The organism is Staphylococcus sp. GDB20D11A (assembly GCF_016893255.1).
Lineage (GTDB): Bacteria > Bacillota > Bacilli > Staphylococcales > Staphylococcaceae > Staphylococcus > Staphylococcus aureus.
Genome location: NZ_JAFEPJ010000016.1, coordinates 115,344 through 161,177, shown reverse-complemented (window position 1 = coordinate 161,177; position 45,834 = coordinate 115,344). Strand labels below are relative to the sequence as shown.

The window sequence follows — 45,834 nt, the reverse complement described above, 5'->3', positions numbered from 1 at the left end:
GAGTAGAACGTTGCCAGGCAAGTTGAGACCGTAAGGTCTCTTTTTTTATGTCTAAAACGTCAAAATAAGAGTTAACACAAAGAAAAATGGCTTGGCGAAGTGAAAACGTTTGAATCTGACGAAACGAGAAAAGAGCGCAACGAGTTTAGTAGAGCTAAATGAGTAAGCGAGAGCCGAAGGAGAGGAAAGAAGCAAGCGATTGTCACAAGACAAGAAAGGTTCTTAGCGAGGATGGTAGCTAACTTACGTTCCGCTAGAGTAGAACGTTGCCAGGCAAGTTGAGACCGCAAGGTCTCTTTTTTTATGTCTAAAATGTCAAAATAAGAGTTAACACAAAGAAAAATGGCTTGGCGAAGTGAAAACGTTTGAATCTGACGAAACGAGAAAAGAGCGCAACGAGTTTAGTAGAGCTAAATGAGTAAGCGAGAGCCGAAGGAGAGGAAAGAAGCAAGCGATTGTCACAAGACAAGAAAGGTCTTTAGCGACGATGGTAGCCAACTTACGTTCCGCTAGAGTAGAACGTTGCCAGGCAAAAATGGATGCGATGAGCCGCATTGAGTTTTGGAAATGATAATTTAATAATGTGAACTTTCGATTGTCTAAGTATGTACATTTTTAATTTTGTGTTTATACAAATCTAAAATGATATCATCCAAAACAAAATATTGTATAAATAGAGAAGAGCAGTAAGACAGTATCTAATCGAAAATGATCTTACTGCTCTTTTATATACTTTATTGAAATACAAAAAGGAAATTAATTATTATACAATAGACAAGCTATTGCATAAGTAACACTAACTTTTATCAAAGAAGTGTTACTTTATAATTAATGATTTTATTAGAGCGTCTACATGCGGTTTTAAAGCATCATCGTCTATACCGCCAAAGCCTAATATAAATTTAGGGGTTTTCTTATAGTCTTGGTCATCATCAAAATTATAAACTTGTAATTTTAACTTTACTTTATTTGCTCTATCAAGACACTCTTGTAATGTTAATCCGTTTTTTACTGTAATTGTAAAATGCATACCTGTTTCAGCACCTTGAATATCAAGCTGCTCATTGTAAGGCTTCAATCTATTTAAAATATAGGTTAGTTTTCTACGATAAATTCGTCTCATTTTATTTAAATGCCTTTCAAAACCACCGGAAGATATAAACATTGCAATAAGGTTTTGCATATGAACAGGTACAGTGTTGCCTTCAATGTGATTTTGAGAATGATATTTTTTCATTATAGAATAGGGTAACACCATATATGCAACACGACAGCTAGGAAAAATAGACTTTGAAAATGTACTGATATAAATCACTTTTTCTCCTCTTGAATATAGACCTTGAATTGCTGGAATGGGTTTACCGAAATATCTAAACTCGGAATCATAATCATCTTCTATAATAAATCGTTCTTCTTTTTCTTGAGCCCATTGTATTAATTGAGTTCGCTTTTTTAAGTCCATTACATATCCAGTTGGAAATTGATGGGAAGGCGTTATATATACTATATTTTTTTGTGATTTAATAACTTCATCTACGTTTATTCCATTATCTTCAACTTCAATTTGTTCATATTCAACTTGTTTTTTATCTAAAATATTTTTGATTGGTGGATAACTAGGTTTTTCGATAATAAACGTTGAAGTATAAAGTAAATCGACTAATTGATTTACTAATTGTTCGGTAGATGAGCCAATTATAATTTGATTAGGATCACAAATTACGCCACGATTAGTAAATAAATAAAATGCCAGTTGAAACCGCAAATGTAATTCTCCTTGAAAATGGCCTCTAAGTAATTTATTTGAATGGGTTTTATCATAAAGATCTTTTGAATACTTTCTGAAAAGTTCTATTGGGAAATGCTTCGTGTCTATTTCATCTAAATTAAAAGCGTAATCATAAGTTTCATCACTAGTTTTTGGTTTATATGAATCATCATCAAAAAGAGAATGGATAGGTTGAGTATTTAAAATGGTTAAAGATTCAATTTCAGATACATAATAACCAGAGCGAGGTCTCGAATATATGTATCCCTCGTCTAATAATAGTTGATAAGCATGCTCTACTGTTGTTTGGCTAATAGATAAATGTTTGCTTAATTGTCTCTTTGAATAAAACTTATCACCTTCTTGAAATTGACCTTCAATTATTTGTTTTTTTAATTTTTCATAAAGTTGATGGTATAAAGTGTTTTTCATTTTTAAAACTGACCTCCTAATTTTATATTATTTTGTACCTTTTTAAATATCAGTTTATACATTACAATGAATTTAATCAACTTGAAAAGGGGTTTTATATAAAATGAGTAAAATAATTGGATCAGACAGAGTCAAAAGAGGTATGGCCGAAATGCAAAAAGGCGGCGTTATCATGGATGTCGTTAATGCTGAGCAAGCAAGAATTGCGGAAGAAGCAGGTGCGGTAGCAGTCATGGCTTTAGAGCGTGTACCTTCTGATATTAGAGCAGCTGGTGGCGTTGCACGTATGGCAAATCCTAAAATTGTAGAAGAAGTAATGAATGCTGTTTCAATTCCTGTAATGGCTAAAGCACGTATTGGTCATATTACAGAAGCAAGAGTATTAGAAGCTATGGGTGTTGACTATATTGATGAATCAGAAGTATTAACACCAGCAGATGAGGAATATCACTTAAGAAAAGATCAATTTACAGTGCCATTTGTATGTGGTTGTCGTAATTTAGGTGAAGCTGCACGAAGAATCGGTGAAGGTGCTGCTATGTTACGTACTAAAGGTGAACCAGGTACAGGTAATATTGTTGAAGCTGTAAGACATATGAGACAAGTTAATTCTGAAGTTAGTCGATTGACTGTAATGAATGATGATGAGATTATGACTTTTGCGAAAGATATCGGTGCGCCTTATGAAATTTTAAAACAAATTAAAGACAATGGTCGTTTACCGGTAGTTAACTTTGCAGCAGGTGGCGTTGCGACTCCTCAAGATGCTGCTTTAATGATGGAATTAGGTGCCGACGGTGTATTCGTTGGATCAGGTATTTTTAAATCAGAAGATCCAGAAAAATTTGCTAAAGCAATTGTTCAAGCAACAACACATTACCAAGACTATGAACTAATTGGAAGATTAGCAAGTGAACTTGGCACTGCTATGAAAGGTTTAGATATCAATCAATTATCATTAGAAGAACGTATGCAAGAGCGTGGTTGGTAAGATATGAAAATAGGTGTATTAGCATTACAAGGTGCAGTACGTGAACATATTAGACATATTGAATTAAGTGGTCATGAAGGTATTGCAGTTAAAAAAGTTGAACAATTAGAAGAAATCGAGGGCTTAATATTACCTGGTGGCGAGTCTACAACGTTACGTCGATTAATGAATTTATATGGATTTAAAGAGGCTTTACAAAATTCAACTTTACCTATGTTTGGTACATGCGCAGGATTAATAGTTCTAGCGCAAGATATAGTTGGTGAAGAAGGATACCTTAACAAGTTGAATATTACTGTACAACGAAACTCATTCGGTAGACAAGTTGACAGCTTTGAAACAGAATTAGATATTAAAGGTATCGCTACAGATATTGAAGGTGTCTTTATAAGAGCGCCACATATTGAAAAAGTAGGTCAAGGCGTAGATATCCTATGTAAGGTTAATGAGAAAATTGTAGCTGTCCAGCAAGGTAAATATTTAGGCGTATCATTCCATACTGAATTAACAGATGACTATAGAGTAACTGATTACTTTATTAATCATATTGTAAAAAAAGCATAGCTTAATGTATGCTAAATCAACGAATTATTGATATTTATAGATTTGTTGAGAAGAAAATATCTCCTTCAAACTTAGCTTTGGAGGAGTTGATTTTTATGTCAAAATTAAAAATGATAAAAAATAAAGATATACATAAGAAAAAAACCCTTCAAAGAGACTGAGAATAGTCAAAATTTTGAAGGGGTTAATTCGATGTTGATGTATTTGTTAAATAAAGAATCCAGCGATTGCAGCTGAAATGAAAGATACTAGTGTTGCACCGAATAATAATTTCAAACCAAAGCGGGCAACTGTATCTCCTTTTTTGTCATTAAGTGATTTAATCGCACCTGAAATAATACCAATAGAGCTAAAGTTAGCAAATGATACTAAGAATACAGATGTAACACCTTTTGCGTGTTCAGATAAATCACTAAGTTTACCAAGTGCTTGCATTGCTACAAATTCGTTAGATAATAGTTTTGTCGCCATAACTGAACCGGCTTGAACTGCATCTTGCCATGGCACACCTACTAAGAATGCAAATGGTGCAAAGACAAAACCAATTAATGTTTGGAAGTCCCAAGAAATAGCGCCACCTGAAACTGTACTAAAGATATTGCTTACAATTCCATTTAATAGAGCGATAATGGCAATGTATCCGATTAACATTGCGCCTACAATGACAGCTACTTTAAATCCATCTAAAATATATTCTCCTAGCATTTCGAAGAATGATTGTTGTCTTTCTTCAGTTTCTTCAACTAATAATTTGTCATCTTCTTCATTAACTTTATAAGGGTTAATAATTGAAGCGATGATGAAACCACCAAATAAGTTTAAGACAACAGCCGTTACAACATATTTAGGTTCAATTAAGGTAAAGTATGCACCGATAATTGAAGCAGATACAGTCGACATTGCTGAAGCTGTTAATGTGTATAAACGTTGCTTAGGTATGTATGGTAATTGTTTTTTAATTGAAATAAATACTTCAGATTGTCCCAAAATTGCTGCAGCAACTGCATTGTATGATTCTAAACGTCCCATACCATTAATTTTAGAAATTAAGAATCCTAAAACATTAATGATTAAAGGTAAAATCTTTGTGTATTGAAGGATACCGATAATCGCTGAAATAAATACGATAGGTAATAATACACTGAAGAAGAATGGTGGTTGCTTAGGATCGATATATTGAATACCACCGAATACAAAGTTAACACCATCTGCAGCTTTTAATAATAAGTAGTTAAAACCGTTTGAAATACCACCAATAACCTTGATTCCCATTGTAGTTTTAAGCAAGATAAATGCAAAGATAAGCTGAATTGCAAGTAAAATTCCTACATATTTCCAGCGAATATTTTTCCTGTCTGAGCTAAATAGAAACGCAAGTGCTAAAAAGAAGATAATTCCGATAATCCCAATTAGAATATGCATATATTTCTCATTCCTTTAGTTTTTTCTACAATCTATCATACAATAAAATGGAAGGGCTAACATCATAAATTTTTGAAAATATAAAAACAAATTAATTGAAAAAGGTCAAAATAGGTCATATAATATAGTCAAAGAAGGTCAAAAAGGGGTGATATACATGCACAATATGTCTGACATCATAGAACAATACATCAAACGTTTATTTGAAGAGTCGAATGAGGATGTCGTTGAAATTCAGAGAGCGAATATCGCGCAGCGTTTTGATTGCGTACCATCACAATTAAACTATGTAATCAAAACACGATTCACTAATGAACATGGTTATGAAATCGAAAGTAAACGTGGTGGTGGTGGTTACATCCGAATCACTAAAATTGAAAATAAAGATGCAACAGGTTATATTAATCATTTGCTTCAGTTGATTGGACCTTCTATTTCTCAACAACAAGCTTACTATATTATTGATGGGCTTTTAGATAAAATGTTAATAAATGAACGTGAAGCTAAAATGATTCAAGCAGTTATTGATAGAGAAACGCTATCAATGGATATGGTTTCTAGAGATATTATTAGAGCAAATATTTTAAAACGTTTGTTACCAGTTATAAATTATTACTAAATGAAATGAGGTGTTGAAGTGCTTTGTGAAAATTGTCAACTTAATGAAGCGGAATTAAAAGTTAAAGTTACAAGTAAAAATAAAACAGAAGAAAAAATGGTGTGTCAAACTTGTGCTGAGGGGCACCATCCGTGGAATCAAGCTAATGAACAACCTGAATATCAAGAACATCAAGATAATTTCGAAGAAGCATTTGTTGTTAAGCAAATTTTACAACATTTAGCTACGAAACATGGCATTAATTTTCAAGAAGTAGCGTTTAAAGAAGAAAAACGTTGCCCATCATGTCATATGACTTTGAAAGATATTGCACATGTTGGTAAATTTGGGTGTGCTAATTGTTATGCAACATTTAAAGATGACATCATTGATATCGTCCGCAGAGTTCAAGGTGGACAATTTGAGCACGTTGGAAAGACACCACATTCTTCACATAAAAAGATAGCTTTAAAGAGAAAAATCGAAGAAAAGAATGAATATTTGAAAAAACTTATTGAAATCCAAGATTTTGAGGAAGCAGCCATTGTTAGAGATGAAATTAAAGCACTAAAAGCTGAGAGTGAGGTGCAACATGATGACGCATAATATTCATGATAATATCAGCCAATGGATGAAAAGTAATGAAGAAACACCCATTGTTATGTCTTCTAGAATTCGGTTAGCGCGTAATTTAGAAAATCATGTGCATCCACTAATGTATGCTACTGAAAATGATGGATTTAGAGTTATAAATGAGGTACAAGATGCCTTGCCAAATTTTGAATTAATGCGTCTTGATCAAATGGATCAACAAAGTAAAATGAAAATGGTTGCAAAGCATTTGATTAGTCCTGAACTAATAAAACAACCAGCAGCCGCAGTATTAGTGAATGATGATGAATCTTTAAGTGTCATGATAAATGAAGAGGATCATATTCGTATTCAAGCTATGGGAACTGACACGACATTACAGGCTTTATATAATCAAGCTTCATCAATTGATGATGAATTAGATCGAAGCCTTGATATAAGTTATGATGAACAATTTGGTTATTTAACTACATGTCCTACCAATATAGGTACTGGTATGAGAGCAAGCGTGATGCTACATTTACCAGGTCTATCTATTATGAAAAGAATGACACGGATTGCTCAAACCATTAATCGTTTTGGATATACAATCAGAGGTATTTACGGTGAAGGTTCGCAAGTTTATGGACATACTTATCAAGTATCCAACCAACTTACACTTGGTAAATCTGAGTTAGAAATCATAGAAACATTAACAGAAGTTGTTAATCAAATCATTCATGAAGAAAAACAAATACGACAAAAGTTAGACACTTATAATCAATTAGAAACACAAGACCGTGTTTTTCGCTCGCTAGGTATTTTACAAAACTGTAGAATGATAACTATGGAAGAGGCTTCTTATAGATTAAGCGAAGTTAAACTTGGTATAGATTTAAATTACATTGAATTACAAAACTTTAAATTTAATGAATTGATGGTAGCTATACAGTCACCATTTTTATTAGATGAAGAAGATGACAAATCTGTAAAAGAAAAACGAGCAGATATACTAAGAGAACATATAAAGTAGGAGGTCATTATTTATGTTATTTGGTAGATTAACTGAACGTGCACAGCGCGTATTAGCACATGCACAAGAAGAAGCAATTCGTTTAAATCATTCAAATATAGGAACAGAACACCTATTATTGGGGTTAATGAAAGAACCTGAAGGAATTGCTGCAAAAGTATTAGAAAGTTTTAATATCACTGAAGATAAAGTAATTGAAGAAGTTGAAAAATTAATTGGACATGGTCAAGATCATGTTGGTACATTGCATTATACACCTAGAGCTAAAAAAGTCATTGAATTATCGATGGATGAAGCTAGAAAATTACATCACAATTTTGTTGGAACGGAACATATTTTATTAGGCTTGATTCGTGAAAATGAAGGTGTTGCAGCAAGAGTTTTTGCAAATCTAGATTTAAATATTACTAAAGCACGTGCACAAGTTGTGAAAGCTTTAGGAAACCCTGAAATGAGTAATAAAAATGCACAAGCTAGTAAGTCAAATAATACTCCAACTTTAGATAGTTTAGCTCGTGACTTAACAGTCATTGCCAAAGACGGTACATTAGATCCTGTTATAGGACGTGATAAAGAAATTACACGTGTAATTGAAGTATTAAGTAGACGTACGAAAAATAATCCTGTGCTTATTGGAGAGCCAGGTGTTGGTAAAACTGCTATTGCTGAAGGTTTAGCGCAAGCCATAGTGAATAATGAGGTGCCAGAGACATTAAAAGATAAGCGTGTTATGTCTTTAGATATGGGAACAGTAGTTGCAGGTACTAAATATCGTGGTGAATTTGAAGAGCGTCTGAAAAAGGTTATGGAAGAAATCCAACAAGCAGGTAATGTCATCCTATTTATTGATGAGTTGCATACTTTAGTTGGTGCTGGTGGTGCTGAAGGTGCTATCGATGCTTCGAATATTTTGAAACCGGCATTAGCACGTGGTGAATTACAATGTATTGGTGCTACTACATTAGATGAATATCGCAAAAATATTGAAAAAGACGCGGCTTTAGAACGTCGTTTCCAACCTGTACAAGTTGATGAACCTTCAGTAGTAGATACAGTTGCTATTTTAAAAGGATTAAGAGATCGTTACGAAGCACACCATCGTATTAATATTTCAGACGAAGCTATTGAAGCAGCTGTTAAATTAAGTAACAGATACGTTTCAGATCGTTTCTTACCAGATAAAGCAATTGATTTAATTGATGAAGCAAGTTCTAAAGTAAGACTTAAGAGTCATACGACACCTAATAATTTAAAAGAAATTGAACAAGAAATTGAAAAAGTTAAAAATGAAAAAGATGCCGCAGTACATGCTCAAGAGTTTGAAAATGCTGCTAATCTGCGTGATAAACAAACAAAACTTGAAAAGCAATATGAAGAAGCTAAAAATGAATGGAAGAACGCACAAAATGGCATGTCAACTTCATTGTCAGAAGAAGATATTGCTGAAGTCATTGCAGGATGGACAGGTATCCCATTAACTAAAATCAATGAAACAGAATCTGAAAAACTTCTTAGTCTAGAAGATACATTACATGAGAGAGTTATTGGGCAAAAAGATGCTGTTAATTCAATCAGTAAAGCGGTTAGACGTGCCCGTGCAGGGTTAAAAGATCCTAAACGACCAATTGGTAGCTTTATCTTCCTTGGACCAACTGGTGTTGGTAAAACTGAATTAGCTAGAGCTTTAGCTGAATCAATGTTCGGCGATGATGATGCGATGATCCGTGTAGACATGAGTGAATTTATGGAAAAACACGCAGTGAGCCGATTAGTTGGTGCTCCTCCAGGATATGTTGGTCATGATGATGGTGGACAATTAACTGAAAAAGTTAGACGTAAACCATATTCTGTAATTTTATTTGATGAAATTGAAAAAGCACATCCAGATGTATTTAATATTCTATTACAAGTTTTAGATGACGGACATTTGACAGATACAAAAGGACGTACAGTTGATTTCAGAAATACAATTATCATAATGACATCAAACGTTGGAGCACAAGAATTACAAGATCAACGATTTGCTGGATTCGGTGGTTCAAGTGATGGACAAGATTATGAAACAATTCGAAAAACGATGTTAAAAGAATTAAAAAATTCATTCCGTCCAGAATTTTTAAACCGTGTAGATGATATCATTGTATTCCATAAACTAACAAAAGAAGAATTAAAAGAAATTGTAACAATGATGGTTAATAAATTAACAAATCGATTATCTGAACAAAACATAAATATTATTGTTACTGATAAAGCGAAAGACAAAATCGCAGAAGAAGGATATGATCCAGAATATGGTGCAAGACCATTAATTAGAGCGATACAAAAAACTATCGAAGATAATTTAAGTGAATTAATATTAGATGGTAATCAAATTGAAGGTAAGAAAGTTACAGTAGATCATAATGGTAAAGAGTTTAAATATGACATTGCTGAACAAACTTCAGAAACTAAAACACCATCGCAAGCATAATTATAAAACAGTCCAAAACAAATTAAAGTTTTGGGCTGTTTTTTTAGTAGCATTGAACTATAGAAATTCGTGAAAGTATCCATCAACGAAACAATCTAATAAAATAATCATCAAAGTATAGTTAAGAATTATATGAAACAAGTTAATGAGCCTACAGCGATAGCATAAAGGTATGAATTTTTATAAAGGTTTTTTGTTTGAAGATACTAGCAACTTACGTCAAAATAAAATAGGTCTATATAATATTGTGATAAATCTAGAGAAAAGAGTTTACTAAGAAATTATTAAGATTTTATCTTTGAAAGATATCGACTATCAACATGATGTAAGTTTATTTTATAATATTCATAAAAAATAAATCTGATAAAACAGTTTGCGTTAGTAGTCATGTTAAAATACAAACAAATGTAACTCACATTTAATTTGTCATAATGGGAATGTGCGTTTAAAATAGATTTGTTCAAAGGAAAGTGGAGGTGCAATTTTGGCCAAGAAAAAAGTGATTTTTGAATGTATGGCTTGTGGTTATCAATCTCCTAAATGGATGGGGAAATGTCCTAATTGTGGCGCTTGGAATCAAATGGAGGAAATTGTTGAAAAAGCAGCCAATCCTAAACATGGAGTGAAAACCAAGGAATTAGCAGGTAAAGTACAAAAATTAAATAGTATTAAACATGAAACAACGCCGAGAGTGTTAACAGATTCAGCAGAATTCAACCGTGTATTAGGTGGAGGTATTGTGAGCGGATCGTTAGTACTTATTGGTGGGGATCCAGGTATTGGTAAGTCAACGTTACTTTTACAAATTTGTGCATCGTTATCTCAAAAGAAAAAAGTACTATATATTACTGGAGAAGAATCGCTTAGTCAGACTAAATTACGTGCAGAGCGATTAGATGAAGATTCAAGTGAATTGCAAGTATTAGCTGAAACAGATCTTGAAGTTATTTATCAAACAGTAAAAGAAGAACAACCTGATTTATTAGTAGTGGATTCGATTCAAACAATATATCATCCTGAAATCAGCTCTGCGCCAGGTTCTGTTTCACAAGTTCGTGAAAGCACACAAAGTTTAATGAATATTGCTAAACAAATGAACATTGCAACTTTTATAGTGGGTCATGTAACGAAAGAAGGTCAAATTGCTGGCCCAAGATTGCTAGAACACATGGTTGATACTGTGCTTTATTTTGAAGGTGATGAACACCACGCATATCGAATTTTGCGAGCTGTTAAAAACCGTTTTGGTTCAACGAATGAAATGGGAATCTTCGAAATGAAGCAAAGTGGATTAAAAGGTGTAAATAATCCATCTGAAATGTTTTTAGAAGAACGTTCAACAAATGTTCCAGGTTCAACAATTGTTGCAACCATGGAGGGAACCAGACCACTTTTAATAGAAGTTCAAGCGCTGGTAACTCCAACGACTTTTAACAATCCGAGACGAATGGCAACAGGGATTGATCATAATCGATTAAGTTTGTTGATGGCTGTTTTGGAAAAGAAAGAAAATTATTTATTACAACAACAAGATGCTTATATCAAAGTAGCTGGCGGTGTAAAGTTAACGGAGCCAGCAGTTGATTTAAGTGTAATTGTAGCAACTGCGTCTAGCTTTAAAGATAAAGCTGTCGACGGATTAGATTGCTATATTGGAGAAGTTGGTTTAACGGGTGAGGTACGTCGTGTATCTCGGATAGAACAACGCGTGCAAGAGGCTGCAAAACTAGGTTTCAAACGTGTAATTATTCCTAAAAATAATATAGGCGGATGGACATATCCTGAAGGTATACAAGTAATAGGTGTAACTACTGTACATGAAGCATTGTCATTTGCTCTTCATTCATAAAACATCAAGAAAGGAGGACATTGTGTGAATATCGTTAAACTAATGGTTATTATTATTTACTTAATTATTGGGAGCGCATTAGGAATAATTATTATTCCTGAAATTGCAAATGATCTTGGATTACAAAACTCCAGCTTTTTAAAAAATCACTATGTAGATGGCATTATCGGTAGTATTTTTATGTTCTTAATTTTTGGTGTATTTATTAGACGAGTTACTAACGCTATAAAAGGTTTAGAACATTTTATTATGCGTAGAAGCGCTGTTGAAATACTATTCGCAACAATAGGTTTAATAATCGGATTACTTATTTCTGTTATGGTGTCGTTTATATTAGAATCAATTGGCAACTCTATTTTTAATCATTTCATTCCTGTCATAATTACGATATTACTATGTTATTTCGGTTTCCAATTTGGCCTTAAAAAACGAGATGAAATGTTAATGTTTTTACCTGAGAATATAGCGCGTTCCATGTCACAACATACTAAAAGTGCTACGCCAAAAATTATCGACACAAGCGCAATTATTGATGGTCGTATTTTAGAAGTCATTCGTTGCGGTTTTATCGATGGCAATATTTTAATTCCACAAGGTGTTATTAATGAATTACAAATTGTTGCAGATTCAAATGACAGTGTTAAACGTGAAAAGGGTAAAAGAGGCTTAGATATTTTAAATGAATTGTATGATTTAGATTATCCTACAAAAGTCATACATCCGACTAAATCACATAGTGATATTGATACGATGTTATTAAAACTAGCTAAACAATATCACGCAAATATTATAACGACAGACTTTAATTTGAATAAAGTTTGTCATGTACATGGTATCAAAGCATTAAATGTTAATGATTTATCAGAAGCAATCAAACCTAATGTACATCAAGGTGATCAACTGCATATTTTACTGACAAAAATGGGTAAAGAGCCTGGTCAGGCAGTAGGATATCTAGATGATGGTACGATGGTAGTTGTTGATAATGCTAAAAATCTTATTGGCAGTCATGTCAATTTAGAAGTAGTCAGCTTATTGCAAACATCTTCAGGAAGAATTGTTTTTGCTAAAAAAATCGAAGATACAGTATCATTATAAAAACTGTAGTTGACGAAAATAAAATAGATATTAAAAGGTATATGAAATGGCGAAGTTTGTAATTTGAAGTATAACTATAAATAAATGCAAAACATATCAGTTATCAAAAAATGCAAATAGTGCTAATATATCATTGAAACAAGTTCATTAAGTGTTAAATTTTAGATATTAATAAAGTTATTCTTATAGCAATCAAGACATACAAAATTAGAATCAATTTTAACGTATTTGAGTAGTTAATTTGAAGTTTAATTTTACAGCACATAATATTCATTTTTAAGTCGTTGAAATGCGTATGTGGTGCAGTCTTGATTCTTAGGGATAGCTTTTTTAAAGTGTTGAAAAAACAACTGCTTTCTATTTAAAATTTAAGCATATTACCCAGGGAATTATGTTATGATTAAACAATGAAATTATTTTAAGGTCATGTTAAAAAGCATTGTTTCGTTTTAACAATAAGACGAGTTACACATTTGTTATGACGGTCGAAGATAGCAAATGAACAATTTATATGAACTAACTTGAAAATTTGATATTTAATTTAGGAGTGAAAAAAATGAGCGATCGTATAAGAGTAAGATATGCACCAAGTCCAACTGGTTATCTTCATATTGGTAATGCAAGAACAGCATTATTCAATTACTTGTATGCTAAACATTACAACGGAGATTTTGTGATTCGAATTGAAGATACTGATAAAAAACGTAATTTAGAAGATGGAGAAACATCACAATTTGATAATCTTAAATGGTTAGGATTAGATTGGGATGAATCTGTAGATAAAGACAATGGCTACGGACCATATCGTCAATCTGAACGTCAACATATCTACCAACCATTAATAGATCAGTTACTAGCAGAAGATAAAGCATATAAATGCTATATGACAGAAGAAGAATTAGAAGCTGAACGTGAAGCGCAAATCGCTCGTGGTGAAATGCCTCGCTATGGTGGTCAACATGCGCATTTGACTGAAGAACAACGTCAACAATTTGAAGCAGAAGGACGCCAACCATCAATTCGTTTCCGAGTACCTCAAAACCAAACGTATTCATTTGATGATATGGTAAAAGGGAATATTTCATTTGATTCAAATGGTATTGGTGACTGGGTTATCGTTAAAAAAGATGGCATTCCAACGTACAATTTTGCAGTAGCTATAGATGATCATTACATGGAAATTTCAGATGTTATTCGTGGTGATGATCATATTTCAAACACGCCTAAACAAATTATGATTTATGAAGCATTTGGCTGGGAGCCACCTCGTTTTGGTCATATGTCATTAATTGTTAATGAAGAACGTAAAAAGTTAAGTAAACGTGATGGGCAAATTTTACAATTTATTGAGCAATATCGTGACTTAGGTTATTTACCTGAAGCGTTATTTAATTTTATTGCGTTATTAGGTTGGTCTCCTGAAGGTGAAGAAGAAATCTTTTCTAAAGAAGAATTTATCAAAATCTTTGATGAAAAGCGTTTGTCAAAATCACCAGCATTTTTCGATAAGCAAAAATTAGCATGGGTTAATAACCAATATATGAAACAAAAAGATACTGAAACAGTATTCCAATTAGCATTACCTCATTTAATTAAAGCGAATTTGATTCCTGAGGCGCCGTCAGAAGAGGATTTATCTTGGGGACGCAAATTAATTGCTCTTTATCAAAAAGAAATGAGCTATGCCGGTGAAATTGTACCTTTATCAGAAATGTTCTTTAAAGAAATGCCAGCTCTTGGTGAAGAAGAACAACAAGTGATCAATGGAGAGCAAGTACCAGAGTTAATGACGCACTTATTCAGTAAATTAGAAGCACTTGAACCATTTGAAGCGGCTGAAATTAAAAAGACAATTAAAGAAGTTCAAAAAGAAACAGGAATAAAAGGCAAGCAATTATTTATGCCTATTCGTGTTGCTGTAACAGGCCAAATGCACGGTCCTGAATTACCAAATACAATTGAAGTACTTGGAAAAGAAAAAGTGCTAAACCGTTTAAAACAATATAAGTAATGAAATAGACAAGATCAAGGTAGTATATACTTGAATTTTATAACGTAACCACATATGATGAAGTTGTATTAACAAATTACAACAATATGAATAGAGTATTTTATATAAAACGAAGGATTAGTAATTAAATTTATACGATGCAGAGAGTGTACGGTTGCTGTGAGTACAACGTAGAAATTAATGAATGCACCTTCGTAAAATGAATTAAATATATAATGAGAGTGATGAGCATTAAGTTGACATAGTTTCCTTGATAATTTGGAAGCGCCCGCAATTTTATTAATGTTATTCGCTAAATTCAGAGTGGAACCGTGCGGAAGCGCCTCTAACAATACAATTTGTATGTTAGTGGTGCTTTTTTGATATTTAATTTCGCACGTACTTCAATTATGTATTTACGTAGTTCAATCATTGAGGAGGAAATGATCTTGTTAAAAAGAATGAGAGACGATATAAAAATGGTATTTGAGCAGGATCCAGCGGCACGTTCAACATTAGAAGTCATTACAACGTATGCAGGTTTACATGCAGTTTGGAGTCATTTGATTGCACATAAGTTATACAACCAAAAAAAATATGTTGCAGCACGCGCGATATCTCAAATTTCAAGATTTTTCACAGGTATAGAAATCCATCCAGGTGCTAAAATTGGAAAGCGTCTATTTATAGATCATGGTATGGGCGTTGTAATAGGAGAAACATGTACAATTGGTGATAATGTGACAATCTATCAAGGCGTGACACTTGGTGGGACAGGGAAAGAAAGAGGGAAAAGACACCCAGATATAGGAGACAATGTTTTAATAGCAGCGGGTGCGAAAGTTTTAGGAAATATTAAAATAAATTCAAATGTAAATATTGGTGCAAATTCAGTTGTTTTACAATCAGTTCCAAGTTATTCAACGGTTGTTGGTATACCAGGACATATTGTTAAGCAAGATGGTGTTCGAGTTGGAAAAACATTTGATCATCGCCATCTACCTGATCCAATTTATGAACAAATTAAGCATTTAGAACGACAACTTGAAAAGACTAGGAATGGAGAGATTCAAGATGATTACATTATATAATACGCTTACACGTCAAAAAGAAGTGTTCAAGCCAATAGAACCAGGAAAGGTAAAAATGTATGTATGTGGTCCTACGGTATATAACTACATTCATATTGGTAACGCAAGACCAGCAATTAATTATGACGTAGTGAGACGTTACTTTGAATACCAAGGATATAATGTAGAATATGTATCAAATTTTACAGATGTAGATGATAAATTAATTAAACGTTCTCAAGAATTAAATCAGTCTGTTCCCGAAATTGCAGAAAAATATATCGCTGCTTTTCATGAAGATGTCGGTGCTTTAAATGTTAGAAAAGCGACTTCAAATCCAAGGGTAATGGACCATATGGATGACATTATTCAATTTATTAAAGATTTGGTTGATCAAGGTTATGCATATGAAAGTGGTGGCGATGTTTACTTTAGAACACGTAAATTTGAAGGTTATGGTAAATTAAGTCATCAATCCATAGATGACTTAAAAGTGGGTGCTCGTATAGATGCAGGAGAGCATAAGGAAGATGCACTTGATTTTACATTGTGGAAAAAAGCGAAGTCTGGCGAGATTAGTTGGGATAGTCCATTTGGTGAAGGGAGACCAGGATGGCATATTGAATGTTCTGTAATGGCATTTCATGAGCTAGGACCTACAATTGATATACATGCGGGTGGTTCAGATTTACAATTTCCACATCATGAAAATGAAATAGCACAATCGGAAGCACATAATCATGCGCCATTTGCTAATTATTGGATGCATAATGGTTTCATTAATATTGATAATGAAAAAATGAGTAAATCACTAGGCAACTTTATTTTAGTTCACGATATTATTAAAGAAGTTGATCCAGATGTACTAAGATTCTTTATGATTAGCGTACATTATAGAAGTCCAATTAACTATAATCTAGAATTGGTTGAATCAGCACGTAGTGGACTAGAGCGTATTCGCAATAGTTATCAATTAATTGAAGAGCGCGCACAAATTGCTACTAATATTGAAAATCAACAGACATATATTGATCAAATTGATGCGATTTTAAATCGTTTTGAAACAGTTATGAATGATGATTTTAATACAGCTAATGCAATTACAGCTTGGTATGATTTAGCAAAACTTGCGAATAAATATGTACTAGAGAATACAACATCAACAGAAGTAATTGATAAATTTAAAGCAGTTTATCAAATTTTCAGCGATGTTTTAGGTGTACCGTTAAAATCTAAAAATGCAGATGAATTATTGGATGAAGATGTTGAAAAATTAATCGAAGAGCGTAATGAAGCAAGGAAAAACAAAGATTTTGCACGAGCAGATGAGATTCGAGACATGCTGAAATCACAAAACATTATATTAGAAGACACACCTCAAGGGGTTAGATTTAAACGTGGATAATCAACAAGATAATCACATTAAATTATTGAATCCATTGACCTTAGCATATATGGGAGACGCAGTCTTAGATCAATATGTACGTACGTATATCGTTTTAAAGCTTAAAAGTAAGCCTAATAAACTACATCAAATGTCTAAAAAATATGTATCTGCCAAAAGTCAGGCGCAAACGTTAGAATATTTAATGGAGCAAGAATGGTTTACAGATGAAGAAATGGATATTTTGAAGCGAGGGCGTAACGCGAAAAGTCATACTAAAGCTAAAAACACTGATGTTCAAACATATCGTAAAAGTTCAGCGATAGAAGCAGTGATAGGTTTTCTTTATTTAGAAAAAAGAGAAGAACGATTAGAGGCATTATTAAATAAAATAATAACAATAGTAAACGAAAGGTAGTGACAATGTGGAAGATACGGTTATTGTTGGTAGGCATGCTGTTAGAGAAGCGATTATTACTGGGCATCCGATAAATAAGATATTGATTCAAGAAGGTATTAAAAAGCAACAAATTAATGAAATTTTAAAAAATGCAAAAGATCAAAAAATCATTGTTCAAACTGTACCAAAATCTAAATTAGATTTTTTAGCAAATGCACCACATCAGGGTGTTGCAGCGCTTATTGCACCATATGAATATGCTGACTTCGATCAATTTTTAAAACAGCAAAAAGAAAAAGGAGGTTTATCGACAGTACTTATATTAGACGGCTTAGAAGACCCGCATAACTTGGGATCAATTTTAAGAACAGCAGATGCAACGGGAGTTGATGGTGTTATTATTCCTAAACGTCGTTCAGTTACACTAACGCAAACAGTTGCAAAAGCCTCAACAGGTGCAATTGAACATGTACCAGTTATTCGAGTGACAAATTTAGCTAAAACTATCGATGATCTAAAAGATAATGGCTTTTGGGTAGCTGGCACTGAAGCTAATAATGCAACAGATTATAGAAATCTTGAAGCGGACATGTCATTGGCTATTGTAATTGGCAGCGAAGGACAGGGTATGAGTCGTCTGGTAAGTGATAAATGCGATTTCTATATTAAGATTCCAATGGTTGGACATGTAAACAGTTTGAATGCTTCGGTTGCAGCAAGTTTAATGATGTACGAAGTATTTCGAAAAAGACATGATGTTGGAGAAATATAATGAAAGAACGTTACTTAATCATTGATGGATACAATATGATAGGACAATCACCAACGCTAAGCGCCATTGCAAAAGAGAATTTAGAAGAAGCTAGAATGCAATTAATAGATGCAATTGCAAATTATAATGCTGTTATTTCAGATGAAATTATTTGTGTTTTCGATGCTTATGACCAATCGGGTGTTGAAAGAGAATACATGTATCATGGCGTTAAAACGATTTTTACCAAGGAAAAAGAAACAGCTGATAGTTTCATAGAACGTTATGTCTATGAACTTTATGACAAGCACACTAAGCATATTACAGTTGTAACAAGTGATATGAGTGAGCAACATGCTATCTTTGGATCAGGTGCATATAGAATATCATCTCGCGAAATGTGGAGAGATTTAAAAGAAAATGAAATTGATGTGAGTAAATCATTAGATGATATAAGTGAAAACAAGCCAAGAACTCGAATTCCGTTATCTTCTGAAATCCTTGCAGAATTTGAAAAAATACGAAGAGGACATCATAAGAAATGACATTTCCTTCATCTTGAAATTTTGAATGTAACAATATTAAACTAACCTTAAATTTTAGATAGAAGGGGTTAGTTTAATACTTGAAATATGATTTGACAACTCAAGACAGTACAATCAAACGTAACAATGCAATAAATGATAAAGACTTCGAAAAGTTAGTAATGGATCTACAACCATTAATTATTCGACGCATCAAAACATTTGGATTTAATCATTATGATTTAGAAGACTTATATCAAGAAATACTTATACGGATGTATAGGTCGGTCCAAACATTTGATTTTAGTGGAGAGCAGCCTTTCACAAATTATGTTCAATGTTTAATTACGTCTGTAAAGTATGATTATTTGAGGAAATATTTAGCTACAAATAAAAGAATGGATAATTTGATTAATGAATATAGAGTTACGTATCCATGTGCAATAAAGCGTTATGATGTTGAAAACAATTATTTGAATAAATTAGCAATTAAAGAGTTGATTCGTCAGTTTAAGTATTTGAGTGCATTTGAAAAAGATGTCATGTATTTAATGTGTGAACAATATAAGCCGAGAGAAATTGCTCAACTGATGCATGTAAAAGAGAAAGTGATTTATAATGCTATACAACGATGTAAAAATAAAATAAAACGTTATTTCAAAATAATTTGAAAAGCGCCTTAGGACGTGAATTGAATTAGAACGTGTTACTTCTTGATGGTTTGACATTTGTTATAAATTTTATGTATAGTATACTGGTATTATAATGAATAAAGGTGAATTATTGTGAGGAAAATACCTTTAAATTGTGAAGCTTGTGGCAATAGAAATTATAATGTTCCTAAGCAAGAAGGCTCGGCAACAAGATTAACCTTAAAGAAATATTGTCCAAAATGTAACGCGCACACAATTCATAAAGAATCGAAATAAATACATTCGAAATAATACTTTGATAATATGTTCAAAGGATTTGGAGGTTGAGCAAATGGCTAAAAAAGAAAGTTTCTTTAAAGGCGTTAAGTCTGAAATGGAAAAAACAAGTTGGCCGACGAAAGAAGAGCTATTTAAATATACTGTAATTGTAGTTTCTACTGTTATATTCTTCTTAGTCTTTTTCTATGCCTTAGATTTAGGAATTACAGCATTGAAAAATTTATTATTTGGTTAGAGGAGTGAAGACATGTCTGAAGAAGTTGGCGCAAAGCGTTGGTATGCAGTGCATACATATTCTGGATATGAAAATAAAGTTAAAAAGAATTTAGAAAAAAGAGTAGAATCTATGAATATGACTGAACAAATCTTTAGAGTAGTCATACCGGAAGAAGAAGAAACTCAAGTAAAAGATGGTAAAGCAAAAACAACCGTTAAAAAAACATTCCCTGGATATGTTTTAGTGGAATTAATCATGACAGATGAATCATGGTATGTGGTAAGAAATACACCAGGCGTTACTGGTTTTGTAGGTTCTGCAGGTGCAGGGTCTAAGCCAAATCCATTGTTACCAGAAGAAGTTCGCTTCATCTTAAAACAAATGGGTCTTAAAGAAAAGACTATCGATGTTGAACTCGAAGTTGGCGAGCAAGTTCGTATTAAATCAGGTCCATTTGCGAATCAAGTTGGTGAAGTTCAAGAAATTGAAACAGATAAGTTTAAGCTAACAGTATTAGTAGATATGTTTGGCCGAGAAACACCAGTAGAAGTTGAATTCGATCAAATAGAAAAGCTTTAATTAACAATTAAAGTTATTAAACTAACCAAAAGATAAAAAAGAGTATTGATTTTTTAATTAGAAAAGTGTTAAAATTATGTGGTCGCGCTTTTAGAGCGCCCATTTCGTCACGAAATGTTAAGAGTGGGAGGGCAAAACTGAGCCCTGTGACCACATCACGATATCAAGGAGGTGCACATCGTGGCTAAAAAAGTAGATAAAGTTGTTAAATTACAAATTCCTGCAGGTAAAGCGAATCCAGCACCACCAGTTGGTCCAGCATTAGGTCAAGCAGGTGTGAACATCATGGGATTCTGTAAAGAGTTCAATGCACGTACTCAAGATCAAGCAGGTTTAATTATTCCGGTAGAAATCAGTGTTTATGAAGATCGTTCATTTACATTTATTACAAAAACTCCACCGGCTCCAGTATTACTTAAAAAAGCAGCTGGTATTGAAAAAGGTTCAGGTGAACCAAACAAAACTAAAGTTGCTACAGTAACTAAAGATCAAGTACGCGAAATTGCTAACAGCAAAATGCAAGACTTAAACGCTGCTGACGAAGAAGCAGCTATGCGTATTATCGAAGGTACTGCACGTAGTATGGGTATCGTTGTAGAATAATTTTACGAATATTAAATTTGATTACATGATTTAAACGATGAAGCAGATAACAGAGATAATAATGATGAATTATAAATATAATCTGAATGACTAGATTAATGATTGATTTATTCATAAGATTAATTCTTCTGTTGTCTGCTCTTAACTTGCATCTAGCAAGTAATGTGGGAGGAAATTCCGCTAAAACCACTAAAGGAGGAACTATAAATGGCTAAAAAAGGTAAAAAGTATCAAGAAGCAGCTAGTAAAGTTGACCGTACTCAGCACTATAGTGTTGAAGAAGCAATTAAATTAGCTAAAGAAACAAGCATTGCTAACTTTGACGCTTCTGTTGAAGTTGCATTCCGTTTAGGAATTGATACACGTAAAAATGACCAACAAATCCGTGGTGCAGTTGTATTACCAAACGGAACTGGTAAATCACAAAGTGTATTAGTATTCGCTAAAGGTGACAAAATTGCTGAAGCTGAAGCAGCAGGTGCTGACTATGTAGGTGAAGCAGAATACGTTCAAAAAATCCAACAAGGTTGGTTCGACTTCGATGTAGTAGTTGCTACACCAGACATGATGGGTGAAGTTGGTAAATTAGGTCGTGTATTAGGACCAAAAGGTTTAATGCCAAACCCTAAAACTGGAACTGTAACAATGGATGTTAAAAAAGCTGTTGAAGAAATCAAAGCTGGTAAAGTAGAATACCGTGCTGAAAAAGCTGGTATCGTACATGCATCAATTGGTAAAGTTTCATTTACTGATGAACAATTAATTGAAAACTTCAATACTTTACAAGATGTATTAGCTAAAGCTAAACCATCATCTGCTAAAGGTACATACTTCAAATCTGTTGCTGTAACTACAACAATGGGTCCTGGAGTTAAAATTGATACTGCAAGTTTCAAATAATAAATGATATAAACAATTACAGGCTGAAAGAAATATCTTTCAGTCTGTAAAAATATATTGACAATAAGTATTTTCCAAGTTATATTACTTATTGTGATTATTTTACCTAAGACAGTAGGAGTTATTTATAACTTAAAATTTATCCTGCCGAGGCTAAAATTGACTTGAACGTGATGATCTATGATCTTTCAAGCACTTTTTGCCGTGGGTAGAAAGTGCTTTTTTTATTAATTTTAAAAAAAGCACCAAAAATTTAAATGGAGGTGTCTGAATGTCTGCTATCATTGAAGCTAAAAAACAACTAGTTGATGAAATTGCTGAGGTACTATCAAATTCAGTTTCAACAGTAATCGTTGACTACCGTGGATTAACAGTAGCTGAAGTTACTGACTTACGTTCACAATTACGTGAAGCTGGTGTTGAGTATAAAGTATACAAAAACACTATGGTACGTCGTGCAGCTGAAAAAGCTGGTATCGAAGGCTTAGATGAATTCTTAACAGGTCCTACTGCTATTGCAACTTCAAGTGAAGATGCTGTAGCTGCAGCGAAAGTAATTTCTGGATTTGCTAAAGATCATGAAGCATTAGAAATTAAATCAGGCGTTATGGAAGGCAATGTTATTACAGCAGAAGAAGTTAAAACTGTTGGTTCATTACCTTCACACGATGGTCTTGTATCTATGCTTTTATCAGTATTACAAGCTCCTGTACGCAACTTCGCTTATGCGGTTAAAGCTATTGGAGAACAAAAAGAAGAAAACGCTGAATAATTTTTAGCGTAAAAAAATTAAAAATAATGGAGGAATTATAAAATGGCTAATCATGAACAAATCATTGAAGCGATTAAAGAAATGTCAGTATTAGAATTAAACGACTTAGTAAAAGCAATTGAAGAAGAATTTGGTGTAACTGCAGCTGCTCCAGTAGCAGTAGCAGGTGCAGCTGGTGGCGCTGATGCTGCAGCAGAAAAAACTGAATTTGACGTTGAGTTAACTTCAGCTGGTTCATCTAAAATCAAAGTTGTTAAAGCTGTTAAAGAAGCAACTGGTTTAGGATTAAAAGATGCTAAAGAATTAGTAGACGGAGCTCCTAAAGTAATCAAAGAAGCTTTACCTAAAGAAGAAGCTGAAAAACTTAAAGAACAATTAGAAGAAGTTGGAGCTACTGTAGAATTAAAATAATTCAAGTATCTTAAACTTAATAATCAAAGTTTTATAGCAAGTATTGCTATAATATAATGATTCTTTGAGAAGTTAAAACCCCGTTATTTTGATAACGGGGTTTTATTCATTTAAAGACTGAGTGAAATGTTATAATTATAATGACGAGTTACAAAGTGAAGATGAGGTGGAATAATGAGTCATTATTATGATGAAGATCCAAGTGTAATTAGCAATGAACAACGTATTCAATATCAATTAAATCATCATAAAATTGATTTAATAACTGATAACGGAGTGTTTTCGAAAGATAAAGTAGATTATGGTTCAGATGTTCTTGTTCAAACTTTTTTAAAAACGCATCCACCTGGTCCAAGTAAGCGAATTGCCGATGTTGGTTGTGGTTACGGACCAATTGGTTTGATGATTGCTAAAGTATCACCACATCATTCAATTACGATGCTAGATGTTAATCACAGAGCGCTAGCCTTAGTTGAAAAAAACCAAAAATTAAACGGTATTGATAATGTGATCGTAAAGGAAAGTGATGCTTTGTCTGCTGTGGAAGACAAAAGTTTTGATTTTATTTTAACCAATCCACCAATAAGAGCAGGGAAAGAAACCGTGCATCGTATATTCGAGCAAGCATTACATAGATTAGACTCGAACGGTGAACTATTCGTTGTAATTCAGAAGAAGCAAGGTATGCCATCTGCAAAGAAAAGAATGAATGAACTTTTTGGAAATGTAGAAGTGGTAAATAAAGATAAAGGATACTACATTCTGAGAAGTATAAAAGCTTGAAATGAAATGGATATTCTGTTATAGTTATATAATGTAAAAATTTATGTTCAATAAGTGTGTACTTTTACGTTAAATAGATAAGTTAATTAAGAATAAATATAGAATCGAAAATGGTGTCATCATTAGTGTTGCCGTTTTCTTTTTGTCTTTTTATTAATATGCTTATGGTATTTAGCTAAAAGCGGATCACATAATTTTTGAGGGGTGAATCTGTTTGGCAGGTCAAGTTGTCCAATATGGAAGACATCGTAAACGCAGAAACTACGCGAGAATTTCAGAAGTATTAGAATTACCAAACTTAATAGAAATTCAAACTAAATCTTACGAGTGGTTCCTAAGAGAAGGTTTAATCGAAATGTTTAGAGACATTTCTCCAATTGAAGATTTTACTGGTAATTTGTCATTAGAGTTTGTGGATTACCGTTTAGGAGAACCAAAATATGATTTAGAAGAATCTAAAAACCGTGACGCTACTTATGCTGCACCTCTTCGTGTAAAAGTGCGTCTAATCATTAAAGAAACAGGAGAAGTTAAAGAACAAGAAGTCTTTATGGGTGATTTCCCATTAATGACTGATACAGGTACGTTCGTTATCAATGGTGCAGAACGTGTAATCGTATCTCAATTAGTTCGTTCACCATCCGTTTATTTCAATGAAAAAATCGATAAAAATGGTCGTGAAAACTATGATGCAACAATTATTCCAAACCGTGGTGCATGGTTAGAATATGAAACAGATGCTAAAGATGTTGTATACGTGCGTATTGATAGAACACGTAAACTACCATTAACAGTATTGTTACGTGCATTAGGTTTCTCAAGTGACCAAGAAATTGTTGACCTTTTAGGTGACAATGAATATTTACGTAATACTTTAGAGAAAGACGGCACTGAAAACACTGAACAAGCGTTATTAGAAATCTATGAACGTTTACGTCCAGGTGAACCACCAACTGTTGAAAATGCTAAAAGTCTATTGTATTCACGTTTCTTTGATCCAAAACGCTATGACTTAGCAAGCGTGGGTCGTTATAAAACAAACAAAAAATTACATTTAAAACATCGTTTATTCAATCAAAAATTAGCTGAGCCAATTGTGAATACTGAAACTGGTGAAATTGTAGTTGAAGAAGGTACAGTGCTTGATCGTCGTAAAATCGACGAAATCATGGATGTACTTGAATCAAACGCAAATAGCGAAGTGTTTGAATTGCATGGTAGCGTTATAGACGAGCCAGTAGAAATTCAATTAATTAAAGTATATGTTCCTAACGATGAAGAAGGTCGTACGACAACTGTAATTGGTAATGCTTTCCCTGACTCAGAAGTTAAATGTATTACACCAGCAGATATCATCGCTTCAATGAGTTACTTCTTTAACTTATTAAGTGGTATTGGATATACAGATGATATTGACCATTTAGGTAACCGTCGTTTACGTTCTGTAGGTGAATTACTACAAAACCAATTCCGTATCGGTTTATCAAGAATGGAAAGAGTTGTACGTGAAAGAATGTCAATTCAAGATACTGAGTCTATCACACCTCAACAATTAATTAATATTCGACCTGTTATTGCATCTATTAAAGAATTCTTTGGTAGCTCTCAATTATCACAATTCATGGACCAAGCAAATCCATTAGCTGAGTTAACGAATAAACGTCGTCTATCAGCATTAGGACCTGGTGGTTTAACACGTGAACGTGCTCAAATGGAAGTACGTGACGTTCACTACTCTCACTATGGCCGTATGTGTCCAATTGAAACACCTGAGGGACCTAACATTGGATTGATGAACTCATTATCAAGTTATGCACGTGTAAATGAATTCGGCTTTATTGAAACACCATATCGTAAAGTTGATTTAGATACACATGCTATCACTGATCAAATTGACTATTTAACAGCTGACGAAGAAGATAGCTATGTTGTAGCACAAGCAAACTCTAAATTAGATGAAAATGGTCGTTTCATGGATGATGAAGTTGTATGTCGTTTCCGTGGTAACAATACAGTTATGGCTAAAGAAAAAATGGATTATATGGATGTATCGCCGAAACAAGTTGTTTCAGCAGCGACAGCATGTATTCCATTCTTAGAAAATGATGACTCAAACCGTGCATTGATGGGTGCGAACATGCAACGTCAAGCAGTGCCTTTGATGAATCCAGAAGCACCATTTGTTGGTACAGGTATGGAACACGTTGCAGCACGTGATTCTGGTGCAGCTATTACAGCTAAGCACAGAGGTCGTGTTGAACATGTTGAATCTAATGAAATTCTTGTACGTCGTCTAGTTGAAGAGAACGGCGTTGAGCATGAAGGTGAATTAGATCGCTATCCATTAGCTAAATTTAAACGTTCAAACTCAGGTACATGTTACAACCAACGTCCAATCGTTGCAGTTGGAGATGTTGTTGAGTATAACGAGATTTTAGCAGATGGACCATCTATGGAATTAGGAGAAATGGCATTAGGTAGAAACGTAGTAGTTGGTTTCATGACTTGGGACGGTTACAACTATGAGGATGCCGTTATCATGAGTGAAAGACTTGTGAAAGATGACGTGTATACTTCTATTCATATTGAAGAGTATGAATCAGAAGCACGTGATACTAAGTTAGGACCTGAAGAAATCACAAGAGATATTCCTAATGTTTCTGAAAGTGCACTTAAGAACTTAGACGATCGTGGTATCGTTTATATTGGTGCAGAAGTAAAAGATGGAGATATTTTAGTTGGTAAAGTAACGCCTAAAGGTGTAACTGAGTTAACTGCCGAAGAAAGATTGTTACATGCAATCTTTGGTGAAAAAGCACGTGAAGTTAGAGATACTTCATTACGTGTACCTCACGGCGCTGGCGGTATCGTTCTTGATGTAAAAGTATTCAATCGCGAAGAAGGCGACGATACATTATCACCTGGTGTAAACCAATTAGTACGTGTATATATCGTTCAAAAACGTAAAATTCATGTTGGTGATAAGATGTGTGGTCGACATGGTAACAAAGGTGTCATTTCTAAGATTGTTCCTGAAGAAGATATGCCTTACTTACCAGACGGACGTCCGATCGATATCATGTTAAACCCTCTTGGTGTACCATCTCGTATGAACATCGGACAAGTATTAGAGCTACACTTAGGTATGGCTGCTAAAAATCTTGGTATTCACGTTGCATCACCAGTATTTGACGGTGCAAACGATGACGATGTATGGTCAACAATTGAAGAAGCTGGTATGGCTCGTGATGGTAAAACTGTACTTTATGATGGACGTACAGGTGAACCATTCGATAACCGTATTTCAGTAGGTGTAATGTACATGTTGAAACTTGCGCACATGGTTGATGATAAATTACATGCGCGTTCAACTGGACCATATTCACTTGTTACACAACAACCACTTGGCGGTAAAGCGCAATTCGGTGGACAACGTTTCGGTGAGATGGAGGTATGGGCACTTGAAGCATATGGTGCTGCATACACATTACAAGAAATCTTAACTTACAAATCCGATGATACAGTAGGACGTGTGAAAACATACGAGGCTATTGTTAAAGGTGAAAACATCTCTAGACCAAGTGTTCCAGAATCATTCCGAGTATTGATGAAAGAATTACAAAGTTTAGGTTTAGATGTAAAAGTTATGGATGAGCAAGATAATGAAATCGAAATGACAGACGTTGATGACGATGATGTTGTAGAACGCAAAGTAGATTTACAACAAAATGATGCTCCTGAAACACAAAAAGAAGTTACTGATTAATACGCAATTTACAAAACAGGCAAAAAGATACTAAGCTGAATTTTATTGATGATTCAGTTTAGTACTTTAAGCCATTTTAAATAAATGCAAATCAATCAAATAGCACAGCTAATCTAAATTGAAGGAGGTAGGCTCCTTGATTGATGTAAATAATTTCCATTATATGAAAATAGGATTGGCTTCACCTGAAAAAATCCGTTCTTGGTCTTTTGGTGAAGTTAAAAAACCTGAAACAATCAACTACCGTACATTAAAACCTGAAAAAGATGGTCTATTCTGTGAAAGAATTTTCGGACCTACAAAAGACTGGGAATGTAGTTGTGGTAAATACAAACGTGTTCGCTACAAAGGCATGGTCTGTGACAGATGTGGAGTTGAAGTAACTAAATCTAAAGTACGTCGTGAAAGAATGGGTCACATTGAACTTGCTGCTCCAGTTTCTCACATTTGGTATTTCAAAGGTATACCAAGTCGTATGGGATTATTACTTGACATGTCACCAAGAGCATTAGAAGAAGTTATTTACTTTGCTTCTTATGTTGTTGTAGATCCAGGTCCAACTGGTTTAGAAAAGAAAACTTTATTATCTGAAGCTGAATTCAGAGATTATTATGATAAATACCCAGGTCAATTCGTTGCAAAAATGGGTGCAGAAGGTATTAAAGATTTACTTGAAGAGATTGATCTTGACGAAGAACTTAAATTGTTACGCGATGAGTTGGAATCAGCTACTGGTCAAAGACTTACTCGTGTAATTAAACGTTTAGAAGTTGTTGAATCATTCCGTAATTCAGGTAACAAACCTTCATGGATGATTTTAGATGTACTTCCAATCATTCCACCAGAAATTCGTCCAATGGTTCAATTAGATGGTGGACGATTTGCAACAAGTGACTTAAACGATTTATACCGTCGTGTAATTAATCGAAATAATCGTTTGAAACGTTTATTAGATTTAGGTGCACCTGGTATCATCGTTCAAAACGAAAAACGTATGTTACAAGAAGCCGTTGACGCTTTAATTGATAATGGTCGTCGTGGTCGTCCAGTTACTGGTCCAGGTAACCGTCCATTAAAATCTTTATCTCATATGTTAAAAGGTAAACAAGGTCGTTTCCGTCAAAACTTACTTGGTAAACGTGTTGACTATTCAGGACGTTCAGTTATCGCGGTAGGTCCAAGCTTGAAAATGTACCAATGTGGTTTACCAAAAGAAATGGCACTTGAACTATTTAAACCATTCGTAATGAAAGAATTAGTTCAACGTGAAATTGCAACTAACATTAAAAATGCGAAGAGTAAAATCGAACGCATGGATGATGAAGTTTGGGACGTATTGGAAGAAGTAATTAGAGAACATCCTGTATTACTTAACCGTGCACCAACACTTCATAGACTTGGTATTCAAGCATTTGAACCAACTTTAGTTGAAGGTCGTGCGATTCGTCTACATCCACTTGTAACAACAGCTTATAACGCTGACTTTGATGGTGACCAAATGGCGGTTCACGTTCCTTTATCAAAAGAGGCACAAGCTGAAGCAAGAATGTTGATGTTAGCAGCACAAAACATCTTGAACCCTAAAGATGGTAAACCAGTAGTTACACCATCACAAGATATGGTACTTGGTAACTATTACCTTACTTTAGAAAGAAAAGATGCAGTAAATACAGGCGCAATCTTTAATAATACAAATGAAGTATTAAAAGCATATGCAAATGGCTTTGTACATTTACACACAAGAATTGGTGTACATGCAAGTTCATTCAACAATCCAACATTTACTGAAGAACAAAACAAAAAGATTCTTGCTACGTCAGTAGGTAAAATTATATTTAATGAAATCATTCCAGATTCATTTGCTTATATTAATGAACCTACGCAAGAAAACTTAGAAAGAAAGACACCAAACAGATATTTCATCGATCCTACAACTTTAGGTGAAGGTGGATTAAAAGAATACTTTGAAAATGAAGAATTAATTGAACCTTTCAACAAAAAATTCTTAGGTAATATTATTGCAGAAGTATTCAACAGATTTAGCATCACTGATACATCAATGATGTTAGACCGTATGAAAGACTTAGGATTCAAATTCTCATCTAAAGCTGGTATTACAGTAGGTGTTGCTGATATCGTAGTATTACCTGATAAGCAACAAATACTTGATGAGCATGAAAAATTAGTCGACAGAATTACAAAACAATTCAATCGTGGTTTAATCACTGAAGAAGAAAGATACAATGCAGTTGTTGAAATTTGGACAGATGCAAAAGATCAAATTCAAGGTGAATTGATGCAATCACTTGATAAAACTAACCCAATCTTCATGATGAGTGATTCAGGTGCCCGTGGTAACGCATCTAACTTTACACAGTTAGCAGGTATGCGTGGATTGATGGCCGCACCATCTGGTAAGATTATCGAATTACCAATCACATCTTCATTCCGTGAAGGTTTAACAGTACTTGAATACTTCATCTCAACTCACGGTGCACGTAAAGGTCTTGCCGATACAGCACTTAAAACAGCTGACTCAGGATATCTTACTCGTCGTCTTGTTGACGTGGCACAAGATGTTATTGTTCGTGAAGAAGACTGTGGTACTGATAGAGGTTTATTAGTTTCTGATATTAAAGAAGGTACAGAAATGATTGAACCATTTATCGAACGTATTGAAGGTCGTTATTCTAAAGAAACAATTCGTCATCCTGAAACTGATGAAATAATCATTCGTCCTGATGAATTAATTACACCTGAAATTGCTAAGAAAATTACAGATGCTGGTATTGAACAAATGTATATTCGCTCAGCATTTACTTGTAACGCACGACATGGTGTTTGTGAAAAATGTTACGGTAAAAACCTTGCTACTGGTGAAAAAGTTGAAGTTGGTGAAGCAGTTGGTACAATTGCAGCCCAATCTATCGGTGAACCAGGTACACAGCTTACAATGCGTACATTCCATACAGGTGGGGTAGCAGGTAGCGATATCACACAAGGTCTTCCTCGTATTCAAGAGATTTTCGAAGCACGTAACCCTAAAGGTCAAGCGGTAATTACGGAAATCGAAGGTGTCGTAGAAGATATTAAATTAGCAAAAGATAGACAACAAGAAATTGTTGTTAAAGGTGCTAATGAAACAAGATCATACCTTGCTTCAGGTACTTCAAGAATTATTGTAGAAATCGGTCAACCAGTTCAACGTGGTGAAGTATTAACTGAAGGTTCTATTGAACCTAAGAATTACTTATCTGTTGCTGGATTAAACGCGACTGAAAGCTACTTATTAAAAGAAGTACAAAAAGTTTACCGTATGCAAGGGGTAGAAATCGACGATAAACACGTTGAGGTTATGGTTCGACAAATGTTACGTAAAGTTAGAATTATCGAAGCAGGTGATACGAAGTTATTACCAGGTTCATTAGTTGATATTCATAACTTTACAGATGCAAATAGAGAAGCATTTAAACACCGTAAGCGCCCTGCAACAGCTAAACCAGTATTACTTGGTATTACTAAAGCATCACTTGAAACAGAAAGTTTCTTATCTGCAGCATCATTCCAAGAAACAACAAGAGTTCTTACAGATGCAGCAATTAAAGGTAAGCGTGATGACTTATTAGGTCTTAAAGAAAACGTAATTATTGGTAAGTTAATTCCAGCTGGTACTGGTATGAGACGTTATAGCGACGTAAAATACGAAAAAACAGCTAAACCAGTTGCAGAAGTTGAATCTCAAACTGAAGTAACGGAATAACAAGTATATAACAGAGGCTAAGGCTTTAGCCTCTTGTTATTTTTATGTAAATTATTTGATTTAATGTTGACGAATTCTCTTGTTCAATGTTAATATATTAAAGGTGATGCAAGCAGAACTTTGGAGGATAAATTATTGTCTAAGGAAAAAGTTGCACGCTTTAACAAACAACATTTTGTAGTTGGTCTTAAAGAAACGCTTAAAGCGTTAAAGAAAGATCAAGTTACATCTTTGATTATTGCTGAAGACGTTGAAGTATATTTAATGACTCGCGTGTTAAGCCAAATCAATCAGAAAAATATACCTGTATCTTTTTTCAAAAGCAAACATGCTTTGGGTAAACATGTAGGTATTAACGTCAATGCGACAATAGTAGCATTGATTAAATGAGAATTAGTAAGTGTTTTACTTACTAAATTTTATTTAACCTAAAAATGAACCACCTGGATGTGTGGGATTAAAAAGTGAAGAGAGGAGGACATATCACATGCCAACTATTAACCAATTAGTACGTAAACCAAGACAAAGCAAAATCAAAAAATCAGATTCTCCAGCTTTAAATAAAGGTTTCAACAGTAAAAAGAAAAAAATTACTGACTTAAACTCACCACAAAAACGTGGTGTATGTACTCGTGTAGGTACAATGACACCTAAAAAACCTAACTCAGCGTTACGTAAATATGCACGTGTGCGTTTATCAAACAACATCGAAATTAACGCATACATCCCTGGTATCGGACATAACTTACAAGAACACAGTGTTGTACTTGTACGTGGTGGACGTGTAAAAGACTTACCAGGTGTGCGTTACCATATTGTACGTGGAGCACTTGATACTTCAGGTGTTGACGGACGTAGACAAGGTCGTTCATTATACGGAACTAAGAAACCTAAAAACTAAGAATTTAGTTTTTAATTAAATCTTAAACTTAAAATATTTAATATAAGGAAGGGAGGATTTACATTATGCCTCGTAAAGGATCAGTACCTAAAAGAGACGTATTACCAGATCCAATTCATAACTCTAAGTTAGTAACAAAATTAATTAACAAAATTATGTTAGATGGTAAACGTGGAACAGCACAAAGAATTCTTTATTCAGCATTCGACCTAGTTGAACAACGCAGTGGTCGTGATGCATTAGAAGTATTCGAAGAAGCAATCAACAACATTATGCCAGTATTAGAAGTTAAAGCTCGTCGTGTAGGTGGTTCTAACTATCAAGTACCTGTAGAAGTTCGTCCAGAGCGTCGTACTACTTTAGGTTTACGTTGGTTAGTTAACTATGCACGTCTTCGTGGTGAAAAAACGATGGAAGATCGTTTAGCTAACGAAATTTTAGATGCAGCAAATAATACAGGTGGTGCCGTTAAGAAACGTGAGGACACTCACAAAATGGCTGAAGCAAACAAAGCATTTGCTCACTACCGTTGGTAAGATAAAAGCTTTTACCCTGAGTGTGTTCTATATTAATGAATTTTCATTAAGCGTTCATGCTTAGGGCATCGCCATATCTATCGTATTTATTCAGTAATATAAACTGGAAGGAGAAAAAATACATGGCTAGAGAATTTTCATTAGAAAAAACTCGTAATATCGGTATCATGGCTCACATTGATGCTGGTAAAACGACTACGACTGAACGTATTCTTTATTACACTGGCCGTATCCACAAAATTGGTGAAACACACGAAGGTGCTTCACAAATGGACTGGATGGAGCAAGAACAAGACCGTGGTATTACTATCACATCTGCTGCAACAACAGCAGCTTGGGAAGGTCATCGTGTAAACATTATCGATACACCTGGACACGTAGACTTCACTGTAGAAGTTGAACGTTCATTACGTGTACTTGACGGAGCAGTTACAGTACTTGATGCACAATCAGGTGTTGAACCTCAAACTGAAACAGTTTGGCGTCAGGCTACAACTTATGGTGTTCCACGTATCGTATTTGTAAACAAAATGGACAAATTAGGTGCTAACTTCGAATACTCTGTAAGTACATTACATGATCGTTTACAAGCTAACGCTGCTCCAATCCAATTACCAATTGGTGCGGAAGACGAATTCGAAGCAATCATTGACTTAGTTGAAATGAAATGTTTCAAATATACAAATGATTTAGGTACTGAAATTGAAGAAATTGAAATTCCTGAAGACCACTTAGATAGAGCTGAGGAAGCTCGTGCTAGCTTAATCGAAGCAGTTGCAGAAACTAGCGACGAATTAATGGAAAAATATCTTGGTGACGAAGAAATTTCAGTTTCTGAATTAAAAGAAGCTATCCGCCAAGCTACTACTAACGTAGAATTCTACCCAGTACTTTGTGGTACAGCTTTCAAAAACAAAGGTGTTCAATTAATGCTTGACGCTGTAATTGATTACTTACCTTCACCACTAGACGTTAAACCAATTATTGGTCACCGTGCTAGCAACCCTGAAGAAGAAGTAATCGCGAAAGCAGACGATTCAGCTGAATTCGCTGCATTAGCGTTCAAAGTTATGACTGACCCTTATGTTGGTAAATTAACATTCTTCCGTGTGTACTCAGGTACAATGACATCTGGTTCATACGTTAAGAACTCTACTAAAGGTAAACGTGAACGTGTAGGTCGTTTATTACAAATGCACGCTAACTCACGTCAAGAAATCGATACTGTATACTCTGGAGATATCGCTGCTGCGGTAGGTCTTAAAGATACAGGTACTGGTGATACTTTATGTGGTGAGAAAAATGACATTATCTTGGAATCAATGGAATTCCCAGAGCCAGTTATTCACTTATCAGTAGAGCCAAAATCTAAAGCTGACCAAGATAAAATGACTCAAGCTTTAGTTAAATTACAAGAAGAAGACCCAACATTCCATGCACACACTGACGAAGAAACTGGACAAGTTATCATCGGTGGTATGGGTGAGCTTCACTTAGACATCTTAGTAGACCGTATGAAGAAAGAATTCAACGTTGAATGTAACGTAGGTGCTCCAATGGTTTCATATCGTGAAACATTTAAATCATCTGCACAAGTTCAAGGTAAATTCTCTCGTCAATCTGGTGGTCGTGGTCAATACGGTGATGTTCACATTGAATTCACACCAAACGAAACAGGCGCAGGTTTCGAATTCGAAAACGCTATCGTTGGTGGTGTAGTTCCTCGTGAATACATTCCATCAGTAGAAGCTGGTCTTAAAGATGCTATGGAAAATGGTGTCTTAGCAGGTTATCCATTAATTGATGTTAAAGCTAAATTATATGATGGTTCATACCATGATGTCGATTCATCTGAAATGGCCTTCAAAATTGCTGCATCATTAGCACTTAAAGAAGCTGCTAAAAAATGTGATCCTGTAATCTTAGAACCAATGATGAAAGTAACTATTGAAATGCCTGAAGAGTACATGGGTGATATCATGGGTGACGTAACATCTCGTCGTGGACGTGTTGATGGTATGGAACCTCGTGGTAATGCACAAGTTGTTAATGCTTATGTACCACTTTCAGAAATGTTCGGTTATGCAACATCATTACGTTCAAACACTCAAGGTCGCGGTACTTACACTATGTACTTCGATCACTATGCTGAAGTTCCAAAATCAATCGCTGAAGATATTATCAAGAAAAATAAAGGTGAATAATATAACTTGTTTTGACTAGCTAGCCTAGGTTAAAATACAAGGTGAGCTTAAATGTAAGCTATCATCTTTATAGTTTGATTTTTTGGGGTGAATGCATTATAAAAGAATTGTAAAATTCTTTTTGCATCGCTATAAATAATTTCTCATGATGGTGAGAAACTATCATGAGAGATAAATTTAAATATTATTTTTAATTAGAATAGGAGAGATTTTATAATGGCAAAAGAAAAATTTGATCGTTCTAAAGAACATGCCAATATCGGTACTATCGGTCACGTTGACCATGGTAAAACAACATTAACAGCAGCAATCGCTACTGTATTAGCAAAAAATGGTGACTCAGTTGCACAATCATATGACATGATTGACAACGCTCCAGAAGAAAAAGAACGTGGTATCACAATCAATACTTCTCACATTGAGTACCAAACTGACAAACGTCACTACGCTCACGTTGACTGCCCAGGACACGCTGACTATGTTAAAAACATGATCACTGGTGCTGCTCAAATGGACGGCGGTATCTTAGTAGTATCTGCTGCTGACGGTCCAATGCCACAAACTCGTGAACACATTCTTTTATCACGTAACGTTGGTGTACCAGCATTAGTAGTATTCTTAAACAAAGTTGACATGGTTGACGATGAAGAATTATTAGAATTAGTAGAAATGGAAGTTCGTGACTTATTAAGCGAATATGACTTCCCAGGTGACGATGTACCTGTAATCGCTGGTTCAGCATTAAAAGCTTTAGAAGGCGATGCTCAATACGAAGAAAAAATCTTAGAATTAATGGAAGCTGTAGATACTTACATTCCAACTCCAGAACGTGATTCTGACAAACCATTCATGATGCCAGTTGAGGACGTATTCTCAATCACTGGTCGTGGTACTGTTGCTACAGGCCGTGTTGAACGTGGTCAAATCAAAGTTGGTGAAGAAGTTGAAATCATCGGTTTACATGACACATCTAAAACAACTGTTACAGGTGTTGAAATGTTCCGTAAATTATTAGACTACGCTGAAGCTGGTGACAACATTGGTGCATTATTACGTGGTGTTGCTCGTGAAGACGTACAACGTGGTCAAGTATTAGCTGCTCCTGGTTCAATTACACCACATACTGAATTCAAAGCAGAAGTATACGTATTATCAAAAGACGAAGGTGGACGTCACACTCCATTCTTCTCAAACTATCGTCCACAATTCTATTTCCGTACTACTGACGTAACTGGTGTTGTTCACTTACCAGAAGGTACTGAAATGGTAATGCCTGGTGATAACGTTGAAATGACAGTAGAATTAATCGCTCCAATCGCGATTGAAGACGGTACTCGTTTCTCAATCCGTGAAGGTGGACGTACTGTAGGATCAGGCGTTGTTACTGAAATCATTAAATAATTTCTAATTTCTTAGATTTTATATAAAAAGAAGATCCCTCAATCGAGGGGTCTTTTTTTAATGTGTAAATTTTGTAATGGCTATTCGATTTAGAAGAACAATAATTGATGAAAGACTGACTAATAAAACTTATAACTGATAATACTGTTTAAATAAAATTGTAGCGTCTTGAACATTGTAAAATGCTCCTCTCAAAGTTTTAATTTTTTCAATGTCTACTTTGAAGGGAGCATTTCATTAGTTTATGTCTCAGATTCATGTCTTTCAATTAATTTAAATGCTTAATTTGTTTTAAATACTTGCTCTAATTCAATGATTTTTAAAAATACAGCTACAGCGTATTTTAATGATTTTTCATCAATATCAAATTTGGGATTATGGTGTGGCGCTGTAATACCTTTACTTTCATTACCACAACCAGTCAGAAAGAATGCACCTGGTCGTACTTTCAAATAATGTGAAAAATCTTCTCCAATCATCATTAAATCTGATTCATTAAAGCGTACATGTATGTCATTTGTTGCTTCTTTAATAACTTGATATGCTTTCTCGTTGTTATGGACAGGCAAATACCCTTTAATATAATTCAAATCATAGTTAATATCATTTGCTATTGCTAAACCTTGTAGTAGCTTATCCATTTTGTCCATTACATGATTCTGTATATCTGAATCGAAAGTTCTAACTGTACCTTTACAAAATGCTTGATCAGGTATAACGCTATCTGTGGTGCCTGCTTGAATCATTCCAAATGAAAGTACAGCTTGTTTAACTGGATCGATTGTACGTGAAATTATTTTTTGTGCGCTTAAAATGAACTCTGCCATGATCACTATTGGGTCAATGGTTTCATGAGGTTTGGCACCATGACCGCCACGACCTTTAATTGTGACACTGAATTCATCTGGAGAGGCCATGATTGCCCCAGCACGTGAATGAATAGTTCCAGTAGGATAACCACTCCATAAATGTGTACCGTAAATTCTATCTATATTTTCCAGACATCCAGCATCTATCATTTCTTGAGAACCACCTGGCATGATTTCTTCACCGTACTGGAATATTAATACAACATTACCTTCTAATAAATGTTTATGTTCATCTAAAATCTCTGCTACAGTAAGTAAAATTGCTGTATGACCATCATGCCCACACGCATGCATACATCCTGGATTTTTAGACTTATAAGGCACATCGTTTAATTCCTCGACAGGTAACGCATCAAAGTCAGCTCTTAATGCAATGGTAGGTCCTGTGCCCAAGCCTTTAAATGTGGCTTTGATACCATTGCGGCCGATAGGTGTTTCAATATCACAAGATAACTGGCTTAATTGGTTAACAATATAATCATGTGTTTGAAATTCTTCAAAAGATAACTCAGGATATTGGTGTAAATAACGTCTGAGTTGAATTGTTTTATTTTCTTTATTATTTGCTAGTTGGAACCAATCTAACACCCTTATCACTACTTTCTAAAATAATGTTTATAGTATAACATTTTATGAAATTATCGTACTAAATGATTGCTTTGAGATATTTTATCTATAAATGATAAGGCTTTCAAGTTATGTAGAATTACTGTATGATAAAGGTATTACCAAACAATACTTAAGGGGGATTATATACTGTGGTTCAATCATTACATGAGTTTTTAGAGGAAAATATATATTATCTAAAAGAAAATGGTTTGTATAATGAAATAGATACAATTGAAGGTGCAAACGGACCAGAAATCAAAATCAATGGGAAATCATACATTAACTTATCTTCAAATAATTATTTAGGACTAGCAACAAATGAAGATTTGAAATCAGCTGCAAAAGCAGCTATTGATACACATGGTGTAGGTGCAGGCGCTGTTCGTACAATCAATGGTACATTAGATTTACACGACGAATTAGAACAAACACTAGCAAAATTTAAAGGAACAGAAGCTGCAATAGCTTATCAATCAGGATTTAATTGTAATATGGCTGCTATTTCGGCTGTTATGAATAAAAATGATGCTATTTTATCAGATGAGCTTAATCATGCATCAATTATTGATGGATGTCGCTTATCAAAAGCTAAAATTATTCGAGTTAACCATTCAGACATGGATGATTTACGTGCGAAAGCAAAAGAAGCAGTTGAATCAGGTCAATACAATAAAGTGATGTATATCACTGATGGTGTTTTTAGTATGGATGGTGATGTGGCTAAATTACCTGAAATTGTAGAAATTGCAGAAGAATTTGGTTTATTAACTTATGTTGACGACGCTCATGGTTCAGGTGTTATGGGTAAAGGCGCTGGTACGGTTAAACATTTTGGTTTACAAGATAAAATCGATTTCCAAATAGGTACGCTTTCTAAAGCAATTGGTGTCGTTGGCGGTTATGTAGCAGGTACAAAAGAGTTAATAGATTGGTTAAAAGCACAATCACGACCATTCTTATTCTCTACATCATTAGCACCTGGGGATACTAAAGCAATAACTGAAGCAGTTAAAAAGTTAATGGCTTCAACTGAATTACATGATAAATTATGGGACAATGCACAATATTTAAAAAACGGATTGTCAAAATTAGGATATGATACAGGTGAGTCAGAAACTCCAATTACACCAGTAATTATTGGTGATGAAAAAACAACTCAAGAATTTAGTAAGCGTTTAAAAGATGAAGGTGTCTATGTGAAATCTATCGTTTTCCCAACAGTACCAAGAGGTACAGGACGTGTAAGAAATATGCCTACAGCTGCACATACAAAAGACATGTTAGATGAAGCAATTGCGGCTTATGAAAAAGTAGGAAAAGAAATGAAGTTGATTTAAAATTTATTTATTCCCACGGCAAATATTGTCGTGGGCTTTTTTTAAAATGTTTAGTTTATTAACAGTAAGTTCTTATAACAATGTTTAGTTGTATCAACCATTAAAGTTTGAATTTTAAAAGCATCTTGTAGAATTTAGTTGTATTTTTACAAAGAAATTCATTTTAATTATTTTTGATAATGAGCATTTTAATAGTAATACATGTTTATAGTGTGTAGTATATGTCTATACTAGTAGTAACTATATAGAGAAAGTAGGAATAAACTATGTCACAAGATGTAAATGAATTAAGTAAGCAACCAACGCCAGATAAAGCAGAAGATAACGCATTTTTCCCATCACCATATTCCCTTAGTCAATATACAGCACCTAAAACAGATTTTGATGGTGTTGAACACAAAGGTGCCTATAAAGATGGTAAATGGAAAGTATTGATGATTGCTGCTGAAGAGAGATATGTATTATTGGAAAATGGAAAAATGTTCTCTACGGGTAATCATCCTGTTGAAATGTTATTACCTTTACATCATTTAATGGAAGCAGGTTTTGACGTTGATGTTGCGACATTATCTGGTTATCCAGCTAAATTAGAATTATGGGCTATGCCAACTGAAGACGAGGCAGTTATAAGCACTTATAATAAATTGAAAGAAAAATTAAAACAGCCAAAAAAATTAGCAGATGTGATTAAAAATGAATTAGGACCTGATTCAGACTATTTATCTGTCTTTATCCCAGGTGGACATGCTGCAGTTGTTGGTATTTCTGAAAGCGAAGACGTTCAACAAACATTAGATTGGGCATTAGAAAATGACCGCTTTATAGTTACATTATGTCATGGACCAGCAGCACTACTTTCAGCAGGGCTTAACAGAGAAAAATCTCCATTAGAAGGATACTCTGTTTGTGTCTTCCCTGACTCATTAGATGAAGGTGCAAATATTGAAATAGGTTATTTACCTGGACGCTTGAAATGGTTAGTTGCTGATTTATTAACTAAACAAGGTTTAAAAGTAGTCAACGACGATATGACAGGAAGAACGTTAAAAGATCGTAAATTATTAACAGGTGACAGTCCTTTAGCTTCAAATGAGTTAGGAAAATTAGCAGTTAATGAAATGTTAAATGCAATACAAAATAAATAATTAAATATTAATTAGAGGAGCCTCATATGTAAATGTATGAGGGCTCTTTTTTTGGCAAAATTTAAGTGATACTTGTAAAATAGAACCTATTATGAGTATGATTTAAGAAAACGCTTGCATAACTAATAACTGCAACTAGCGATATGGAGGAAACATGATGTCTTATAGCATTGGAATTGATTATGGAACTGCTTCAGGCCGTGTGTTTTTAATTAATACGACTAACGGTCAAGTAGTATCAAAATTTGTGAAACCATATACACATGGTGTCATTGAGAGTGAATTAAATGGTTTAAAAATACCACATACATATGCACTTCAAAATAGTAATGATTATTTAGAAATTATGGAAGAAGGAATTTCATATATAGTACGTGAATCAAAAGTAGATCCAGTCAATATAGTAGGTATTGGTATAGACTTTACTTCATCTACTATTATTTTTACTGACGAAAACCTTAACCCGGTACATAATTTAAAACAATTTAAAAACAATCCACATGCGTATGTGAAACTTTGGAAACATCATGGTGCATATAAAGAGGCAGAGAAATTATATCAAACTGCTATTGAAAATAATAATAAGTGGTTAGGCCATTATGGATATAATGTTAGTAGTGAATGGATGATTCCCAAAATAATGGAAGTCATGAATCGAGCACCAGAAATTATGGAAAAAACGGCTTATATTATGGAAGCGGGCGATTGGATTGTAAATAAATTAACTAATAAAAATGTACGCTCGAATTGTGGATTAGGTTTCAAAGCATTTTGGGAAGAAGAAACAGGGTTTCATTATGATTTATTTGATAAAATAGACCCCAAATTATCAAAAGTAATTCAAGATAAAGTATCTGCACCGGTTGTTAATATTGGTGAAGCAGTAGGGAAACTGGATCATAAAATGGCACAGAAATTAGGATTATCAAAAGAGACTATGGTAAGTCCTTTTATTATTGATGCCCATGCTAGTTTATTAGGTATTGGATCTGAAAAAGATAAAGAAATGACTATGGTGATGGGAACAAGCACATGCCATCTTATGTTAAATGAAAAGCAACATCAAGTGCCAGGTATATCAGGTTCTGTAAAAGGAGCAATTATTCCAGAATTATTTGCTTATGAAGCGGGGCAATCAGCAGTAGGTGATTTGTTTGATTATGTCGCTAAGCAAGCACCAAAGTCATATGTAGATGAAGCAGCAAATAGAAATATGACTGTATTTGAATTAATGAATGAAAAGATAAAACATCAAATGCCAGGTGAAAGTGGGCTCATTGCTCTTGATTGGCATAATGGAAATCGAAGTGTATTAAGTGATAGCAATTTAACAGGTTGTATCTTTGGATTAACTTTACAAACTAAGCATGAGGATATTTATAGAGCATATTTAGAAGCTACAGCATTTGGTACTAAGATGATTATGCAACAGTATCAAGATTGGCATATGGAAGTAGAAAAAGTATTTGCATGTGGCGGTATACCTAAAAAGAATGCTGTTATGATGGATATCTATGCGAATGTACTGAATAAAAAACTAATTGTTATGGATAGTGAGTATGCACCAGCAATAGGCGCAGCAATATTAGGTGCAGTCAGTGGTGGCGCACATAATTCAATTAATGATGCAGTTGATGCTATGAAAGAGCCAATTTTATACGAAATTAATCCAGAAGCGGAAAAAGTACAAAGATATGAAACATTATTTAAAGCTTATAAGGCTTTACATGATATCCATGGATATAAAAAAGCTAATATAATGAAAGATATCCAGAGTTTAAGAGTTGAGGGATAAAAAATTTAATTTGACAGTAATTAGTAATATTCAACGCTATAAATTACTAAAATTAATTAATACAGCTAGAATTTTCATTTACAGAAATATCAGCAACATGTACATGTCATATATACAAGAAAGCGCTTTTATATTATAATTATTATGAAAATGAATATTATGTCCACTTGTGATGGACTATGGTTATATAGAAGAGACAAAGGAGATATTTCTATGAAAAAAATTATGATTACTGGTGCATTAGGACAAATTGGTACAGAATTAGTTGTTAAGTGCAGAGAGATTTATGGGACAGATAATGTTCTTGCTACAGATATTAGGGAACCTGAAGCAGACTCACCTGTACAAAATGGACCATTTGAAATCTTAGACGTAACAGATCGTGACCGCATGTTTGAGTTAGTTAGGGACTTTGAAGCGGATAGTCTAATGCATATGGCAGCATTATTATCAGCAACTGCTGAGAAAAATCCAATTCTTGCTTGGGATTTAAATATGGGTGGATTAATGAATGCATTAGAAGCTGCAAGAACTTATAATTTGCACTTTTTCACACCAAGTTCAATTGGTGCATTTGGAGACTCAACTCCTAAAGTTAATACGCCACAAGTAACGATTCAGCAACCTACGACAATGTATGGTGTAAATAAAGTATCTGGAGAATTATTATGTCAATACTATTTCAAACGTTTTGGTGTAGATACAAGAAGTGTTAGATTCCCAGGTTTAATCTCGCATGTTAAAGAGCCAGGTGGCGGTACTACAGACTATGCTGTTGAAATATACTTCAAAGCAGTAAGAGAAGGTCATTATACAAGCTTCATAGATAAAGGCACGTATATGGATATGATGTATATGGATGATGCAATTGAAGCAATTATTAAACTTATGGAAGCAGACGACGCTAAATTAGAAACTAGAAACGGTTATAATTTGAGCGCAATGAGTTTTGATCCAGAGATGGTAAAAGAAGCAATTCAAGAATACTATCCGAATTTTACATTAGATTATGATGTTGATCCTATTAGACAAGGTATCGCTAATAGTTGGCCGGATTCTATTGATACAAGCTGTTCACGTGGCGAATGGGGATTTGATCCTAAATATGATTTAGCGAGCATGACTAAATTAATGTTAGAAGCTATTGAACAAAAAGATACTGTTAAAAATAATAACTAATCATTTCCATTCACTTTAATACACGGAATGATATTTTAAATTACTCTTTATTTTAATAAACTAGTGCATGAATTCTAATATTATTCATTATACATATTGAATTTGCGAGCTTAGTTCATTTTAAAGTAAAGAGTTTTTTGTATGTAAAGTATATTAGTAAAACACAGATTACTTGTCTCTGTGAAATTAATACGTTTATACTAAAAGATATAGTCTTTCTAGAAAATCTGTTAATTAATTTTGAATTTTTAGAAAATTTATTGAACAGCAAAATATGGATTGTTATAATTTAAGTTAAACAAATTCTTATACAATATTATTAGGAGGCAATCACCATGTCACAAGCAGTTAAAGTTGAACGACGAGAAACATTAAAACAAAAACCAAATACATCTCAACTAGGTTTTGGTAAATATTTTACTGATTATATGTTGAGTTATGATTATGATGCAGATAAAGGATGGCATGATTTGAAGATAGTACCTTATGGTCCTATTGAAATTTCACCTGCTGCACAAGGTGTTCATTATGGTCAATCGGTATTCGAAGGATTAAAAGCATATAAAAGAGATGGGGAAGTTGCACTTTTCCGTCCTGAAGAAAATTTTAAGCGTCTTAATAACTCGTTAGCACGATTAGAAATGCCTCAAGTAGACGAAGCAGAATTGTTAGAGGGGCTAAAACAATTAGTTGATTTAGAAAGAGATTGGATTCCTGAAGGGGAAGGTCAATCATTATATATTCGTCCATTTGTTTTTGCAACAGAAGGGGCACTTGGCGTTGGTGCATCACATCAGTATAAATTATTAATTATTTTATCTCCTTCAGGTGCATATTATGGTGGTGAAACTTTAAAACCAACTAAAATCTATGTAGAAGATGAATATGTGCGTGCTGTTCGTGGCGGTGTAGGCTTTGCGAAAGTTGCAGGTAACTATGCGGCAAGTTTATTAGCACAAACTAATGCAAATAAATTAGGTTATGACCAAGTATTATGGCTTGATGGTGTTGAACAGAAATATATCGAAGAAGTTGGTAGCATGAACATTTTCTTCGTTGAAAATGGCAAAGTAATTACACCAGAGTTGAATGGCAGTATTTTACCTGGTATTACACGTAAATCTATTATCGAATTAGCTAAAAACTTAGGATATGAAGTCGAAGAGCGCCGCGTTTCAATCGATGAATTATTCGAATCATATGATAAAGGTGAGTTAACAGAAGTATTTGGTAGTGGTACTGCAGCAGTTATTTCACCTGTGGGTACATTGAGATACGAAGATCGTGAAATCGTTATTAATAATAATGAGACTGGTGAAATTACTCAAAAATTATACGACGTCTATACTGGTATTCAAAATGGTACTTTAGAAGATAAAAATGGTTGGAGAGTCGTTGTACCAAAATATTAATAAAAATTGAATATGATCATGAAAACAATATGTAAAAGTTAATCATGACTAAAATCCCTTTCAATGAAGCGAAGCATGGTAATAAATTAAGTTTACAATGTTTATTGTTAAGTATTGAAAGGGATTTCACTTATTATATTTAATTCAATATTTAAAAAGAACAATACTACGAGTTCATTTTCAGGGAAATAACGAACATCATAGAATCAGCATAATACGAAATAAATAAATAGGAGTATTGATATTAATGGAATGGATATTATTTGATAAAGATGGTACGTTAATTGAATTTGATAGAAGTTGGGAAAAAATAGGGGTACGATTTGTACAATCATTGCTTGAGACTTTCCCAGTACATAATAAAGAAGCTGCTTTAAGACAACTCGGTGTCATTAAAGAATCTATTGATCCAAAATCAGTGATGGGTTCAGGATCTTTACAACAAATTATTCAGGCATTTAATGATGTGACGGGACAAGATACAACCGACTGGTCCAAGTCAACAAGTCAAAAGTTGGTAGATGAACGTATTCCTGAAATTAATTGGGTAGAAGGTGTTAAAGAAGCACTTATCGATTTGAAAGCAAAAGGCTATCAACTAGGTATTGTTACGAGTGATACTAAAAAAGGTGTAGAACAATTTTTAGCACATACCAATGCTACCTCGTTGTTCGATTTGATCATTTCTACCGAAGCGGATGCCTATGAGAAGCCAAATCCTAAAGTATTATCGCCTTTATTTGAGCAATATAATGTAGATCCTCAGAAAGTAGCTATAGTAGGAGACACTGCTAATGATATGAAGACTG

General features: G+C 34.0%; 39 protein-coding genes and 1 other annotated feature (1 of these 40 cut by a window edge). Of the genes, 36 read left to right on the top strand and 3 right to left on the bottom strand.

The window, feature by feature from the left end:
* Positions 1 to 817: 817 nt before the first annotated feature.
* Positions 818 to 2,200 (bottom strand): MocR-like pyridoxine biosynthesis transcription factor PdxR, encoded by a 1,383-nt coding sequence (gene pdxR / locus JV528_RS09420; protein ID WP_000799266.1) that lies wholly within the window; start codon positions 2,198 to 2,200, stop codon positions 818 to 820.
* Between the two features lie 103 nt (positions 2,201 to 2,303).
* On the opposite strand from pdxR, the gene pdxS reads away from it, so the two are divergent.
* Both pdxS and pdxT read left to right on the top strand, forming a co-directional pair.
* On the top strand, positions 2,304 to 3,191 hold the full coding sequence (gene pdxS / locus JV528_RS09415) for a pyridoxal 5'-phosphate synthase lyase subunit PdxS (RefSeq protein ID WP_000034728.1): 888 nt from the start codon (positions 2,304 to 2,306) through the stop codon (positions 3,189 to 3,191).
* A 3-nt stretch (positions 3,192 to 3,194) separates the two neighbouring features.
* Positions 3,195 to 3,755 (top strand): pyridoxal 5'-phosphate synthase glutaminase subunit PdxT, encoded by a 561-nt coding sequence (gene pdxT, locus JV528_RS09410; protein WP_204177491.1) that lies wholly within the window; start codon positions 3,195 to 3,197, stop codon positions 3,753 to 3,755.
* Between the two features lie 207 nt (positions 3,756 to 3,962).
* Here the strand turns inward: pdxT and JV528_RS09405 are convergent, their stop codons facing one another.
* The gene (locus JV528_RS09405; RefSeq protein WP_000547794.1) at positions 3,963 to 5,177 is read right to left on the bottom strand and encodes a NupC/NupG family nucleoside CNT transporter; all 1,215 of its coding nucleotides are present in this window, start codon (positions 5,175 to 5,177) and stop codon (positions 3,963 to 3,965) included.
* Positions 5,178 to 5,334: 157 nt separating this feature from the next.
* On the opposite strand from JV528_RS09405, the gene JV528_RS09400 reads away from it, so the two are divergent.
* The 28 genes from JV528_RS09400 (at position 5,335) to tuf (ending at position 36,679) form a co-directional block, all read left to right on the top strand.
* On the top strand, positions 5,335 to 5,796 hold the full coding sequence (locus JV528_RS09400) for a CtsR family transcriptional regulator (RefSeq protein ID WP_000551762.1): 462 nt from the start codon (positions 5,335 to 5,337) through the stop codon (positions 5,794 to 5,796).
* Between the two features lie 18 nt (positions 5,797 to 5,814).
* Complete coding sequence (locus JV528_RS09395; protein ID WP_000882069.1) at positions 5,815 to 6,381, top strand: UvrB/UvrC motif-containing protein; 567 nt, start codon at positions 5,815 to 5,817, stop codon at positions 6,379 to 6,381.
* Positions 6,371 to 7,378, top strand: coding sequence for a protein arginine kinase (locus JV528_RS09390; RefSeq protein WP_196496760.1), 1,008 nt, complete (start codon positions 6,371 to 6,373; stop codon positions 7,376 to 7,378). The genes JV528_RS09395 and JV528_RS09390 overlap by 11 nt, the downstream gene beginning before the upstream one ends.
* Before the next feature lie 13 nt (positions 7,379 to 7,391).
* Complete coding sequence (locus tag JV528_RS09385; protein WP_000897135.1) at positions 7,392 to 9,848, top strand: ATP-dependent Clp protease ATP-binding subunit; 2,457 nt, start codon at positions 7,392 to 7,394, stop codon at positions 9,846 to 9,848.
* 484 nt (positions 9,849 to 10,332) lie between these two features.
* Positions 10,333 to 11,697, top strand: a complete 1,365-nt coding sequence (gene radA / locus JV528_RS09380; protein ID WP_001085219.1) for a DNA repair protein RadA — start codon at positions 10,333 to 10,335, stop codon at positions 11,695 to 11,697.
* Between the two features lie 24 nt (positions 11,698 to 11,721).
* Positions 11,722 to 12,795: a PIN/TRAM domain-containing protein gene (locus JV528_RS09375; protein ID WP_001028373.1), complete on the top strand. Its 1,074-nt coding sequence runs from the start codon at positions 11,722 to 11,724 to the stop codon at positions 12,793 to 12,795.
* Positions 12,796 to 13,351: 556 nt separating this feature from the next.
* A complete protein-coding gene (gltX, locus tag JV528_RS09370; protein ID WP_001283785.1) occupies positions 13,352 to 14,806 on the top strand; it encodes a glutamate--tRNA ligase in 1,455 nt (484 codons plus the stop codon).
* A gap of 422 nt (positions 14,807 to 15,228) precedes the next feature.
* Complete coding sequence (gene cysE, locus JV528_RS09365; RefSeq protein WP_001805237.1) at positions 15,229 to 15,876, top strand: serine O-acetyltransferase; 648 nt, start codon at positions 15,229 to 15,231, stop codon at positions 15,874 to 15,876.
* On the top strand, positions 15,860 to 17,260 hold the full coding sequence (cysS, locus tag JV528_RS09360) for a cysteine--tRNA ligase (RefSeq protein WP_000631972.1): 1,401 nt from the start codon (positions 15,860 to 15,862) through the stop codon (positions 17,258 to 17,260). The genes cysE and cysS overlap by 17 nt, the downstream gene beginning before the upstream one ends.
* Complete coding sequence (locus JV528_RS09355) at positions 17,253 to 17,657, top strand: Mini-ribonuclease 3 (RefSeq protein ID WP_000370182.1); 405 nt, start codon at positions 17,253 to 17,255, stop codon at positions 17,655 to 17,657. Before cysS ends, JV528_RS09355 begins: the two co-directional genes overlap by 8 nt.
* 7 nt (positions 17,658 to 17,664) lie before the next feature.
* A complete protein-coding gene (rlmB, locus tag JV528_RS09350) occupies positions 17,665 to 18,411 on the top strand; it encodes a 23S rRNA (guanosine(2251)-2'-O)-methyltransferase RlmB (RefSeq protein WP_000390334.1) in 747 nt (248 codons plus the stop codon).
* The gene (locus JV528_RS09345) at positions 18,411 to 18,935 is read left to right on the top strand and encodes an NYN domain-containing protein (protein ID WP_000664738.1); all 525 of its coding nucleotides are present in this window, start codon (positions 18,411 to 18,413) and stop codon (positions 18,933 to 18,935) included. The genes rlmB and JV528_RS09345 overlap by 1 nt, the downstream gene beginning before the upstream one ends.
* Positions 18,936 to 19,015: 80 nt before the next feature.
* Complete coding sequence (locus tag JV528_RS09340; RefSeq protein WP_000872875.1) at positions 19,016 to 19,585, top strand: sigma-70 family RNA polymerase sigma factor; 570 nt, start codon at positions 19,016 to 19,018, stop codon at positions 19,583 to 19,585.
* A 114-nt stretch (positions 19,586 to 19,699) separates the two neighbouring features.
* Positions 19,700 to 19,843 carry a 50S ribosomal protein L33 gene (rpmG, locus tag JV528_RS09335; RefSeq protein WP_001788193.1) on the top strand — a complete coding sequence of 48 codons (144 nt, stop codon included), beginning with the start codon at positions 19,700 to 19,702 and terminating at the stop codon, positions 19,841 to 19,843.
* Positions 19,844 to 19,898: 55 nt separating this feature from the next.
* Entirely contained in the window at positions 19,899 to 20,081 is a 183-nt protein-coding gene (secE, locus tag JV528_RS09330) for a preprotein translocase subunit SecE (protein ID WP_001074473.1), read from the top strand.
* A 12-nt stretch (positions 20,082 to 20,093) separates the two neighbouring features.
* A complete protein-coding gene (nusG, locus tag JV528_RS09325; protein WP_001288302.1) occupies positions 20,094 to 20,642 on the top strand; it encodes a transcription termination/antitermination protein NusG in 549 nt (182 codons plus the stop codon).
* A 180-nt stretch (positions 20,643 to 20,822) separates the two neighbouring features.
* Positions 20,823 to 21,245: a 50S ribosomal protein L11 gene (rplK, locus tag JV528_RS09320; RefSeq protein ID WP_001085792.1), complete on the top strand. Its 423-nt coding sequence runs from the start codon at positions 20,823 to 20,825 to the stop codon at positions 21,243 to 21,245.
* Between the two features lie 207 nt (positions 21,246 to 21,452).
* A complete protein-coding gene (gene rplA / locus JV528_RS09315; RefSeq protein WP_001074619.1) occupies positions 21,453 to 22,145 on the top strand; it encodes a 50S ribosomal protein L1 in 693 nt (230 codons plus the stop codon).
* Positions 22,146 to 22,232: 87 nt separating this feature from the next.
* Positions 22,233 to 22,379: a sequence feature (ribosomal protein L10 leader region), on the top strand.
* 37 nt (positions 22,380 to 22,416) lie between these two features.
* A complete protein-coding gene (gene rplJ / locus JV528_RS09310; protein ID WP_001273085.1) occupies positions 22,417 to 22,917 on the top strand; it encodes a 50S ribosomal protein L10 in 501 nt (166 codons plus the stop codon).
* Between the two features lie 42 nt (positions 22,918 to 22,959).
* Positions 22,960 to 23,328, top strand: coding sequence for a 50S ribosomal protein L7/L12 (rplL, locus tag JV528_RS09305; protein ID WP_001273586.1), 369 nt, complete (start codon positions 22,960 to 22,962; stop codon positions 23,326 to 23,328).
* Positions 23,329 to 23,502: 174 nt separating this feature from the next.
* On the top strand, positions 23,503 to 24,111 hold the full coding sequence (locus JV528_RS09300) for a class I SAM-dependent methyltransferase (protein ID WP_000020308.1): 609 nt from the start codon (positions 23,503 to 23,505) through the stop codon (positions 24,109 to 24,111).
* A gap of 214 nt (positions 24,112 to 24,325) precedes the next feature.
* On the top strand, positions 24,326 to 27,877 hold the full coding sequence (gene rpoB, locus JV528_RS09295; RefSeq protein ID WP_204177490.1) for a DNA-directed RNA polymerase subunit beta: 3,552 nt from the start codon (positions 24,326 to 24,328) through the stop codon (positions 27,875 to 27,877).
* Positions 27,878 to 28,040: 163 nt separating this feature from the next.
* The gene (gene rpoC, locus JV528_RS09290) at positions 28,041 to 31,637 is read left to right on the top strand and encodes a DNA-directed RNA polymerase subunit beta' (RefSeq protein WP_204177493.1); all 3,597 of its coding nucleotides are present in this window, start codon (positions 28,041 to 28,043) and stop codon (positions 31,635 to 31,637) included.
* Positions 31,638 to 31,772: 135 nt separating this feature from the next.
* Positions 31,773 to 32,027: a ribosomal L7Ae/L30e/S12e/Gadd45 family protein gene (locus JV528_RS09285; protein WP_000031892.1), complete on the top strand. Its 255-nt coding sequence runs from the start codon at positions 31,773 to 31,775 to the stop codon at positions 32,025 to 32,027.
* Positions 32,028 to 32,124: 97 nt separating this feature from the next.
* On the top strand, positions 32,125 to 32,538 hold the full coding sequence (gene rpsL, locus JV528_RS09280; protein WP_160181632.1) for a 30S ribosomal protein S12: 414 nt from the start codon (positions 32,125 to 32,127) through the stop codon (positions 32,536 to 32,538).
* Positions 32,539 to 32,603: 65 nt separating this feature from the next.
* Complete coding sequence (rpsG, locus tag JV528_RS09275) at positions 32,604 to 33,074, top strand: 30S ribosomal protein S7 (RefSeq protein ID WP_001137495.1); 471 nt, start codon at positions 32,604 to 32,606, stop codon at positions 33,072 to 33,074.
* 122 nt (positions 33,075 to 33,196) lie between these two features.
* The gene (gene fusA / locus JV528_RS09270; protein ID WP_000090315.1) at positions 33,197 to 35,278 is read left to right on the top strand and encodes an elongation factor G; all 2,082 of its coding nucleotides are present in this window, start codon (positions 33,197 to 33,199) and stop codon (positions 35,276 to 35,278) included.
* A gap of 216 nt (positions 35,279 to 35,494) precedes the next feature.
* Positions 35,495 to 36,679, top strand: a complete 1,185-nt coding sequence (gene tuf, locus JV528_RS09265; RefSeq protein ID WP_001040568.1) for an elongation factor Tu — start codon at positions 35,495 to 35,497, stop codon at positions 36,677 to 36,679.
* Positions 36,680 to 36,960: 281 nt separating this feature from the next.
* On the opposite strand, the gene JV528_RS09260 is transcribed toward tuf, so the two are convergent.
* Positions 36,961 to 38,136, bottom strand: a complete 1,176-nt coding sequence (locus JV528_RS09260) for a M20 family metallopeptidase (RefSeq protein WP_204177489.1) — start codon at positions 38,134 to 38,136, stop codon at positions 36,961 to 36,963.
* A 170-nt stretch (positions 38,137 to 38,306) separates the two neighbouring features.
* Here JV528_RS09260 and JV528_RS09255 point away from each other — a divergent pair, with 170 nt between their 5' ends.
* The 6 genes from JV528_RS09255 to JV528_RS09230 all read left to right on the top strand — a co-directional run.
* Positions 38,307 to 39,494 (top strand): glycine C-acetyltransferase, encoded by a 1,188-nt coding sequence (locus JV528_RS09255; RefSeq protein ID WP_000250832.1) that lies wholly within the window; start codon positions 38,307 to 38,309, stop codon positions 39,492 to 39,494.
* A 266-nt stretch (positions 39,495 to 39,760) separates the two neighbouring features.
* Positions 39,761 to 40,639, top strand: coding sequence for a glyoxalase III HchA (gene hchA / locus JV528_RS09250; protein WP_000076398.1), 879 nt, complete (start codon positions 39,761 to 39,763; stop codon positions 40,637 to 40,639).
* A 157-nt stretch (positions 40,640 to 40,796) separates the two neighbouring features.
* Positions 40,797 to 42,434, top strand: coding sequence for a ribulokinase (locus JV528_RS09245; RefSeq protein WP_065315748.1), 1,638 nt, complete (start codon positions 40,797 to 40,799; stop codon positions 42,432 to 42,434).
* Positions 42,435 to 42,647: 213 nt separating this feature from the next.
* Positions 42,648 to 43,613 (top strand): NAD-dependent epimerase/dehydratase family protein, encoded by a 966-nt coding sequence (locus JV528_RS09240; protein ID WP_204177488.1) that lies wholly within the window; start codon positions 42,648 to 42,650, stop codon positions 43,611 to 43,613.
* Between the two features lie 335 nt (positions 43,614 to 43,948).
* Positions 43,949 to 45,025 (top strand): branched-chain amino acid aminotransferase, encoded by a 1,077-nt coding sequence (locus tag JV528_RS09235; protein ID WP_000076038.1) that lies wholly within the window; start codon positions 43,949 to 43,951, stop codon positions 45,023 to 45,025.
* 247 nt (positions 45,026 to 45,272) lie between these two features.
* A protein-coding gene (locus tag JV528_RS09230; protein ID WP_000454784.1) for an HAD family hydrolase crosses the window boundary here: on the top strand, positions 45,273 to 45,834 show its 5' portion. 122 nt of this gene lie beyond the right edge of the window; only the first 562 of its 684 coding nucleotides appear in the window; it begins with the start codon at positions 45,273 to 45,275; its stop codon lies off the right edge, out of view.

Bases quoted from the DNA above. Each gene is read 5' to 3' on its own strand.
- pdxR (WP_000799266.1), bottom strand. From the start codon at position 2,200: ATGAAAAACACTTTATACCATCAACTTTATGAAAAATTAAAAAAACAA.
- pdxS (WP_000034728.1), top strand. From the start codon at position 2,304: ATGAGTAAAATAATTGGATCAGACAGAGTCAAAAGAGGTATGGCCGAA.
- pdxT (WP_204177491.1), top strand. From the start codon at position 3,195: ATGAAAATAGGTGTATTAGCATTACAAGGTGCAGTACGTGAACATATT.
- JV528_RS09405 (WP_000547794.1), bottom strand. From the start codon at position 5,177: ATGCATATTCTAATTGGGATTATCGGAATTATCTTCTTTTTAGCACTT.
- JV528_RS09400 (WP_000551762.1), top strand. From the start codon at position 5,335: ATGCACAATATGTCTGACATCATAGAACAATACATCAAACGTTTATTT.
- JV528_RS09390 (WP_196496760.1), top strand. From the start codon at position 6,371: ATGACGCATAATATTCATGATAATATCAGCCAATGGATGAAAAGTAAT.
- JV528_RS09385 (WP_000897135.1), top strand. From the start codon at position 7,392: ATGTTATTTGGTAGATTAACTGAACGTGCACAGCGCGTATTAGCACAT.
- gltX (WP_001283785.1), top strand. From the start codon at position 13,352: ATGAGCGATCGTATAAGAGTAAGATATGCACCAAGTCCAACTGGTTAT.
- cysE (WP_001805237.1), top strand. From the start codon at position 15,229: ATGATCTTGTTAAAAAGAATGAGAGACGATATAAAAATGGTATTTGAG.
- cysS (WP_000631972.1), top strand. From the start codon at position 15,860: ATGATTACATTATATAATACGCTTACACGTCAAAAAGAAGTGTTCAAG.
- JV528_RS09345 (WP_000664738.1), top strand. From the start codon at position 18,411: ATGAAAGAACGTTACTTAATCATTGATGGATACAATATGATAGGACAA.
- secE (WP_001074473.1), top strand. From the start codon at position 19,899: ATGGCTAAAAAAGAAAGTTTCTTTAAAGGCGTTAAGTCTGAAATGGAA.
- nusG (WP_001288302.1), top strand. From the start codon at position 20,094: ATGTCTGAAGAAGTTGGCGCAAAGCGTTGGTATGCAGTGCATACATAT.
- rplA (WP_001074619.1), top strand. From the start codon at position 21,453: ATGGCTAAAAAAGGTAAAAAGTATCAAGAAGCAGCTAGTAAAGTTGAC.
- rplJ (WP_001273085.1), top strand. From the start codon at position 22,417: ATGTCTGCTATCATTGAAGCTAAAAAACAACTAGTTGATGAAATTGCT.
- rplL (WP_001273586.1), top strand. From the start codon at position 22,960: ATGGCTAATCATGAACAAATCATTGAAGCGATTAAAGAAATGTCAGTA.
- JV528_RS09300 (WP_000020308.1), top strand. From the start codon at position 23,503: ATGAGTCATTATTATGATGAAGATCCAAGTGTAATTAGCAATGAACAA.
- rpoC (WP_204177493.1), top strand. From the start codon at position 28,041: ATGAAAATAGGATTGGCTTCACCTGAAAAAATCCGTTCTTGGTCTTTT.
- rpsL (WP_160181632.1), top strand. From the start codon at position 32,125: ATGCCAACTATTAACCAATTAGTACGTAAACCAAGACAAAGCAAAATC.
- rpsG (WP_001137495.1), top strand. From the start codon at position 32,604: ATGCCTCGTAAAGGATCAGTACCTAAAAGAGACGTATTACCAGATCCA.
- fusA (WP_000090315.1), top strand. From the start codon at position 33,197: ATGGCTAGAGAATTTTCATTAGAAAAAACTCGTAATATCGGTATCATG.
- tuf (WP_001040568.1), top strand. From the start codon at position 35,495: ATGGCAAAAGAAAAATTTGATCGTTCTAAAGAACATGCCAATATCGGT.
- hchA (WP_000076398.1), top strand. From the start codon at position 39,761: ATGTCACAAGATGTAAATGAATTAAGTAAGCAACCAACGCCAGATAAA.
- JV528_RS09245 (WP_065315748.1), top strand. From the start codon at position 40,797: ATGTCTTATAGCATTGGAATTGATTATGGAACTGCTTCAGGCCGTGTG.
- JV528_RS09240 (WP_204177488.1), top strand. From the start codon at position 42,648: ATGAAAAAAATTATGATTACTGGTGCATTAGGACAAATTGGTACAGAA.
- JV528_RS09235 (WP_000076038.1), top strand. From the start codon at position 43,949: ATGTCACAAGCAGTTAAAGTTGAACGACGAGAAACATTAAAACAAAAA.